General features: G+C 61.4%; 54 protein-coding genes and 2 tRNA genes (2 of these 56 only partly in view). 26 read left to right on the top strand and 30 right to left on the bottom strand.

Annotated elements, in window-relative coordinates; translation table 11 throughout:
* From PLD_RS22435 to dapA, 6 genes are all read right to left on the bottom strand, one after another.
* On the bottom strand, positions 1-1166 hold the 5' portion of the coding sequence (locus PLD_RS22435) for a nitrite reductase (RefSeq protein ID WP_159896627.1). It extends 118 nt beyond the left edge of the window; only the first 1166 of its 1284 coding nucleotides appear in the window; its start codon is at positions 1164-1166; its stop codon lies beyond the left edge, outside the window.
* 171 nt (positions 1167-1337) lie between these two features.
* Positions 1338-1427: transfer RNA gene (locus PLD_RS22430), tRNA-Ser, on the bottom strand.
* 83 nt (positions 1428-1510) lie between these two features.
* Positions 1511-2224: a phosphoribosylaminoimidazolesuccinocarboxamide synthase gene (gene purC, locus PLD_RS22425; RefSeq protein WP_011059799.1), complete on the bottom strand. Its 714-nt coding sequence runs from the start codon at positions 2222-2224 to the stop codon at positions 1511-1513.
* A gap of 28 nt (positions 2225-2252) precedes the next feature.
* Positions 2253-3011, bottom strand: coding sequence for an MBL fold metallo-hydrolase (locus PLD_RS22420; protein WP_159896625.1), 759 nt, complete (start codon positions 3009-3011; stop codon positions 2253-2255).
* A gap of 4 nt (positions 3012-3015) precedes the next feature.
* A complete protein-coding gene (gene bamC / locus PLD_RS22415; RefSeq protein ID WP_159896623.1) occupies positions 3016-4131 on the bottom strand; it encodes an outer membrane protein assembly factor BamC in 1116 nt (371 codons plus the stop codon).
* Between the two features lie 17 nt (positions 4132-4148).
* Entirely contained in the window at positions 4149-5027 is an 879-nt protein-coding gene (gene dapA / locus PLD_RS22410; protein ID WP_159896621.1) for a 4-hydroxy-tetrahydrodipicolinate synthase, read from the bottom strand.
* A 325-nt stretch (positions 5028-5352) separates the two neighbouring features.
* Between dapA and PLD_RS22405 the strand changes: the two genes are divergently transcribed.
* Both PLD_RS22405 and PLD_RS22400 read left to right on the top strand, forming a co-directional pair.
* The gene (locus PLD_RS22405) at positions 5353-5913 is read left to right on the top strand and encodes a glycine cleavage system protein R (protein ID WP_159896619.1); all 561 of its coding nucleotides are present in this window, start codon (positions 5353-5355) and stop codon (positions 5911-5913) included.
* Between the two features lie 10 nt (positions 5914-5923).
* On the top strand, positions 5924-6397 hold the full coding sequence (locus PLD_RS22400) for a peroxiredoxin (RefSeq protein WP_159896617.1): 474 nt from the start codon (positions 5924-5926) through the stop codon (positions 6395-6397).
* A gap of 36 nt (positions 6398-6433) precedes the next feature.
* On the opposite strand, the gene PLD_RS22395 is transcribed toward PLD_RS22400, so the two are convergent.
* Positions 6434-7504 (bottom strand): AI-2E family transporter, encoded by a 1071-nt coding sequence (locus PLD_RS22395; protein WP_159896615.1) that lies wholly within the window; start codon positions 7502-7504, stop codon positions 6434-6436.
* Positions 7505-7537: 33 nt separating this feature from the next.
* Positions 7538-7777 (bottom strand): sulfurtransferase TusA family protein, encoded by a 240-nt coding sequence (locus PLD_RS22390; RefSeq protein WP_159896613.1) that lies wholly within the window; start codon positions 7775-7777, stop codon positions 7538-7540.
* Between the two features lie 232 nt (positions 7778-8009).
* On the opposite strand from PLD_RS22390, the gene PLD_RS22385 reads away from it, so the two are divergent.
* Entirely contained in the window at positions 8010-9443 is a 1434-nt protein-coding gene (locus PLD_RS22385) for a M48 family metalloprotease (protein WP_159896611.1), read from the top strand.
* 73 nt (positions 9444-9516) lie between these two features.
* Here the strand turns inward: PLD_RS22385 and PLD_RS22380 are convergent, their stop codons facing one another.
* From PLD_RS22380 to rpoE, 4 genes are all read right to left on the bottom strand, one after another.
* Positions 9517-10947: a DegQ family serine endoprotease gene (locus PLD_RS22380; protein WP_159896609.1), complete on the bottom strand. Its 1431-nt coding sequence runs from the start codon at positions 10945-10947 to the stop codon at positions 9517-9519.
* Between the two features lie 224 nt (positions 10948-11171).
* Positions 11172-12128 (bottom strand): MucB/RseB C-terminal domain-containing protein, encoded by a 957-nt coding sequence (locus PLD_RS22375; RefSeq protein ID WP_159896607.1) that lies wholly within the window; start codon positions 12126-12128, stop codon positions 11172-11174.
* An 8-nt stretch (positions 12129-12136) separates the two neighbouring features.
* On the bottom strand, positions 12137-12724 hold the full coding sequence (locus PLD_RS22370) for a sigma-E factor negative regulatory protein (protein WP_159896605.1): 588 nt from the start codon (positions 12722-12724) through the stop codon (positions 12137-12139).
* A 31-nt stretch (positions 12725-12755) separates the two neighbouring features.
* Positions 12756-13337: an RNA polymerase sigma factor RpoE gene (rpoE, locus tag PLD_RS22365; RefSeq protein WP_007930230.1), complete on the bottom strand. Its 582-nt coding sequence runs from the start codon at positions 13335-13337 to the stop codon at positions 12756-12758.
* A gap of 558 nt (positions 13338-13895) precedes the next feature.
* On the opposite strand from rpoE, the gene nadB reads away from it, so the two are divergent.
* Positions 13896-15512, top strand: coding sequence for an L-aspartate oxidase (nadB, locus tag PLD_RS22360; protein WP_159896603.1), 1617 nt, complete (start codon positions 13896-13898; stop codon positions 15510-15512).
* Here the strand turns inward: nadB and PLD_RS22355 are convergent.
* Both PLD_RS22355 and PLD_RS22350 read right to left on the bottom strand, forming a co-directional pair.
* Positions 15481-15933, bottom strand: a complete 453-nt coding sequence (locus PLD_RS22355; RefSeq protein WP_159896601.1) for a protein YgfX — start codon at positions 15931-15933, stop codon at positions 15481-15483. The two genes, nadB and PLD_RS22355, sit on opposite strands and share 32 nt — an antisense overlap.
* Entirely contained in the window at positions 15917-16171 is a 255-nt protein-coding gene (locus PLD_RS22350; RefSeq protein ID WP_159896598.1) for a succinate dehydrogenase assembly factor 2, read from the bottom strand. The genes PLD_RS22355 and PLD_RS22350 overlap by 17 nt, the downstream gene beginning before the upstream one ends.
* 149 nt (positions 16172-16320) lie before the next feature.
* Between PLD_RS22350 and PLD_RS22345 the strand changes: the two genes are divergently transcribed.
* Both PLD_RS22345 and PLD_RS22340 read left to right on the top strand, forming a co-directional pair.
* A complete protein-coding gene (locus PLD_RS22345) occupies positions 16321-17262 on the top strand; it encodes a folate-binding protein YgfZ (protein WP_159896597.1) in 942 nt (313 codons plus the stop codon).
* Between the two features lie 38 nt (positions 17263-17300).
* Positions 17301-18122, top strand: a complete 822-nt coding sequence (locus tag PLD_RS22340; RefSeq protein ID WP_159896595.1) for an HDOD domain-containing protein — start codon at positions 17301-17303, stop codon at positions 18120-18122.
* 4 nt (positions 18123-18126) lie between these two features.
* Here PLD_RS22340 and PLD_RS22335 read toward each other — a convergent pair whose 3' ends face one another.
* Together PLD_RS22335 and PLD_RS22330 are read right to left on the bottom strand one after the other, a co-directional pair.
* Positions 18127-19512, bottom strand: a complete 1386-nt coding sequence (locus PLD_RS22335; protein WP_159896593.1) for a sensor histidine kinase — start codon at positions 19510-19512, stop codon at positions 18127-18129.
* Positions 19505-20176 carry a response regulator gene (locus PLD_RS22330; RefSeq protein ID WP_159896591.1) on the bottom strand — a complete coding sequence of 224 codons (672 nt, stop codon included), beginning with the start codon at positions 20174-20176 and terminating at the stop codon, positions 19505-19507. The genes PLD_RS22335 and PLD_RS22330 overlap by 8 nt, the downstream gene beginning before the upstream one ends.
* A 235-nt stretch (positions 20177-20411) precedes the next feature.
* Here PLD_RS22330 and PLD_RS22325 point away from each other — a divergent pair, with 235 nt between their 5' ends.
* Genes PLD_RS22325 through PLD_RS22305 form a run of 5 tightly spaced genes read left to right on the top strand, consistent with a single transcriptional unit; the run spans position 20412 to position 25807 of the window.
* Complete coding sequence (locus PLD_RS22325; RefSeq protein ID WP_159896589.1) at positions 20412-21704, top strand: OprD family porin; 1293 nt, start codon at positions 20412-20414, stop codon at positions 21702-21704.
* Positions 21705-21763: 59 nt separating this feature from the next.
* The gene (locus PLD_RS22320) at positions 21764-22750 is read left to right on the top strand and encodes a tripartite tricarboxylate transporter substrate binding protein (protein ID WP_159896587.1); all 987 of its coding nucleotides are present in this window, start codon (positions 21764-21766) and stop codon (positions 22748-22750) included.
* Positions 22751-22808: 58 nt separating this feature from the next.
* Complete coding sequence (locus PLD_RS22315; RefSeq protein ID WP_159896585.1) at positions 22809-23267, top strand: tripartite tricarboxylate transporter TctB family protein; 459 nt, start codon at positions 22809-22811, stop codon at positions 23265-23267.
* Between the two features lies 1 nt (position 23268).
* Positions 23269-24783 (top strand): tripartite tricarboxylate transporter permease, encoded by a 1515-nt coding sequence (locus tag PLD_RS22310; protein ID WP_159896583.1) that lies wholly within the window; start codon positions 23269-23271, stop codon positions 24781-24783.
* Entirely contained in the window at positions 24776-25807 is a 1032-nt protein-coding gene (locus PLD_RS22305) for an AbrB family transcriptional regulator (RefSeq protein ID WP_159898189.1), read from the top strand. The genes PLD_RS22310 and PLD_RS22305 overlap by 8 nt, the downstream gene beginning before the upstream one ends.
* Positions 25808-25999: 192 nt before the next feature.
* Here the strand turns inward: PLD_RS22305 and ung are convergent, their stop codons facing one another.
* Positions 26000-26692: a uracil-DNA glycosylase gene (gene ung, locus PLD_RS22300; RefSeq protein WP_159896581.1), complete on the bottom strand. Its 693-nt coding sequence runs from the start codon at positions 26690-26692 to the stop codon at positions 26000-26002.
* A 132-nt stretch (positions 26693-26824) separates the two neighbouring features.
* Here ung and PLD_RS22295 point away from each other — a divergent pair, with 132 nt between their 5' ends.
* Positions 26825-27937: an enoyl-CoA hydratase/isomerase family protein gene (locus PLD_RS22295; RefSeq protein ID WP_159896579.1), complete on the top strand. Its 1113-nt coding sequence runs from the start codon at positions 26825-26827 to the stop codon at positions 27935-27937.
* 75 nt (positions 27938-28012) lie between these two features.
* On the opposite strand, the gene PLD_RS22290 is transcribed toward PLD_RS22295, so the two are convergent.
* Positions 28013-28396, bottom strand: coding sequence for a hypothetical protein (locus PLD_RS22290; RefSeq protein ID WP_159896577.1), 384 nt, complete (start codon positions 28394-28396; stop codon positions 28013-28015).
* 313 nt (positions 28397-28709) lie between these two features.
* Between PLD_RS22290 and PLD_RS22285 the strand changes: the two genes are divergently transcribed.
* From PLD_RS22285 to PLD_RS22260, 6 genes are all read left to right on the top strand, one after another.
* A complete protein-coding gene (locus PLD_RS22285) occupies positions 28710-30197 on the top strand; it encodes a sensor domain-containing diguanylate cyclase (protein WP_159896575.1) in 1488 nt (495 codons plus the stop codon).
* Complete coding sequence (locus PLD_RS22280; RefSeq protein ID WP_159896573.1) at positions 30190-30408, top strand: cysteine-rich CWC family protein; 219 nt, start codon at positions 30190-30192, stop codon at positions 30406-30408. The genes PLD_RS22285 and PLD_RS22280 overlap by 8 nt, the downstream gene beginning before the upstream one ends.
* Positions 30409-30441: 33 nt before the next feature.
* Positions 30442-31134, top strand: coding sequence for a 16S rRNA pseudouridine(516) synthase (locus PLD_RS22275; protein WP_159896571.1), 693 nt, complete (start codon positions 30442-30444; stop codon positions 31132-31134).
* A 323-nt stretch (positions 31135-31457) separates the two neighbouring features.
* Positions 31458-32342 carry an alpha/beta fold hydrolase gene (locus tag PLD_RS22270; RefSeq protein ID WP_159896569.1) on the top strand — a complete coding sequence of 295 codons (885 nt, stop codon included), beginning with the start codon at positions 31458-31460 and terminating at the stop codon, positions 32340-32342.
* Positions 32343-32499: 157 nt separating this feature from the next.
* Positions 32500-32573: transfer RNA gene (locus PLD_RS22265), tRNA-Gly, on the top strand.
* 312 nt (positions 32574-32885) lie between these two features.
* Complete coding sequence (locus tag PLD_RS22260; protein WP_159896567.1) at positions 32886-33614, top strand: bifunctional 2-polyprenyl-6-hydroxyphenol methylase/3-demethylubiquinol 3-O-methyltransferase UbiG; 729 nt, start codon at positions 32886-32888, stop codon at positions 33612-33614.
* Between the two features lie 387 nt (positions 33615-34001).
* Here the strand turns inward: PLD_RS22260 and PLD_RS22255 are convergent, their stop codons facing one another.
* A complete protein-coding gene (locus PLD_RS22255) occupies positions 34002-35777 on the bottom strand; it encodes a sensor domain-containing phosphodiesterase (RefSeq protein ID WP_159896565.1) in 1776 nt (591 codons plus the stop codon).
* An 842-nt stretch (positions 35778-36619) separates the two neighbouring features.
* On the opposite strand from PLD_RS22255, the gene PLD_RS22250 reads away from it, so the two are divergent.
* Both PLD_RS22250 and PLD_RS22245 read left to right on the top strand, forming a co-directional pair.
* Entirely contained in the window at positions 36620-36907 is a 288-nt protein-coding gene (locus PLD_RS22250; RefSeq protein ID WP_159896563.1) for a hypothetical protein, read from the top strand.
* Positions 36908-37161: 254 nt separating this feature from the next.
* Complete coding sequence (locus PLD_RS22245; RefSeq protein WP_159896561.1) at positions 37162-37536, top strand: hypothetical protein; 375 nt, start codon at positions 37162-37164, stop codon at positions 37534-37536.
* Positions 37537-37593: 57 nt separating this feature from the next.
* On the opposite strand, the gene PLD_RS22240 is transcribed toward PLD_RS22245, so the two are convergent.
* Positions 37594-38130 (bottom strand): GNAT family N-acetyltransferase, encoded by a 537-nt coding sequence (locus tag PLD_RS22240; RefSeq protein ID WP_159896559.1) that lies wholly within the window; start codon positions 38128-38130, stop codon positions 37594-37596.
* Positions 38131-38358: 228 nt separating this feature from the next.
* On the opposite strand from PLD_RS22240, the gene PLD_RS22235 reads away from it, so the two are divergent.
* Positions 38359-40515: a TonB-dependent siderophore receptor gene (locus PLD_RS22235; RefSeq protein ID WP_159896557.1), complete on the top strand. Its 2157-nt coding sequence runs from the start codon at positions 38359-38361 to the stop codon at positions 40513-40515.
* A 50-nt stretch (positions 40516-40565) separates the two neighbouring features.
* On the opposite strand, the gene PLD_RS22230 is transcribed toward PLD_RS22235, so the two are convergent.
* The 4 genes from PLD_RS22230 to PLD_RS22215 form a co-directional block, all read right to left on the bottom strand.
* A complete protein-coding gene (locus tag PLD_RS22230; RefSeq protein WP_159896555.1) occupies positions 40566-41579 on the bottom strand; it encodes an Ldh family oxidoreductase in 1014 nt (337 codons plus the stop codon).
* A gap of 116 nt (positions 41580-41695) precedes the next feature.
* The gene (locus tag PLD_RS22225) at positions 41696-43270 is read right to left on the bottom strand and encodes an aldehyde dehydrogenase (NADP(+)) (protein ID WP_178116199.1); all 1575 of its coding nucleotides are present in this window, start codon (positions 43268-43270) and stop codon (positions 41696-41698) included.
* Between the two features lie 32 nt (positions 43271-43302).
* Complete coding sequence (locus tag PLD_RS22220; protein ID WP_159896553.1) at positions 43303-44874, bottom strand: APC family permease; 1572 nt, start codon at positions 44872-44874, stop codon at positions 43303-43305.
* 145 nt (positions 44875-45019) lie between these two features.
* Positions 45020-45940, bottom strand: a complete 921-nt coding sequence (locus tag PLD_RS22215; RefSeq protein WP_159896551.1) for a dihydrodipicolinate synthase family protein — start codon at positions 45938-45940, stop codon at positions 45020-45022.
* Positions 45941-46205: 265 nt separating this feature from the next.
* On the opposite strand from PLD_RS22215, the gene PLD_RS22210 reads away from it, so the two are divergent.
* The 5 genes from PLD_RS22210 (at position 46206) to PLD_RS22190 (ending at position 50636) form a co-directional block, all read left to right on the top strand.
* The gene (locus tag PLD_RS22210) at positions 46206-47138 is read left to right on the top strand and encodes a 4-hydroxyproline epimerase (protein WP_159896549.1); all 933 of its coding nucleotides are present in this window, start codon (positions 46206-46208) and stop codon (positions 47136-47138) included.
* Positions 47135-48256 carry an FAD-binding oxidoreductase gene (locus PLD_RS22205; protein WP_159896548.1) on the top strand — a complete coding sequence of 374 codons (1122 nt, stop codon included), beginning with the start codon at positions 47135-47137 and terminating at the stop codon, positions 48254-48256. The genes PLD_RS22210 and PLD_RS22205 overlap by 4 nt, the downstream gene beginning before the upstream one ends.
* Positions 48253-48486 carry a 2Fe-2S iron-sulfur cluster-binding protein gene (locus PLD_RS22200; protein ID WP_159896546.1) on the top strand — a complete coding sequence of 78 codons (234 nt, stop codon included), beginning with the start codon at positions 48253-48255 and terminating at the stop codon, positions 48484-48486. The genes PLD_RS22205 and PLD_RS22200 overlap by 4 nt, the downstream gene beginning before the upstream one ends.
* Positions 48483-49751, top strand: a complete 1269-nt coding sequence (locus PLD_RS22195; protein ID WP_159896544.1) for an FAD/NAD(P)-binding oxidoreductase — start codon at positions 48483-48485, stop codon at positions 49749-49751. Before PLD_RS22200 ends, PLD_RS22195 begins: the two co-directional genes overlap by 4 nt.
* 108 nt (positions 49752-49859) lie before the next feature.
* Complete coding sequence (locus tag PLD_RS22190; protein WP_159896542.1) at positions 49860-50636, top strand: AraC family transcriptional regulator; 777 nt, start codon at positions 49860-49862, stop codon at positions 50634-50636.
* Between the two features lie 7 nt (positions 50637-50643).
* Here the strand turns inward: PLD_RS22190 and PLD_RS22185 are convergent, their stop codons facing one another.
* From PLD_RS22185 to fos, 6 genes are all read right to left on the bottom strand, one after another.
* Positions 50644-51417, bottom strand: a complete 774-nt coding sequence (locus PLD_RS22185; RefSeq protein ID WP_159896539.1) for a GNAT family N-acetyltransferase — start codon at positions 51415-51417, stop codon at positions 50644-50646.
* 169 nt (positions 51418-51586) lie between these two features.
* On the bottom strand, positions 51587-52672 hold the full coding sequence (locus PLD_RS22180) for a type I restriction endonuclease (protein ID WP_159896537.1): 1086 nt from the start codon (positions 52670-52672) through the stop codon (positions 51587-51589).
* Between the two features lie 244 nt (positions 52673-52916).
* Positions 52917-53441 carry a DUF4142 domain-containing protein gene (locus tag PLD_RS22175; RefSeq protein ID WP_159896535.1) on the bottom strand — a complete coding sequence of 175 codons (525 nt, stop codon included), beginning with the start codon at positions 53439-53441 and terminating at the stop codon, positions 52917-52919.
* A gap of 167 nt (positions 53442-53608) precedes the next feature.
* Positions 53609-54958: a GGDEF domain-containing protein gene (locus PLD_RS22170; RefSeq protein WP_159896533.1), complete on the bottom strand. Its 1350-nt coding sequence runs from the start codon at positions 54956-54958 to the stop codon at positions 53609-53611.
* A 105-nt stretch (positions 54959-55063) separates the two neighbouring features.
* Positions 55064-55702 (bottom strand): LysE family translocator, encoded by a 639-nt coding sequence (locus PLD_RS22165; RefSeq protein WP_159896521.1) that lies wholly within the window; start codon positions 55700-55702, stop codon positions 55064-55066.
* A gap of 125 nt (positions 55703-55827) precedes the next feature.
* A protein-coding gene (gene fos, locus PLD_RS22160) for a fosfomycin resistance glutathione transferase (RefSeq protein WP_159896519.1) crosses the window boundary here: on the bottom strand, positions 55828-56119 show its 3' portion. Its footprint extends 125 nt past the window's final position; 292 of the gene's 417 nt are visible here — the last part of the coding sequence; its start codon lies beyond the right edge, outside the window; the stop codon is at positions 55828-55830.

Below are 56119 nucleotides of genomic sequence, written 5' to 3'. Positions count from 1 at the left end.
TTTCCTGCTGAGGTCTGCGTTGGTTTCCAGGCGATCTCTTCCGTTCGCAAGAGGGTCGGTCGCTGACCGAGCGGAGCGGGCTTCCAGATATCGATATACGCACGTTGCAAGAATGTGTCGTCATAGATGTCGCAGGTTTTCGGATCAATCTGACGCAGTTTCAACCGTCCATCGGCAGCTTGCTCGACCCGCGACTTGAACTCGATGAAGCCGTTGCCGTAACTGGGGGTGATGTAACAAAGACGCCGCGTGGTGCCCTCCAGCACTGGCAGCACGTAGCTGCTCCGGGACTCGACTTCTTCGACGTCGCCTTGCTTCCAACGATAAGTTGATACGCCGTGCTCACAGCAACTGGCTCGCCAGTAGGTGTAGACGATCCGGTGAACCGGGTCGAACTCGGCCGAGCTGATGTCCTGCAAGCCGGCGGGGGCATCGACGAAGCGGTTCGTGTTCGTGTCATACAGCCAGGTCTGGTAGGGAATGTTAGGGCCGGCGGGGAGAAACTGCGCGAGGCGCAGGTCCGGCCAGCCATCGAAGTTCGCATCGACCAAGACGGGCATGAATATGCTGCAGGTTCCCTGGGACTCCGTTTCCAGGGTCTGGAACAATTCGCCGTTTTTATACAGATGGATAGCCGACACCCGAGGCGGCGTAGGACAACCCTCACCATCGTCCTCAGGCAGTGCGTCCGCGACCAGGCGTATCTCATAGGGGAAACGCGCCTGCAGCTCGTCCTGGGGCGGGATCGGGCGCAGGGCCAGCGCGAGCTTGCGCTGACCGTTGGGCGAAATCCAAGTGCCGGTGATGCCATCCTTCAGCGATTCGATCTGCCAGGTGCCCGTCATGGCGGCTCCATGACCGCTGTCTCGCTCAATCAGCTCAGCCCCTTGGCCCCGCATCCGCCCGAGCAACCCAAGCTGGCTGCGCGTTCGGGCTCTGCAGGGCTGATAGCAATAGCTGCCCGATAGGCCCTGCGCGATTCGGTTCAGAGATATTTCCACCTGGTTGCTGCCCAAGCTCCCAACCCAGGTACGACTCCAAACGGGAAACTCCACGGAACTGGCAGGCGCTTGCGCAGCGCTGACCCGCGTCGCCGCCAGCACGACCAACGCCAAGATGAACGCTAAGCCGTGAAGAAAACCACGGGAGCCGCGGATTGCACGCATACAACCTCCTTGTTTCGTCGGCGAGTTGAACGGCTCTGCCCCTTTGGCATAAACCGGACAAGAGCGGAATGGAGACACCGCTGCTTGTCCTAAATACCCCGGATTCAACCCCGAAAACGAAAAAGCCCCCGCAAACATTGATGCTTGCGGGGGCTTAGTCTTGTTCAATAATGGCGGAGAGATAGGGATTCGAACCCTAGGTACCGGTGAAGGTACAACGGATTTCGAATCCGTCCCATTCGGCCACTCTGGCATCTCTCCAACGGCGCGCATCATAACAGCACCTTTGCCGGATGCGAAGCCCCCGAGCAAATTTTTTCCGTGCTATCAGATGCTTGCGTCGATTACAGCGGCACGCCGAGGCGCTGGGCGACTTCTTCGTAAGCTTCGATGACATCACCGAGGCCCTGGCGGAAGCGGTCCTTGTCCATCTTCTTCTTGGTGTCCTTATCCCACAGGCGGCAACCGTCTGGGCTGAACTCGTCACCCAGAACAATGGAGCCGTCGCTGAACACGCCGAATTCCAGCTTGAAGTCCACCAGCAGCAGGCCAGCGTCGTCGAACAGCTTGCTCAGGACTTCGTTGACCTTGAGCGACAGCTCTTTCATGCGCGCCAGTTGCTCGGCGGTACCCCAGCCGAACGCCACTACGTGGGATTCGTTGATGAACGGGTCGCCCTTGGCATCGTCCTTGAGGAACAGCTCGAAGGTGTAAGGGTTGAGCTTCATGCCCTCTTCCACACCCAGGCGCTTGACCAGGCTGCCGGCGGCGTAGTTACGCACCACACACTCCACCGGGATCATGTCGAGCTTCTTCACCAGGCACTCGTTGTCGCCCAGCAGCTTGTCGAACTGGGTCGGCACGCCGGCGGCTTCGAGTTTCTGCATGATGAAGGCGTTGAACTTGTTGTTCACCATACCCTTGCGGTCCAACTGCTCGATGCGCTTGCCGTCGAACGCCGAGGTGTCGTTGCGAAACAGCAGGATCAAGCGGTCAGCGTCGTCGGTCTTGTAAACCGATTTGGCTTTGCCGCGGTAGAGTTCTTCACGTTTTTCCATGATGGGCTCCGCTTGCTAAGTAGGTGGGCTAGGCGATGTGGCGCCAGTCGAGCCCTGAATCTTGATCGGCCAGTTGCAGCCAGTCCGGGTCGCACCCGAGGGTGTCGACAAAACATTGCCGGGCCAGCTGCGGCAGGTTGTTCTTGCTGCTCAGATGAGCAAGGACCAGGTGCTGCAGGTCCTGCCATCCCAATTCGGCCACCAGGCTTGCAGCCTGATGGTTGTTCAAATGCCCTTGGTCACCGCCGACCCGCTGCTTGAGAAAGTACGGGTAATAACCGCGCGCCAACAGGTCCCGGCAATGATTGGCCTCAATCATCAAGGCATCCAGGCTACGGTAGCCTTCCAGTACGCCGGCGCAGTACGAACCCAGGTCGGTCAGCAGACCGAAACGCCGCTGACCGTCGCTGAAAACAAACTGGGTAGGCTCCTGGGCGTCATGGGCGACGGCAATCACGTCAATGCGCAAGGCGCCGATCTGCAGTTGCTCGCCACCACGGACAAAACCCTCAGCCGCCACCGGCTTGCGCATCCCGCGCAGGGTTCCCTGACTGAGGTAGACCGGTAGATTGTAGCGCCGAGACAGCAAACCCACGCCATGCACGTGGTCGGCATGTTCGTGGGTCACCAGGATGGCGCTCAACTGCGCGGGATGAACTCCCAGGCGCAGCAGGCGCCGTTCGGTTTCCCGCAAGGAGAAACCACAATCCACCAGGATGTAAGTGTCAGCACTGGCGATCAGCGTGCCATTCCCTTGGCTACCACTGCCGAGAACGGCAAAACGCATCTGATCAGCCCAGGTTGTCCTGAATCGCGCCCAACACCTTGCGCGCCACATCGGCCGGCGCCACGGTATTGATGTTCTTCTCGACGGTGACCTGGACGTTGTCGCCGACCTTGCTCAGGCGAACCTGATAGCGCTCGGCGCGAGCTTCGATCTCTTCCTTGGCCGGCTTGCTGCCGAACAACTTGCCGAAAAAGCCCGGCTCGTCGTTTTTCTTCTCGGCTTTTTCCGCCAGGTTGATGTAGTACAGACCCAGGCTGCGGTTGATGTCCTCAACCCGCCACTCGCCCTGCTCCAGGGCACGGCCCACGCTAGACCAGGCACGATCGAGGTCGGCGCCCAGGTTCAGCACCGGGTTGCCGCTGCCGTCTTCGCTGAGGCTGACTCGGCTTGGGGTATCGAAATCACGTGCCGCGAGCAAGGAAACCGAACCGCCTTTCTCAGCGGTACGGCTCATGCTGGCCAGCATGTCATCCACCAGCGCAGCGTCCAGGCCGGTGTTGACCGAACGGTTGGTGAACGCCACGTCCGCAGTGCTGCCGGCAGGACGCTCGGCGCTGACCACATAGACTTCGCTGGTATTGCGCTGCACACCCGGCTCAATACGCACCCGGACGCGGGTCTCGCTGTCGGTGGCGACACCTGCACTGCTCAGGCGCTTGGCCACAGCCTCGGAAAGCTCATCGGAACGCTGCCAAGTGGTGGTGAACTCACCGGTCTGCGGACGCTGCTGATCCAGACGGAAACCGTTGTCCTGGAAGAACTGCACCGCCACCGGCCAGACTTCAGCTGGCGGACGCTGGGCCATGACCCAGCGGGAGTCGCCGCTTTTTTGCAGGGTGTAGTCGCTGGCATCGGCAATTGCCGACAGCGGTTGTGGACGAGGCACTTCGTACTCGCCCTTGACGTTGTCGTCGGCCACGTTGCGCGGAATCGGCAGCAAGGGATCCAGGCGCTTGGCAGTCCGAACATCCGGTGGCAATTGCATAGGTGCTGTTTGTTGCGCTTGCAGGTAATCGCTACCCCGGTCACGGAAGTAACCTTCAGGGCCCCAGATCCAACCGCAGCCACTGGTGCTGGAGATAATCAAGGCAAGTGCGGAAAGTCCGGCCATTCGCTTCATGCGTTGTACTTCCTCAATTAAACCAAGACGCCGGACTGGCGCATGGCCTGCCGCAGCGGTTCGTGACAGGCAGCACTGAGCCAGGTGAGCGGCAGACGGATACCGTCCGGCATCAAGCCCATTTCATGCAGGGCCCATTTCACGGGAATAGGGTTGGATTCGATGAACAAGGTCTTGTTCAGCGGCATCAGGGTGTCGTGAATCGCCCGGGCCTTTTCAGCATCGCCAGCCATGGCGGCAGCACACATCTCGCTCATGGCGCGCGGGGCGACGTTGGCAGTCACCGAGATATTGCCCTTGCCACCCAGCAGGATCAGTTCGACAGCCGTGGCGTCATCGCCAGAATACAGCAGAAAATCGTCAGGCACGCCGGCCAGGATGTCTTTGGCGCGTTGCAGGTCGCCAGTGGCTTCCTTGATGCCGATGATGTTTTTCACGCTGGACAGGCGGATTACAGTCTCGGCCTGCATGTCGCACGCGGTGCGGCCCGGTACGTTGTAGAGAATCTGCGGGATGTCCACCGCCTCGGCAACGGTGCGGAAATGCTGGTACAAGCCTTCCTGGGTCGGTTTGTTGTAATACGGGGTCACCAGCAGGCAGGCATCGGCGCCAGCGATCTTGGCGTTGGTGGTCAGTTCGATCGCTTCGCGCGTCGAGTTGGCGCCAGTACCGGCAATCACCGGGATACGCCCTGCAACCTGGGCCACCACCCGCCGAATCACTTCGATGTGTTCGTTGACATCCAGGGTCGCCGATTCACCTGTGGTGCCGACCGCAACGATGGCATTGGTGCCCTCTTGCAGGTGGAAGTCCACCAGTTTGCTCAGGCTGTCCCAGTCGAGATTTCCCTGTGCATCCATGGGTGTGACCAGTGCCACCATACTGCCCGCAATCATGCAACCGCTCCTGCCGGAAAAAGAGAGCGGTAATGGTACTGGCGCCAAGTTCCTTGCACAAGCGAAGTCCCGCGCCGTGAGCATTCCCCTGAGCGATGGTTTTCGCTACCCTTCAGGCTTTGATCGCTACTGATAAGCGTGTAAACCGGGTTGCCGCCTGCCTGCTGATTCTCCAAAGCCCCATTCCAGCGTTGCCAACCAGAGTTCCAGGCGTTTCGGGACCTGGCGCCGACTTGTGGTTCAAGGCCTTGAAGATCCGCTCGGAGCAACTGCCCGGTACTGACTTGTCAAATGTATCGACCGCTCATCGCTTTAGGAATGCTGCATGTCCACCCCCACAGTTCGCGAACAATTCCTTGTCATCAGTGCCCTCGGCGCCAACCCCATGGAGCTGACCAACGTCCTGTGCCGCGCCAGCCATGAAAACCGCTGCGCCGTGGTGACCTCCCGCCTGACCCGGCATGGCGAGTGCTGCGCGTTGGTTCTAGAGATTTCCGGCAACTGGGATGCTCTGGCGCGCCTGGAGAGCAGTCTGCCGTCAATGGCCAAGAAGCACGCCTTCACCGTCAACGTAGTGCGCAGCGCTGCCCTGGAAAGCCGTCCTCAGGCCCTGCCTTATGTCGCTTACGTCAGTGCGGCCTACCGCTCGGACATCGTCAATGAGCTGTGCCAGTTCTTCATTGACCATCATGTCGAGCTGGAAAGCCTCACCTGCGATACCTACCAGGCTCCGCAAACCGGCGGCACCATGCTCAACGCCACCTTTACCGTCACTCTGCCCGCCGGCACCCAGATCAGTTGGTTGCGCGACCAGTTCCTGGACTTTGCCGACGCCATGAACCTCGATGCGCTGATCGAACCCTGGCGCCCACAGAACCCCATGTAAGGAAACCACCATGGCCGTTGCTATCGACCAACCTGTCGCCGATTTCCAGGCCCCCGCCACCAGCGGACAGACCGTCAGCCTATCCAGCCTCAGGGGCAAGCAAGTGGTGATCTACTTCTACCCCAAGGACAGCACGCCTGGCTGCACCACCGAAGGCCAGGGTTTTCGCGATCAATACGCCGCGTTTCAGGCCGCCAACACTGAGATTTACGGTATATCCCGCGACGGCTTGAAGTCTCACGAAAACTTCAAGTGCAAGCAGGAGTTCCCCTTTGAGCTGATCAGCGACAAGGACGAAGCCGTCTGCCAACTGTTCGATGTGATCAAGTTGAAGAAGCTCTACGGCAAGGAATACCTGGGCGTTGACCGCAGTACCTTCCTGATCGACAAGAACGGGGTCCTGCGCCAGGAATGGCGCGGTGTGAAAGTTCCAGGCCACGTCGACGCCGTGCTGGCCGCGGCCCAGGCATTGAACAAAGGGTGAAACGAACGGGGCGGCTGAACAGCCGCCCGTCGTTATCTAGAGTAAAGGCGCCACCGCCGGGTCCTTCCTTGGCCAGGCATCCAGTACCGCCTTGAACAAGGTGGCCAGGGGAATCGCAAAGAAAATCCCCCAGAAGCCCCACAACCCGCCAAACAGCAGCACCGCACAGATGATCGCCACTGGATGCAGGTTCACCGCGCCGGAGAACAGCAGCGGCACCAGCACGTTGCCATCCAGGGTCTGGATGATCCCGTAGACCACCATCAGATAAATGAACTGATCACTCCAGCCCCATTGGAACAGCGCGATCAGCGCCACCGGCACCGTCACCACTACCGCGCCGACATAGGGCACCACCACCGAGATCCCCACCAGCAGCGCCAGCAGAGCTGCGTAGTTCAGACCCAGGGCGACAAAAGCGACGTAGGTCACCCCGCCACAAATGACAATTTCAATGACCTTGCCGCGAATGTAGTTGGCGATCTGCCGATTCATTTCATGGGCGACCCGGGTGATCAACGTCCGTTCCTGCGGCAGATACCCCATAACCCAGCGGCTGATCATCGCCCGGTCCTTGAGGAAGAAGAACACCAGAATCGGCACCAGCACCAGGTAGATCATGATGTTCACCAGCAACGGCAGGCTGGACAGGGAAAAGGTCAGCGCCCACTGCCCGAATTTACCAATCTCGCCCCGAGCCACTTCAATGGCCCGCAACACCTGCTCGTCGGACACCAGATGTGGATAGCGTTCGGGTAATAACAGCAACAGCGACTGCCACTTGGCGAGCATGCCCGGCAATTCGTTGAACAGGGTGACAAACTGATGCCAGAGCAGTGGCACGACCACCAGGATGAAGACCAGTAACACCCCCATGAACAAGGCGAACACCAGCCCCACCGCAGCCCCTCCGGGCAGCCGCAGACGCTCCAGACTCACCACCAGCCCCTGCATCAAATAAGCCAGGACCATGCCCGCAAGCACTGGCGCAAGCATCCCTCCCAGAGTCAGGACGGCGGTAAAGGCCAGAAACAGCAGGACAGCGAGCACCACCGCCTCTTCATCCGAGAAGTAACGTTGTATCCAGTCGCGTAGCACTTTGAACATCGGTGTTCCTTAGACGAAAGCCGTGAACGACCGTCAGGCCTTTCTCAACCAGTAACGATAAACCCCAGCTTCATCCTCTTCACGCAATAGAGCATGACCGGCCAGCCGGGCGAACGTACGAAAGTCACGCTGTGAACCCGCGTCAGTGGCAATCACCTTGAGCACCGCGCCACTGGCCAGGCGATTGAGTTCCATCTTGGCCTTGAGCAGCGGAAGCGGACAGTTCAGACCACTGGCGTCAAGCTCTGCGTCATGGGCAACAACATCGGTCATTGGGTTACTCCGATCGTATATTCAAGGCGCCTAGAATACCCCGCAAGGCAACGCTGGCGGCAATAAACAAGCCCGACTTAAGGGGCCCGCCGCTGCTTGGCAAGTGCTTAATGGAATAGACGCTGGAACTGACTGGAAAACACGTTTGATCCTCAGAGTTTTCAACGTCTTTTTCTGGTCCCCGGCCAGGTGTCCAGCTACAGTAGAGCCTTTGTCGCCTAAGGCTTTGTGCATGAATGTATTGCGCCCTACCCTGCTGACGCTCGCTTGCCTGCTCGCCTCCCCGGGCTTCGCCAACGACCTGCCGTCACTCGGTGATGCCAGTTCAGCCATTGTCTCCCCTCAACAGGAATACCAACTGGGCCGCGCCTGGCTGGCGCTGCTGCGCAGTCAGGTTTCACAACTCAACGACCCACAGCTAAAGGACTACGTCGAAACCAGCGTCTACAAGCTGGTGGAAACCAGCCAGGTCAATGACCGGCGCTTGGAGTTCATCCTGATCAACAGCCCGCAACTCAATGCCTTTGCCGCACCCGGCGGGATTATCGGGGTCAACGGCGGACTGTTCCTCAATGCCCAGACCGAAGGTGAATATGCCTCGGTATTGGCCCACGAATTGGCCCACCTTTCCCAGCGCCACTTCGCACGTGGAGTGGAAGCCCAGCAACGGATGCAGGTGCCAATGATGGCCGCACTGCTGGCCGGGATAGTGATCGCCGCGGCGGGAGCGGGCGATGCCGGAATCGCCACCATTGCCGGCACTCAGGCTGCGGCCATCCAGGAGCAACGGCGCTTCTCCCGGCAGAACGAGCAGGAAGCCGACCGTATCGGCATCCTCAATCTTGAGAAGGCTGGTTATGATCCGCGCTCAATGCCCACCATGTTTGAGCGCCTGATGCGCCAATACCGTTTCGATGCCAAGCCTCCGGAGTTCCTCCTGACTCACCCCGTCACCGAGTCGAGGATCGCTGACACGCGCAACCGCGCAGAACAAGCCAGTCCTGGCGGTACCGAAGACAGCCTGCGCTATCAACTGATCCGTGCACGGGTGCAACTGACTTATGAAGACTCGCCGGGCCTGGCCGCGAAGCGTTTTCGCGCACAACTGGATGAGAACCCGAAAAATGATGTCGCCCGCTACGGCTTGGCCATTGCCCAGATCAAAGGCAGCCAATGGAACCAAGCACGGGAGAACCTCAAGCTGCTACTCGCCAAATCGCCCAACGACATCACCTACAACCTGGCCCAGATCGAATTGGACATGGCCAACAGCCGTCTGCCGGATGCGCAAACCCGAGTCGAGCGCATGCTCAATCTGTACCCGCGCAACTATCCACTGAATCAGGCCCGGGTCGACCTGCTGCTCAAACAGAACCGTCCAGTCAATGCGGAAAAGGCCCTAGAAGGCCTGCTGAAAAGCCGTCCTGACGATCCGGATGTGTGGTACCTGGTAGCAGAAACCCGCGGCCTGTCAGGCAACATCATCGGCCTGCATCAGGCCCGAGCCGAGTACTTCGCTCTGGTGGGTGACTATAGTCAGGCTATCCAGCAACTGGACTTCGCCAAACGACGGGCCGGCAGCAACTTCCCGCTCTCCTCAAAAATTGACGCTCGCCAACGCGAGATGATGGATCAGGAGCAGATGGTCAAGGACATGATGCGTTGAAGCGTGCAGAGCCCAATAAAAACCCGCCTATGTGAGGCGGGTTTTTATTGGGGTGAGACTTACGCCTGGAGGATTACTCCGCTAACTTGAAGGTAATGAAGCTCGCTCGGCCTTGGCGCAGAACACGCATGGACACTGAACGATTCTTCGGCAACGCCTTGGCAATTTCGGTGAACTCTTTCGCCGTGGTGATCGCCTGGTTGTTCAAGTGGGTGATCACATCGCCCGGTTGCAGGCCAATCAGCGCCGCCGGGCCATTCTGAACCTCCTTGATGACTACGCCCCCCTTGAGGTCGAGGGCTTTCTTCTGTTCAGCATTAAGTTCAACCACCGCTACGCCGAGACGATTACTGCTGCGCTCGACGCCGGACTTCGGCAGCATGCTCAGATCCTTGTCTTCTTCGGGAATAGCACCTACGGTCAGCTCAATATTCTTGCGCTTACCGTCGCGAATGACTTCAAGGTTGGCCTTCGCCCCCGCTTTCAGCGCCCCCACCAGATGCGGCAGATCGGCAGACATGACAATCGGTTGCCCATTGAGGCCAAGGATCACGTCCCCCACTTGCAGGCCACCTTTGGCGGCAGGGCCGTCATCCTGAACCTGCGCAACCAGTGCCCCGGCCGGTTTTTCCAGACCGAAGGACTCAGCCAGATCCTTGTTGACCTCTTGAATGACCACGCCCAACCAGCCACGGCTGACTTTGCCACCCGACTTAAGCTGGTTAGAGACATCCATCGCCACATCGATAGGGATTGCAAAGGACACCCCCATGAAGCCGCCGGAGCGGGTGTATATTTGCGAGTTGATCCCGACCACCTCACCCGCCAGGTTGAATAACGGACCTCCGGAGTTACCCGGATTGATCGGCACGTCGGTCTGGATGAACGGCACGTAGTTTTCGTTTGGCAGGCTGCGACCAATGGCGCTGACAATGCCCTGCGTCACCGTGTGGTCGAAGCCAAACGGCGAACCGATGGCCACTACCCATTGGCCGGCCTTGAGATTCTGGGATTTGCCCAGCTTCAACACCGGCAGGTCTTTACCGTCGATCTTCAACAACGCCACATCGGAACGCGGATCGGTGCCGATCAGCTTGGCTTTCAATTCACTACGATCAGCCAGGCGTACGAGAATCTCGTCCGCATCGGCGATCACGTGGTTGTTGGTGAGAATGTAACCATCCGGAGAAATGATGAAGCCCGACCCCAGCGATTGCGCTTCACGCTGGCGCCCTCCCCGTGGCGACCGCTCCTGTGGCATGCCACGCTCGAAAAACTCGCGCAACATTGGCGGCAAGCCTTCCAGATCTGGCATCTGCGCCGAGTTGGAAACCCGCCGATCGGGCAGTTTCTGTGTGGTGCTGATGTTCACTACCGCAGGCGAGGCCTGCTCGACCAGTTGCGTGAAATCAGGCAACTCGGCAGCTTGAGCATGCACGGCCTGCCCAAGCACCAGCACGGTGGCAAGAATGGTGAAGTAAGACTTCAAACGTGGTATCGACATACGGCTCCCGTTACGACGAGCGTGGTTAAGCGATATGGAGCAAACAGTACCGAAAAAACAGGGGTGGTACTTTTACTCCAGGCACGACAAATGAGATCAGAACCAAGGGGTTCTGACCTATAAAAAAACTTTGGAAATTTTGCAAATGAAATTGCTGACCAAACATCTCATCTTCTCAATTGTGGAGCAGCCATCGCTGACCTCATGCACAACCAATGAAAGGTTCATTGCTTGGCGGTAGCATCGGAACGCATTGACAACGCAATACGCTCAGCCGTGCCAATAGGGATTTCCCCAACCACAGTGACCATCATCTCGCCGTCAGGTGTAGTGAGGCGCCGTGATACCGCAACAGTTGGCCCAAGCTGAGTCCGGGTGTCGGTAACCGTCGCGCCGTTGAGCGGTTCGAGGAATACCGAGAAACGCGCCAACCCGTCGTCATACAACAAACTGCTCACCCAGGTACCGGTCTGCGAATCTTTGCGAGCCGAGCTACTGGTCAACTCAAAGCCTGGAGGCAACCAGTCGGAATGCCAGGTGAGGGTGCTTTTGATCGCCGAAGCCTTATCGCTGTCCAGGAGCACCGGCTTGCAATCGACACTCGGGCGCAGATCGGCATCCCCTGGTATATCGGCAGTGTCCAGCCGAGTGTATTGGAAACGCTCAAGCAACTGCCCCTTGTCATTAAGCAACAACGACTTGAGTGGCAGACCCGTTTCACGATCCAGGTGCAGCTCAAAACCGTAACGATGCTGGTCCTTTGGCGTGACCGAAACAATCACCGCGGCACGCCCAGCAACACGCGACCTGCCGATTACGGCGAGGTCATACCAATTCTTGAGTTTCTGCGGATCCAGCACCCGCCCCGCCGATTCGGGAACATCACCCAGCCCCGCCAGCAATGTGCCGCTGGCACACTGGGTACGGCCATCGGCGCGCACCACCTCTTGAACGGATCCATCGAGCCGGATCAACCGCTCACGGACATGCCCGTCCTGAACCAGATGCCAGATGTTATGGGTAGAAAAACTACCGTTACGCTCGTAAACAAAAGTGCCCTGAAAGCTCTGTTGCTGTTCAGCTTGCCCAAGACGTCGCAACCAGTCCTGAGCTTCATCGGCGTGGGCTGGAACCACAAACCAGCCACTGAGCAGAAACGAGAGTAGAGGTATGGCGCGCATGATCCTCCTTAGCGATTTTCCAGGCTTGCCGCACGGGCATAAGGCAGAGCGATTTCAGTTCCTTTGAGGGCCGCCTGCTGTGCATGCTGACGCAGATAGCTTGGCAGACGCTGATCGTGCCAGCCTGGCTGACCTTGCAGTACGCCATTGACCATTGGACCTGTAGCTTCAGAGCTTTCATTGTAGCCGGCCAACACCGCTGGGCCCTGGGCTTGAGGAGTTGCCAAGGTTGGCTGCCCCGCTTGCTGGGCTAACTCGACACCTGCAATCTCGTCCTGGTTGTACAGACGCACACCCGCCAATACCGCCACAGTCACCGACGCGGCTACCGCCAGACGCCCCAGGCTACGCCAAGGCCCACGGGCCACTTTGGCCGGCACGGCTTCATCAGCCAAAGCTGCAGAAACGGCAGCAGCGATGTCCAGACGCGGAAGCAACAACTCCTTGTGCATGGCTGCCCGGGCGATTTGATAACGAGCCCAAGTCTCACGGGTTTCCACTTCGTCGACGGCATTCAATACCCGACGTAATTCCAGTTCGTCCGCTTCGTTATCCATCACCGCGGACAGCGATTCCTGCAGGGCTTCACGACTCATGGCGGTTCCTCTCTTGGCTGTCGCCGCTGTCTCAGGTTTCCTGCAACAACGGCTGCAGGGCTTTATCGATGGCCTCCCGAGCGCGGAAAATCCGGGAGCGCACGGTACCCACCGGACATTGCATAACACTGGCAATGTCCTCGTAACTCAGACCATCAAACTCACGTAAAGTTAATGCTGTACGCAAATCTTCCGGCAGTTGCTGAATGGTTCGATGGACAGTGCCTTCGATCTCATCCCGCAGCAATGCACGTTCTGGCGACTCGAGATCCTTGAGGCCATGATCGCCATCGTAGAACTCCGCATCTTCGGAACTTACATCACTATCTGGCGGCCGGCGGCCGCGTGAAACCAGATAGTTTTTCGCCGTATTGATGGCAATACGGTACAGCCACGTATAAAACGCGCTGTCACCACGAAAATTACCTAAGGCACGGTAAGCCTTGATAAAGGCTTCTTGTGCGACATCCTGGGCTTCATGGGTGTCGTGCACAAAACGCACGATCAACCCGAGAATTTTGTGCTGGTATTTCAGCACGAGCAGATCAAACGCCCGCTTGTCGCCACGCTGAACGCGCTCGACCAGCTGCTGATCCTCTTCCTGGGTTAGCATGAACACTCCTCGATAAGCTCGGAGGAGGCTTGCATATCTAATCGATCAGGCTTGCAAACATAGACTCGGGCTTTTCGCAAAAGTTCTCCCCCTCCAAGCAAGTTTCCTGCGGGCTCTGATCCGGCACGCACGAAAAACGCAGCGCGGGCAAGGCCGGCTGCGTGAATAATCCTGTCGTCGATTACTGTCACAAGGGACACATTGCAAACCTTGGATAGTACCGACGCTGTCCCTTCTTTCAGGCAACCTTCTATTGAGTTTGGGGGCTTGGCAAAAGTTCCCAATCTTTATAATTGCACCGAACGAAGATTGTGTAGCGATAAAGAGAAAAACTGTAAGACTTCCTCGATCAATCGTCCCAGAGCCTGAAATACGCCGAGTCCAAGGCTGATCGTGCACAGCGCGCTTGCTCAGGGAAGCTGAGCAGTGCCATGAAAGCGCGACTATTGTGCCGATCCCCCCCTCTATATACTAGTGCGCTGTGTGGCTGCCTTGACTCGCCGATTCAGGCGTCTCGCGCCAACCCCGTACTGGGTCGCTTTGAGCGGAATCATTCAAATGAGCCAACAGTTTCAACACGATGTATTAGTGATTGGCAGCGGCGCCGCCGGCTTGAGCCTGGCCCTGACCCTGCCCAACCACCTGCGTATCGCCGTCCTGAGCAAAGGCGACCTTGCCAATGGCTCAACCTACTGGGCCCAGGGCGGAGTGGCGGCGGTGCTGGACGATACCGACACCATTGAATCCCACGTCGATGACACCCTCAATGCCGGTGGCGGCCTGTGCCATGAGGATGCTGTGCGTTTCACCGTGGAGCACAGCCGTGAGGCGATCCAGTGGCTGATCGATCAAGGGGTGCCCTTTACCCGCGACGAAGACGCCAGCAGCGACGACAACAGCTTCGAATTCCACCTGACCCGCGAAGGCGGCCATAGTCACCGACGGATCATTCATGCCGCGGACGCCACTGGCGCAGCCATCTTCAAGACCTTGCTCACCCAAGCTCGAAAACACTCCAACATCGAACTTCTGGAGCAACGGGTCGCCGTCGATCTGATCACCGAAAAACGCCTGGGTCTGGACGGCGATCGCTGCCTGGGAGCCTACGTGCTCAATCGGGACACAGGTGAAGTCGATACCTTTGCCGCCCGCTTCGTGATTCTCGCTTCAGGCGGAGCGGCCAAGGTCTATCTCTACACCAGCAACCCCGACGGCGCTTGCGGCGATGGCATCGCCATGGCCTGGCGCTCGGGCTGCCGGGTGGCCAATCTGGAATTCAACCAGTTCCACCCCACCTGCCTGTATCACCCCCTGGCCAAGAGTTTTCTGATTACCGAGGCCCTGCGCGGCGAAGGGGCTCACCTGAAGCTGCCCAATGGCGAGCGCTTCATGCAGCGCTTCGATCCGAGGGCAGAACTGGCCCCGCGGGACATTGTCGCTCGGGCCATCGACCACGAAATGAAGCGGCTGGGCATCGACTGCGTTTATCTGGACATCAGCCACAAACCACAAGCCTTTATCAAAAGCCACTTCCCCACTGTGTATGAGCGCTGCCTGGAGTTCTCCATCGACATCACACAGCAGCCAATTCCAGTGGTGCCGGCGGCCCATTACACCTGTGGCGGAGTGATGGTCGACCAGCAAGGTCGCACCGATGTGCCCGGACTGTACGCCATTGGCGAAACCAGTTTCACTGGCCTGCACGGTGCCAATCGCATGGCCAGCAACTCACTGCTGGAATGCTTTGTCTACGCTCGCTCGGCAGCGGCCGACATCCTTCAGCAGTTGCCGCAGGTGTCGATCCCGGTCGCCCTGCCCTCCTGGGACGCCAGCCAAGTCACCGACTCCGATGAGGATGTGATCATTGCGCACAACTGGGACGAACTGCGGCGATTCATGTGGGACTACGTAGGTATTGTGCGCACCAACAAGCGCCTGCAACGGGCGCAACATCGGGTACGCCTGCTATTGGATGAGATCGACGAGTTCTACAGCAACTACCGAGTCAGCCGTGACCTGATCGAGTTGCGCAACCTGGCCCAGGTCGCCGAACTGATGATCCTCTCGGCCATGGAGCGCAAGGAAAGTCGCGGCCTGCACTACACCCTGGACTACCCACAAATGCTGCCTGAGGCACGGGACACTATTCTGCTGCCGCCCACCTACGCCGGCTGAACTTGAGCCTCACCCGCAGGCGCCGATGCTCATCGGCCGCCTGCGCATCGCGCGGCACGCAGATTGAACGAACCCGGCGCTCCCCCTTCAAACGAAAGCGCAGCACCACCAGCAATGGCACCGCCAGGCTATCGGGCTGCAATTGCACCGCCTGCCAACCCTGGGCAGCACTCCACAACTGCCAGCCTTGCGCCGAATGCCGCAAGCCGCTGAATGCGCGGGGATGGCTCAACAGAATCTGCCGGGGCAGTACCCAAACGCCGTGAGACAGGCACAGAAAAACCCCCAGCGCCTTGGCGAAAAATGGAATATCCAGAAGGGAAAAGGCGCCCAGAGCGAACGCCTGAGCCAGGAGGTAGGCCGCCAGCAGTTGCCGTGAGGCACGCCAGCGGCACTCGAACAGCTTACTTGGGTTGGACACGGTCCAGAATCATGCGGACCATGCGCTGCAGCTCAGGGTCCTCGGACTCGCTGCGCTCCATGAACCAGCCAAACATGTCCTGATCTTCACACTCCAGCAGCTTGCGATAGCATTCGCGATCAAGCTCATTGAGATGCGGGTACACCTCGCGGACGAACGGCACCAGCAACACATCCAGCTCAAGCATGCCGCGACGGCTGTGCCAGTAGAGGCGATTCAGTTCAACATCTTCAACCATGGAGCGCTCCTCAAATAGAGCGCAAGTATACAGCCCGAGGCACCGGAGGACAGTCGGCTTTGGTCGGTCACCGACTATCCTTTGTGAACTATCCATTTCAGGGGCGCCCCCTTATCATGTGCCCCAGACTTTTTACCCTGCGATGAACCATGGCTGACTCCGCTTTTTTCTGCCCCCTGTCCCACGAAGGCGTGCTCGCCGTCCGCGGCCCTGATGCCAGCAAATTCCTTCAGGGCCAGTTGACCTGCAACCTCAACTACCTCAGTGATGGCCAATCCAGCCTGGGCGCCCGCTGCACCCAGAAAGGCCGTATGCAATCGAGCTTCCGCATCCTGCTGCAGGGCGACGGCTGCCTGCTGGCGATGGCCAGCGAGCTGATCGAGCCGCAGTTGGCGGATCTGAAAAAATACGCGGTATTCTCCAAGGCCAAGCTCGCCGATGAGAGCGCCAGTTGGGCACGTTTCGGCCTCACCGGCGGACAAGCCCTGCTCAGCAGCCTGGGCCTTGAACTGCCCGATGAAGAGGGTGCGGTGGTCCGTACCGACGAGTTGATTGCCGTGCGAGTGTCAAACGGCCGAGCCGAACTTTGGGCTTCCCAGCCACGCGCCGATCATCTGCGCCAGCAATTGGCCGCAGAGTTACCTCAAGGCGACCTGAACCAATGGTTGCTGGGCCAGATCCGCGCCGGCCTTGGCCAAGTCATGCCGCAGACCCGTGAACTGTTCATCCCGCAAATGCTCAATCTGCAGGCCGTGGGCGGCGTCAGTTTCAAGAAAGGCTGCTACACCGGCCAGGAAATCGTTGCGCGCATGCAGTACCTAGGCAAGCTCAAGCGGCGCCTGTATCACCTCGCCTTGCCCAGCGGCGAACTCCCCGTACCCGGCACCCCCTTGTTCTCCCCAACCCACCACAGCGCCGTCGGCGAAGTGGTTCTGGCTGCCCAGGCGCCAGATCAAGTGGAACTGCTGGCCGTATTGCAAGCCGAGGCCGTAGAAGACGGCCATCTGCACCTGGGAACACTCGAAGGGCCGGGCCTGCAACTGCTGGACCTGCCGTACGAACTGGATCGCGACCGCGAAATCCAACGCTGATCACCCGCGCCCTTTTGCCCCCACCCTAGAGAATTGAAATGACTGAGCTGGCGGAAAAGGTCCAACAGGATTTGGTAGAGGCCATCGACAACGATGATCTGGTTCTGCCAACCCTACCGGAGGTGGCCATGCAGATTCGCCAGGCCGCCGAAGACCCGGAAATCAGCGTCAGCAGCCTAAGCAAAGTCATTGGCCGCGATACTGCGTTGTCGGCGCGGCTGATCAAGGTGGTCAACAGCCCATTGCTGCGAGCGGCCCAGGAAGTCACCGACTTGCACACCGCCATCACTCGCCTGGGGGTCAATTACAGCAGCAACCTGGCCATCGGCCTGGTGATGGAGCAGATCTTCAATGCCCGCTCTGAAGTGGTCGCGCAGAAAATGCACGACGTCTGGCGCCGCAGCCTAGAAGTGGCCGGGGTCAGCTATGCCCTGTGCCGCAACCACACCCAGCTCAAACCCGACCAGGCAGCGCTGGGCGGCTTGGTGCACCAGATCGGCGTACTGCCGATTCTCACCTACGCCGAAGATCACTACGAACTGCTGTCCGATCCGGTCAGCCTGAATCACGTGATTGAAAGCATTCACCCACTGCTGGGAAACAAACTGCTGCGGGTCTGGGAATTCCCCGAACAGTTGGTGGAAATTCCCATGCACTACCTGGAACTCAGCCGCCAGTCTGCCAAGATCGACTACGTCGATCTGGTCCAGGTAGCGATGCTGTATTGCCACAAAGACACCGATCACCCGCTGGCACGCGTCGACATCCTCAACGTGCCAGCCTTCAAGAAGCTGGGAGTCGATCCAGACAACAAAACCCTCCACGACGATCTGCAAGAATCACGTTCAATGCTCTACTGAACCCTCAGTCTGCGATGAAGCTCACCCGCACCTTCAACCCCGTGGGCTCGCCGTCGTGCAGACTGATTTGGGCCAGATGGGCGCGACAGATTTCACCCACGATCGCCAGCCCCAAGCCTGAACCGGCAACCTGCTGATTGCGCCGGTAGAAGCGTTCAAAGACCCGGCCACGATCCTCCAGGGGAATACCCGGCCCGTCATCCTCCACCTCCAGCACCCCCGGCGCGGACACCCGCAGCACCACATTGCCGCCCGACGGGGTATGGGCCAGGGCGTTGTCCACCAAGTTGCTCAGCAGCTCATTGAGCAAGGTCGGCTCGCCTTTGAGCCACACCGGCTCGTCGGCCTCCAGGGCCAGCGCCACGCCTCGGGCGTGGGCCAAAGGCGCCATGGCCATCCCGAGTTCACGGGCCAGTTGGCTAAGGTCGAGTAGCTGCGCGCCCCCCTCGGAGATGGCCCAGGCACCATTTTCCACCCGAGCCAGGGACAGCAGCTGATTGGCCAAATGGGTCAAGCGATCGGTGCCCTGAGCCGCGCATTCCAGGGTCGAGCGCCAGGTGTCCGGCTCGTTCGAACGCAGGCCCAACTCAAGACGGGCCTTAAGTGCCGCCAGCGGTGTACGCAACTCGTGTGCGGCGTCGGCAATGAACTGCGACTGACGCTCAAACTGTCCGCGCAAGCGCTCGGTGAAATGGTTCAAGGCGCTGACCAGTGGCCACAACTCGCGCTGCACCGACACCAGGGGCAAGGGCCGCAGGTCATCCGGCTGGCGCTCCTCCACGGCACTGCGCAAGCGTTCCAATGGCCGCAAGGCCGCACTCACCGCAAACCACACCAGCAGCAAGGCGCCGATTGCCAACATCCCCAAGCGCAACAGGGTATCGGCCATCAGGCTTCGGGCCATGGCGACCCGCGCCTCTTCGGTTTCGGCCACGCGGATCTCCGCCATGCCATTCATGTTCGGCTCACTGACCGCCTTGAGCAGACTGACCACCCGCACATTCTGGCCCTGATAAATGGCGTCATAGAAACGCGCCAAGGCCGGATAATCATCAGTACGCGGGGTGCCCGGTGGCGGCCCGGGCAGGTTTTCATAACCGGAGATCAGTTGCTGGTGAATGTCGTTGACCTGGTAGTAAATACGCCCGGCACTGTCGTAGGCAAAGGTATCCAGGGCCACGTAGGGCACATTGGCGCTGAGGCTGCCGTCACGCTGAGACAGGCCGGCCGCGATGGTCCGCGCCGAGGCCAGCAGGGTTCGGTCATAAGCGGTGTCGGCAGCCTCGCGACCGTTCCAATAGGCACTCAGACCGCTGGCCAACATCAACACCACCAACAACAGCGCCAGGTTCCACAATAATCGCCACCGCAGGCTGCTGGGCTTATGCATCGCGGCTTTCCAGCAAGTAACCCAGACCACGGAAGGTGACGATGGCGACCGCATGCCCATCAAGCTTCTTGCGCAGACGATGGATGTAGATTTCGATGGCGTCCGGGCTGGCCTCCTCGTCCAGGCCAAAGACCTGGGACGCCAACTGCTCCTTGCTCATCACCCGACCGGGACGGGCGATCAGTGCCTCAAGCACCGCTTGCTCGCGGGAAGTCAGGTTCAGCAATTCTTCGCCCAGGGCAAAACGCCGGGTATCCAAGTCATAGATCAGCCCCCCGCAACGCTGCTGGCGTTCACCGCCCAGCACGCTCCGGCGCAACAGCGCCTTGACCCGGGCTTCCAACTCAGTGAGTTCGAAAGGTTTGGCCAAGTAGTCGTCGGCCCCCAGATTCAAGCCATGAACCCGATCCTTGACGTCGCTGCGAGCGGTGAGCATCAGCACCGGCAGGTTCTTGCCCCGGGCCCGCAGGCGCGCCAGCACCTCGAAACCGTCCATGCGCGGTAGGCCGACATCGAGGATCGCCATGGCGTATTCCTCACTGCCCAGGGCCAGATCGGCGGCCACCCCATCGTGCAGCACATCCACGGTCAAACCCGTGGTCTTGAGCGCCTGGGCGACACTTTCGGCCAGTTGCAGATGGTCTTCAACGAGCAGGACTCGCATGGAAACTTACCTCGTTTCTGGGGGATCGACGCCACTCTTTGGCGCGGAGTGTACCGCTGCAACCGTCGCTGTGAAGCCCGAAAACCGTGAAAACGCAATGAAAGGTTAGCGAAAGGTTAGCCCTTTAGAGTCCGCCCAAGGGCAGCCCCGACTGCCCTGGCCGTGATGGTCGCTGACACGCAAAACGCCTTGAAGCGTTTTCGTCAAAATAAGAACAATAACGGAGTACTCCAGAATGCCATCCATCCACCCTCAAGCTGCGCTGCCTGCTCGTTTTCCCCGTCTGAGTCCGACGGCTCTGGCCGGTGCTGCCGCCCTTGCCGGTTTCGCCCCGCTCTGCCAGGCCGCCTTCTTCGAAGACAGCAGCGCCACTTTCGAAACCCGCAACATGTACTTCAACCGCGACTTTCGCGACGGCACCAGCGCCCAGCAATCCAAACGCGATGAGTGGGCCCAGGGCTTCATGCTCAATCTGCAATCGGGCTACACCGAGGGCACCGTGGGTTTCGGCCTGGACGCCTTGGGCATGCTCGGGGTCAAGCTCGACTCCAGCCCCGACCGCGCCGGCACCGGCCTGCTGCCCACTCACGATGACGGACGCGCGGCCAACGAGTACTCCAAGCTCGGCCTGACCGGCAAAGTGAAAATCTCCGCCACCGAACTGAAATTCGGCAGCCTGATCCCCGAGTTACCGATCCTCAAGTCCAACGACGGGCGCATCCTGCCGCAGACCTTCGAAGGCGGTTTGCTGACCTCCAAGGAGATCAAGAACCTGACCTTCACCGGTGGCCGCCTGAACAAGGTCAAGGATCGCGATGACAGCAACTACGAGGACATTCGCCTCAACAACAAGAACAGCCGTTTCGCCGGCAGCGCAATCGGCAAACATTTCAATTTTGGCGGCCTGGACTACAAGTTCAGCGACAAAATCACCGGCCGCTACCACTTCGCCCAACTGGACGATGTCTACCAGCAGCACTTCCTTGGCCTGGTGACTTCGCAGTCCATGGGCCCGGGCACCTTCTCCAGCGACCTGCGCCTGGCCATCAGCGACGACCAGGGCCAGGCCCGCGGCGGCAAGATCGACAACACCGCCCTCAACGGTTTGCTGAGCTACGCCCTCAATGGCCATAAACTCAGCGCGGGCTACCAGCACCTGTCCGGTGACAGCGCCTTCCCCTACGTGGATGGCAGCGACCCGTACCTGGTGAACTTCGTGCAGATCAATGACTTCGCCGGCGCCGATGAGCGCTCCTGGCAAGCCCGCTACGACTACGACTTCGCCAAGCTGGGGATTCCTGGCCTGAGCTTCATGACCCGTTACATCAGTGGCGACAACATCGCCCTGAAAAACGGTGACACCGGCAAAGAGTGGGAACGCGATACCGAGATCAAGTACGTCGTGCAAAGCGGCACCCTCAAGGATGTCGCCGTGCGCCTGCGCAATGCCACCTACCGTTCCAATTACTCGGCTCGCGATGCCGATGAAGTGCGCCTGCTGGTGAGCTACAGCCTGGCCCTGTGGTAACCCCACACGCCTGGCCCTCTGAAACAGACAGACCTACAACAACTCCTGTGGAGACCCTCATGAACCTTTCATTGCGTACCCTCGCCCTCGCCACCGGTTGCATGCTGTTCGCCGGCCAGTTAATGGCCGCATCCGCCGAGCCCAAGCGCCCGGAATGCATCGCCCCGGCCTCCCCTGGCGGCGGCTTCGACTTGACCTGCAAGCTGGCGCAAAGCGCCCTGGTCAACGAAAAGATCCTCAGCAAACCCATGCGAGTGACCTACATGCCCGGTGGCGTCGGTGCCGTGGCCTACAACGCCGTGGTGGCCCAACGTCCCGCCGACGCCGGAACGCTGGTGGCCTGGTCCAGCGGCTCGCTGCTGAATCTGGCCCAGGGCAAGTTCGGTCGTTTCGACGAAAGCGCGGTGCGCTGGCTGGCGGCAGTGGGCACCAGCTACGGCGCCATCGCGGTGAAAAACGATTCGCCCTACAAGACCCTCGACGATCTGGTCCAGGCCCTGAAGAAAGACCCGAGCAAGGTCGTCATCGGCTCGGGCGGCACCGTGGGCAGCCAAGACTGGATGCAGACCGCGCTGATCGCCAAGGCCGCCGGGATCAACCCACGGGACCTGCGTTACGTTGCCCTGGAAGGTGGTGGTGAAATTGCCACGGCGTTACTGGGCGGCCACATCCAGGTCGGCAGCACCGACATCTCCGACTCCATGCCACACATCGAGGCGGGCAACATGCGCCTGCTGGCGGTGTTCTCCGAACAGCGCCTGGATGACCCGGAAATGAAAGACATTCCTACCGCCAAGGAACAGGGCTACGACATCGTCTGGCCGGTGGTGCGCGGTTTCTACCTCGGGCCGAAAGTCACCGACGAAGAATACGTCTGGTGGAAAAACGCATTCGACAAGCTGCTGGCTTCCGAAGACTTCGCCAAACTGCGCGACCAGCGCGAGCTGTTCCCCTTCGCCATGACCGGCCCTGAGCTGGACACCTACGTAAAAAAACAAGTGGCCGACTACAAGATCCTGGCCAAAGAGTTCGGCCTGATTCAGTGACCGCCCCTTGCTGACGGCCCGGCCCTCGCGCGTCGAGGGCCGCGCCCAGGAGTTAGCCATGCTCGTTCAACGTATTTTCGCTGCGGTGCTGCTGCTGGCCTGTGCCGGACTGGCACTGATGGCCTGGCCGTACCAAGCGGCCTTTTCCTACGAACCTGTGGGCCCAAGGGCCTTTCCTTTGCTGATGCTCGGGCTGATGGCCATCGCCCTGCTGTACCTGCTCTTTCGGCCCACTCCAATTCAGCACAGCGAGGACGAACCACCACTGGATCGCGCCACCCTGACCAAGATCGGGGTTTGCGTGGCCTTGCTTTTGCTGTTTGCCGGCACCTTCGAACCCCTCGGGTTCATCGTTGCCAGCATTCTCGCCGGGGTTCCCATGGCCCGGCTTTACGGCGGCCGCTGGCTGCTCAGCCTGCTGATCATCAGCCTGCTCAGCATTGGCCTCTATTGGTTGTTCGACCGGGTCATGGACGTGCCACTGCCCCTCGGCCTGCTCGACGTTCTGGAGAATTGATATGGATACCCTCAGTTATCTGGGCCACGGATTCGGCGTCGCGCTGACCCCGTACAACCTGGTCACCGCCCTGTCCGGCACCCTGATCGGCACCGTAGTCGGCCTGTTGCCGGGCCTGGGCCCGATCAACGGCGTCGCGCTACTGATCCCCATTGCTTTCGCCCTCGGCCTGCCGCCGGAATCGGCGCTGATTCTGCTGGCAGCGGTGTACCTGGGTTGCGAATACGGCGGACGTATCAGTTCGATCCTGCTCAATATTCCCGGCGAAGCCTCCACCGTGATGACCACCCTCGACGGCTACCCCATGGCCCGTAAAGGCCTGGCCGGCGTGGCCCTGTCGCTGTCGGCGTGGAGCTCGTTCATTGGCGCCTTCATCGCCACCTGCGGCATGGTGCTGTTCGCCCCGTTGCTGGCGAAATGGGCGATCGCCTTCGGCCCGGCGGAGTACTTCGTGCTCATGGTGTTCGCCATTGTCTGCCTCGGCGGCATGGCCGGCGACCGACCGCTGAAGACCTTCATCGCCGCGCTGATCGGCCTGTTCCTGTCAACGGTGGGCATCGACGCCAATAGTGGCGTGTACCGCTTCACCGGAGACAACATCCACCTCACCGACGGCATCCAGTTCGTGGTTCTGGTTCTGGGCCTGTTCTCCATCAGCGAGATTTTGTTGCTGCTGGAGAAAACCCATCGTGGCCAGGAAGCGGTAAAGGCCACCGGACGCATGATGTTCAACGTCAAGGAAGCCGCGTCGGTATTTGCGGTAAACGTGCGCTGTGGCGTGCTGGGCTTCATCATGGGCGTGCTGCCCGGTGCCGGGGCGACCCTGGCCAGCGCCGTGGCCTACATGACCGAAAAACGCATCGCCGGCGCCAGCGGCACCTTCGGCCAGGGCGACAAGCGCGGGCTGGCCGCGCCGGAAACTGCCATCGGTGGTGCCGCTTGCGGCGCCCTGGTGCCCATGCTGACGCTGGGGGTTCCAGGCTCTGGCACCACCGCAGTGATGATCGGCGCCCTGTCGCTGTACAACATCACCCCCGGTCCGCTGTTGTTCCAGCAGCAGCCGGATATCGTCTGGGGGCTGATCGCCTCGCTGTTCATCGCCAACGTCATGCTGGTGATCCTCAACATCCCAATGATCCGCGTCTTTACCCGTATCCTCGCCGTGCCGAACTGGGCGCTGGTGCCGGTAATCGCCATCATCACCGGGATCGGCGTCTATGCGGTGCACGCCACCACCTTCGACCTGTTCCTGATGATCGCCATCGGGATCTTCGGCTACATCCTGCGCAAGCTCGACTTCCCACTGTCGCCCGTGCTGCTGGGCTTCATCCTCGGCGGTTTGATGGAGCAGAACCTGCGCCGTGCGCTGTCGATTTCCAACGGCGCGCTGGAGATCCTCTGGTCGAGCCCGATCACCCTTGGGGTCTGGGTACTGACGGGGATCATGCTGCTGGTGCCGATACTGCGGATCTGGCGCAAGCGTGCTGCCCAGCAACGTGCCGTTGCCGATGCCTGAGGTCCGCCTCAAACACTGGTGGGGTACGCCCCTGGTCGGTCTGGCTGGCGGTTACCTCGCCAGCCAGATCGGTTGGCCACTGCCCTGGATGGTCGGCTCGCTACTGGCAATCATCCTGGTGCGCTGCCTGACCCCCTGGCAGTTGGCGGAAATCCCCGGCGGACGCAAATGCGGTCAGTGGGTGGTGGGAATCGGCATCGGCCTGCACTTCACGCCCTTGGTGATGGCGCAGGTCATGAGTCATTTCGGCCTGATCTTCTTCGGCGCCCTGGTCACCAGCCTGTCCAGCGTGATCGGGGTCTGGTGGCTGCGGCGCACGGGAGAAGACCGGGCGACGGCGTTCTTCTCCAGCATGCCTGGCGGGTCCGGGGAGATGGTCAATCTCGGCGCCCGCAATGGTGCGCAGCTCAGCCGCGTAGCTGCCGGACAGAGTCTGCGGGTACTGACCGTGGTGCTGTGTGTGCCGGCGGCCTTCAAGTATCTGCTGGGGGAAGGCACCCCGGCGCTGCATGCAAGCACCGTGGACTGGACGTGGCTGGCCCTGCTGTTCCCGGCGGGTGCGCTGCTGGCCTGGCTCTGGCAGCGTCTGCGCCAGCCCAATCCCTGGTTGTTCGGGCCCTTGCTGATCAGCGCCACCTTGAGCATTGCTTACGACCTGCACATCGGCCTGCCTGATGGCGCCAGCCAATTGGGCCAGTGGCTGATCGGCAGTGGCTTGGGCTGTCACTTCAATCGGCAGTTCTTTCGCCAGGCGCCGTCGTTCATGGGCCGGACCCTGATTGGCAGCACCTTGAGCATGCTGATCGCCAGCCTCGCGGCCCTGGCCCTGAGCGTGCTGACCCACCTGGACTTGCGCTCGTTGACCCTGGGCATGATGCCCGGCGGCATCGCGGAAATGAGCCTGACCGCCGAGACCCTGCAACTGTCGGTGCCTCTGGTGACCGCGATGCAGGTGATGAGGTTATTGTTCGTGCTGTTTCTCGCTGAACCGTTATTCCGTCATTGGAACAAGGGGCCCTTGTAGCCGCTACGCATGGCCTTCACCCGGCCCCCTTCGGGCCATACGCAACCTGCGGCAGCGGCTACACCCGACTCAGCACCCGCTGCTGACTCCGGGCACGCGGCGAAAAGCTCCGCAGGACCTTGCCTGACGCTCGCCCAGCGAACCTTTAGCGCCTTCAAAGGCCCTGCCTCTCCTCCCAAGCCCTGTTTTTTTTCACAACGGTGGCAAGCGCCACTCAATCGGCGTCTCGCCGTTCTGCTCAAGAAACTTGTTGGTGCGGCTGAAATGCCCGCAACCGAGAAAGCCACGGTACGCCGACAAAGGCGAGGGATGTACCGAGGTCAGCACCAGGTGTTTGGTGGCATCGATCAGTTTCTGCTTGCTCTGGGCATGGGCGCCCCATAGCAGGAACACCAGGTGCGGCTGGTGTTCGCTGACCACTTCGATGATCCGGTCGGTGAAGAACTGCCAGCCCTTACCGGCATGGGACGCAGCATTGGCCCGCTCCACGGTCATGGTGGTGTTAAGCATCAACACGCCCTGGTCGGCCCAACTTTGCAGGTAGCCGTGGTTGGGAATATCGATATTCAAGTCGCGCTTGAGCTCTTTGTAGATGTTCACCAGCGACGGCGGTGCTGGCACCCCGGGCTGCACCGAGAAGCACAGGCCATGGGCCTGACCCGGCCCGTGATAAGGATCCTGACCGAGGATCACCACCTTCACCTGATCCAGCGGCGTTGAATTCAAGGCATTGAAGATCATCGGACCCGGCGGATAGATTTCCTTGCCAGCTGCATGTTCCTGGCGCAGAAAAGCCCGCAGCTCGGTCATGTAGGGCTGCTCGAATTCAGCACGCAGCGCCGCCTTCCAGCTCGGTTCGAGTTTGATACGATCGTCAGCAGTCATGGCCATGCCCGTGAAAAAACAGTGGCCGCACCCTAGAAAAGCCGACTTCGCTTGTCAATTGATCTGACACAGAACCGGCACTTTCCCTACCAGCGATCATACTAATCGCTCATATTCTCCATCGAGGTCACGATGAACCTGCACGTCGAAGAACTCACCGGCACCGATGGCGCACGCATCGCCATTGCCACCCTGGATGCGGAAAAATCCCTCAACGCCCTGTCTCTGTCCATGATCCAGCGGCTTAGCGAACACCTCGACGCCTGGGCCAAAGATCCGCAAGTGGTCTGCGTACTGCTGCGAGGCAACGGTGCCAAGGCCTTCTGCGCCGGTGGCGAGGTGCGCAGCCTGGCTCAGGCCTGCCTGGATCACCCGGGCGAGGTGCCCGCCTTGGCCGGGCATTTTTTCGCCGCTGAATATCGTCTCGACTATCGCTTGCACACCTACCCCAAGCCGCTGATCTGCTGGGGCCACGGCTATGTGCTCGGCGGCGGTATGGGGCTGCTGCAAGGCGCGAACATTCGCATCGTCACCCCCAGCAGTCGTCTGGCGATGCCAGAAATCAGCATCGGCCTGTACCCCGATGTGGGCGCCAGTTGGTTCCTTTCACGAATGCCCGGCAAGCTCGGGCTGTTTCTCGGTCTCACCGGCGCCCATATGAACGGTCGCGACGCCCTGGATCTGAACCTTGCCGACCGCTTCTTGCTGGATGAACAGCAAGAAGCGTTGATCGAGGGCCTGCTGCAATTGAACTGGCAGGAACAAACCCCGAGGCAACTCAACAGCCTGCTCAAGGCCCTGCAACAGGAAGCACTGGAGCAGATGCCCGAAGCCCAGTGGCTGCCGCGCCGGCAGCAGATCGATCAATGGTTGGATGTCAGTGATGTGAGCAGTGCCTGGCGTGCCATCAGCCCATTACGCAGTCACGCCGACCCGCTTTATAGCCGTGCGGCCAAAACCCTCAGCGAAGGTTGCCCGCTGACTGCGCACCTGCTGTGGGAACAGATCCGCCGCGCCCGCTATCTGTCCCTTGCCGAAGTGTTCCAGATGGAATACACCCTGAGCCTGAACTGCTGCCGGCACCCGGAATTTGCCGAAGGTGTGCGCGCCCGCCTGATCGACAAGGATCAGCAACCGCACTGGCATTGGGCTGATATCAACAGCGTGCCGGAAGCGGTGGTGGAGGCGCACTTTCACAAGGCCTGGGAAGGTCGCCATCCCCTGGCAGACCTGACGGACTACTGATCAGCCGCGGTCGCCAGCAAGGTCAAGGTCGGCGGAACATGCGCCCGCTGCCGGCAAAAGCGGCTGCGGGGTTCGCTACCAGTGACCGCGATCCCCCCGGCCACGGTCACCGTGGCCATGAGAATCACGCCCGCCGTGTCCGCCCCAATCTCGACTGCCGGCGTTACTGTGCCGGTCATGCCCGGCGCGCCCGGGGCTCGGATAAGGCCGATACCTCGCGCGCGGCGACGGATAATAGCCCGTGGCGGGCGGGTAATAACGTGGCGCAACCTGGTAGTAACGGTGGGTGTAGTCACCACGACCCGTGGAGTAATAGGACGATCCGCCACCGTATTCATAGACGGGCGCGGGGGAGCTGTAGATGTCTGAGCGGTAATAGCGGGTATCTGCGCCGTAGTACGGAGCACACGCAGAAAGGCTCAAACCCAGTAACGCAATCAGTAGAATTCGACGATGCATAGCGGCCTCCTGGACCGCGAAGAAGCCACGCCAGCGACGCTGGCAGGCGGCAATCAGCAACAGGCTGACTGACGCAATGTAAGACCACAAAAAGCCCTTGCAGTGCAATTTTTGCAATACCTTGATACAACTCTCGAACGCACCCCGCGCGCCTGTTTTCCAGCGCCAAAAAAATATACCGAACGACCGCCAAGCCACAGCCTTCAAGGCCCGCGTCGATTGTCCAAGCACCACAATTTCGTCGCGTGATGAGCGAGTTATTTCCGGGCGCTGCCACTAGAATGCGTCATCAGGCCATTAACACGGAATCACCATGCCGCTTCGTTCTCCCTTGTATTCTCAACGTTCGCTGGTGCTGGTGCTTATCGGTCTACTGGGCAGCGGCTTCCTTGCCACCTCGCTGCTCAGCTACTACGCCTCACGGAACTCGATCCGCGACAGCATCATCAATACCGAACTACCGCTGACCTCCGACACCGTGTACTCGGAAATCCAGAAAGACCTGGTTCGACCGATCCTCATCTCCTCGATGATGGCCCGCGACACGTTCATGCGTGACTGGGTGGTGGCTGGCGAGCGCGATCCCAGCCAGATGATTCGCTACCTCAACGAAGTCATGACCCACTACGACGCCTACACCGCGTTCTTTGTCTCCAACACCAGCCTCACCTACTACCAGGCCAAGGGCGTGTTAAAGAAGATCAACATCAATGAGCCCCGAGACATTTGGTACTTTCGCGTGCGCGACATGGCCGCGCCCTACGAAATTAACGTCGATCCGGACCTGGCCAATCAGGACAAGCTGACCTTCTTCATCAATTACAAGGTCTACGACTACCAGGACCGTTTCATCGGCGCAGCCGGAGTCGGTCTGACGGTGGACGCGGTGGTCAAGCTGATCGACAAGTATCAGCAGCGCTATCAGCGCAGTGTGTATTTCGTCGACACCTTCGGCCGCATTGTCCTCACCGGCGCCGACGGCGGGCCCCAAGGCGCGCGCAGTGGCCAGTCGCTGCACAAGCTGGAAAGCCTAAAGGAACTGATGCAGCAACTGCCCAAGCCCCACAGCGGCAGCTTCGAATATTCCAGCCAGGGTCAGAGTCACTTCCTCAATGTGCGCTTTATTCCCGAGCTGAACTGGTACCTGTTCGTGGATAAACGCGAGGACGGCGCCCTCAACGGCATTCGCCACTCTCTGTACCTGAACCTGCTGATCTGCCTGGTGATTACCGCCATCGTGCTGATTCTGCTGAGCACCGTGGTGCGCCGCTACCAACGCCGGATCGAGACCCAGGCCACCCTCGACAGCCTCACCCGTCTGCCGAATCGACGCGGTTTTGACCTGCTGGCGGCCCAAGCCCTGCAAGAAGCGCGGCGCGACCTGACGCCCCTCAGCGCGCTACTGCTGGATCTGGATCACTTCAAGCGCCTCAATGACACCTACGGCCACCTGGCGGGCGATCAAGTGCTCAGCGGCTTCGCCCGAGACCTGCAAGGCTGCCTGCGCCAGTCCGACATTGTCTGTCGCTGGGGCGGCGAGGAGTTCATCGTCCTACTCAAGGACACCGACAGCACCATGGCCCTGGGCATTGCCGAGAAGATCCGCCTGCTGATCGAGCAACAGCACTACCACTATGAAGGCCAGCAGTTGCAAGTGACCGTCAGCATCGGCTTGACCATCCTGCAATCGGCAGACACCCTCCACAGCCTGCTGTCCCGTGCCGACCACGCGATGTACCGCGCCAAGCAGACCGGACGCAATCGAACCTGCGTGGAAATACCCCACTCCAGCCATGAATAGACCTGACCTTTGCCCCGCCTGTGGGGCCCGCAATGACTGTGTGCTGGCCGACCCGCGCAGCGCCAGCCAAGCCTGCTGGTGCTACAGCGTGAGCATCGATCCGGCGGTCATCAAGGCCTTGGCGCCGGAGCTGCGCAATCAGTCTTGCCTGTGCCCGCGCTGCGCCGGGGTCGAAGCCCAACTGCGCGCCGACAGCGTGGACCGCCCATGAGAGCACTCACGGTGCCAACGACTGCCGAACACCATGCGCATTGACCGTTTCCTCAGCAACCTGCCGCGCTTCAACCGCCAACAGGTGCGCCTGTTACTGGTGCAACGGCGCCTCCGTATCGACGGCCAGTGGATCAGCGATCCCAAGGCCGAGGTTCGTGCGTTCAGCCGAGTGGAGTTGGATGACGAAGTGCTGCAAGCCGGCAAACCGGCGCGCTACTTCATGCTGCATAAACCCATGGGCTGCGTCAGTGCCACCCGTGACCCCGAGCACAAGACCGTGCTTGAGCTGATCCACGAGCCGGACCCGCAAGAGCTGCACATTGCCGGACGCCTGGATTACAACACCACCGGACTGATGCTGATCACCAACGACGGCAGTTGGTCGCGACGCTTGACCCAACCGCAGACCAAACTGCCCAAGCTCTACTATGTAGAAACCGAACAAGAGATCGGCCCCGAGTATGTCGAGACCTTCGCCCAGGGCCTGTACTTTGCCTTCGAGAACCTCACCACCCTGCCCGCCCACCTGCAGATTCTCGGCCCCCGCAGCGCCAGGCTGAGCATCGTCGAAGGCCGCTATCACCAGGTCAAACGCATGTTCGGCCACTTCAACAACAAGGTCGTGCGCCTGCACCGTGAACGCATGGGGCCGCTGGTGCTGGATGAACACCTCGCTCCCGGGGCATACCGCGCCCTCAGCGCAGACGAAATCCGCTTGATCTGACGCCTTCCTCCCCATGCACGACCGCTGGGCAGAGACTGTCGAACAATTTATCCAGAGCACTTGCGGGTTCGCGGTTGCCCTGCTTGAATCAGTCCGTCGGCCGAATTGTGACCGATGAGTCACCCAAAACATCTAAGAAACCTTTTGCCGGCCTGAGCCCTGCCTGCTCTGCATTTCCCCGGTAAAGCGCCCACCTATAACAACACCCGTCGACCTGCCTTACCGGATCGACATGGGCCCCCATTCCAGGCGTATGCCTACCTGTCACATTGCCCGTGCACACTCAAGTTGCGCGCATACCCGCTTGCCAGGAGTCTTATGACATGAGGCCAGAAATCGCTGTGCTGGATATACAAGGTCAGTATCGGGTTTACACGGAGTTTTATCGCGCAGATGCCGCAGACAAGACCATCATTCTGGTCAACGGCTCGATGGCCACCACTGCGTCGTTTGCCCAAACCGTGAAAAACCTGCACCCGCAATTCAACGTAGTGCTCTATGACCAGCCCTATGCGGGCCGATCCAAGACCCACAACAAGCACGAACGGATGCTCACCAAGGAAGTGGAGGGACAGATCCTCCTGGAGTTGATCGAACACTTCGGTGCCGAGCACGTGCTGTCGTTTTCCTGGGGCGGCGCCGCTGCCTTGCAGGCCCTGGCCCAGCGTCCACGGCGTATCGAGAAAGCGGTGATCAGCTCATTTTCGCCGGTGATCAACGAACCGATGCGCGACTACCTGGAGCGCGGTGTCGACTACCTTGGCAACCTCGACCGCCACCGCGTCGGCCACCTGGTCAACGACACCATCGGCAAACACCTGCCCTCGCTGTTCAAGCGTTACAACTATCGCCACGTCAGCAGCCTGGCGGAGCACGAGTACGGACAGATGCACTTCCACATCAGCCATGTGCTCAACGGCGACCGGCAGTGCTACTTGCGGGCGGCGAAGAACATCCAGGTGCCGGTGCTGTTCCTCAACGGTGAGTGGGACGAGTACACCTCGGCCAACGATGCCAAGCTGTTCGCCGACCATGTGCAACAAGCCAGCTTCAACACCATTCAGGCCACCGGGCACTTCCTCGATATGGAACACAAGGCGGCCTGCCGCGACAGTCGCCAAGCGCTGCTGAGCTTCCTTAAACCGAGTCAGTACGACAGCCGTCCGCGTTACCACTACGTACAGGATCAGCATGCACTGGCTATCTGAAAGCGCGTCATCGCAGACCGTGAGTCGGCCGTGAAAACCCCATGTTTTCACGACCGACTCACGGAACTGTCACAACCTTGAAAAACCTGCAAACACAGGTCAGCTAAAGAAAAACTTCAAATCCGCAGCCACATCTGGTACAAAGTCAGCCGTTCGAGCGGGTGTCGTATAATGGCATTACTCCAGCTTCCCAAGCTGATAACGAGGGTTCGATTCCCTTCACCCGCTCCAAGTATTAGAAGCCCCCGCGTCAGCCAGCATGACGAAGGATGCGAAAACAGAAAACCGGTCCGATGGCCGGTTTTTTTGTGCCTGCAATTTACTGCGCAAGCCCGCCGCCTGCCTGTCATGCGTTACACATTCATAACGCTGGCGTGCCCCCAGACGCTAAAAAAATCGCTAGCCTTTCCCGGTTTCAGTCACCGAGCCTGGCCATCGACGAGCATCCGTCGTGCCCTCCGAGGGAGAAGCCCCTCAGCCGTTTCAACTGCACAACTGCCCTCTGCCACAGGGCTGCATATGAACCTGAAAGAGCCTCTACCCATGACTCAGAACATTTACGATGATCCGACCTTTTTCCAGGGCTACAGCCAGCTGGGACGCTCCGTCGGCGGCCTCGACGCCGCACCGGAATGGCCGGCCCTGCAAGCCCTGCTGCCACCGATGCATGACCTGCGGGTGCTGGACCTGGGCTGCGGCTATGGCTGGTTCAGCCGCTGGGCCAGCGAGCACGGCGCCCGCCAGGTGCTGGGCCTGGACGTCTCGGAAAAGATGCTGGCCACCGCCCGCGCCAGCACCTCGGCACCCAACATCGATTATCAGCGGGCCGACCTGGAACACCTGAGCCTGCCCAGCCTCAGCTTCGACCTGGCCTACAGCTCCCTGGCCCTGCACTACATCAAGGACCTGTCCGGCCTGTTCGCCCAGGTCTATGGTGCGCTGGTGCCGGGGGCACGCCTGGTGTTCTCCATCGAACACCCGATCTTCATGGCGCCGCGCAACCCGGGTTGGCAGGTGGACGCTCAAGGCCACAAGTCCTGGCCGCTGGACAGCTACCAACGGGAAGGTGAACGGGTCACTCATTGGCTGGCCGAAGGGGTGATCAAACAGCACCGCACCCTCGGCACCCTGCTCAACACCCTGATCGACACAGGTTTCAACCTTCGCCATGTGCAGGAGTGGGGCCCCACGGCGCAGCAGGTGGAGGACCTGCCGGCGCTGGCGGAGGAGCAGGAGCGACCGATGCTGTTGCTGGTGGCGGCGCAGCGTTAGAGGTGGCGCGGTAGCCGCAGGGACTGCGCCGCCATAAAACCGCCATGAGCTTGCAGCTCGTTCGCAGCCTGCGGCAGCGGCTACAAAACCTGTAGCCGCTGCTGAGCTTGCGAAGCTGCGCAAAGGCCCCCAGGGCCTTGCTTGGCGATCAACCCTGAAACCCTCAGGATTTTTACGTCCCTTCTGCCTGATCGCACCCTCCGGCAGCGGCCACAAAGCCTGTAGCCGCTGCTGAGCTTGCGAAGCTGCGCAAAGGCCCCCAGGGCCTTGCTTGGCGATCAACCATCAAACCCTGAAACCCTGAAACCCTGAAACCCTGAAACCCTCAGGATTTTTGCGCCCCTTCGGGCCGATCGCACCCTCCGGCAGCGGCTATAGGGGCCGCAATTAATAGCCTTGCTGTAACGGAAAACACTGAGCCCTGCTGTGGGCAAGGAACTTTTCCTGGGGCAACGGTCGAGCCAGGAAATAGCCCTGGGCTTCGTCGCAGCCAAAGCCCCGCAAGATCCGCAGGCACTGGAAGCTTTCAATGCCCTCGGCCACGGTGCGATAGCCCAGCTCACGGGCCAGGGCAATCACCGAGCGGGTGATCTTCTGGTGCTGAGCGCTGCTCTCAAGATCAGTGATCATCGATTTGTCGAGCTTCACCACATTCGCCGGAATCTGGTGCAGGTAGGCGAAGTTGCTGTAACCGCTGCCAAAATCATCGATCGCCACATCCATGCCCAAGGCGCGAATCTTGCTCAACTGCTCCAGCACCCGGGGATTCGAGCGCAGCCAGGCGCCTTCGGTGATTTCCACCTCCAGACGGCTGGGGTCGATGCCATGCCGCTGACACGCGGTCTTGAGCACGTCGGCAATGTCCTGGTCTTCAAAATCCTGGGGCGACAGGTTGATCGACAGTCGTCGCACATCACAAGGGTTCCAACTGCCCAGCTTATGCAGCACCGCGTTGATCACCCAATGCGTCACCTGGTGAATCAAGGCATTGCGCTCCATGACCGGTATGAACTCAGCAGGGGAAATCGGCCCCAGCCACGGATGATCCCAACGGATCAGCGCCTCGGCACTGACCTGAGCGCCATCGGGCAGGGCGAAGCGCGGTTGGAACATCAAGTAGATCTGCCCGCTGCTCAAGGCTTCGCCGATGTCCGAGGCCAGGTTGAAAGCACGTCGATAGGCTTGGTCACGCACCACATCGTAGGGCGCCCAGGTGCTGCGGTTCAGGGTCGCCAGTTCCAGGGCGAACATGGCCTTGCGCAGCACATCCGGCACCGCATCGCGATCTGTGGAAAACGCCACGACCCCGGCACATACCCCAGGCACCATCGGCAATTCCAACCCCGGCGGCTGGCGGCGTAAACGTCGCACCAAGCCCTCCAGAAAACGTTCGACTCCGGGGGCCACCGGCAACAGAAAGCCGAAGCGCTTGACCGAGACGTGGTACACCCGCACATGCCGCCCCAAGTAGGTGAGCAGTTGCTGGGCGAGAAAACGCACAATGGTATCGAAGGGCGCCATGCCCATGGCCAGGGTCAACTCGTGAGCCAGGGTCTTATCAACCGCATCCAGCAACACCAGCACCCGCTGTTCGCCAGGATGCTGGTCCGCCAAGTCGTATAGATCATTCTGAAACTGCTCACGGTTGGGCAATCGACTGACCGGGTCGCGACGGGTCAACCGCTGGCGCTGCTCTATGTGCTCCATGACCAGCGACGCCAAGTCGCGCAGTTGCTGACGCTCCATGGCATTCAAACAATGGGGCTGTTTATCGATGACGCACAGGCTGCCGATGGCGTGGCCGGTGGAGGTGATCAACGGCGCACCGGCGTAAAAGCCGATGTTCGGATCGTCAGTAACCAACGGGTTAGCGTGAAATCGCACATCCTGACGGGCGTTTTCTACTTCAAACACATCATCGGATTTGATCGTGTAGGCGCAGAACGATTGCTCGATGGGGGTCTGTTGAAGATCGAAGCCTATCCGCGATTTGAACCACTGCCGATCACGGTCCACCAGGGTAATCAGGGCTGTGGGCACCTTGAAATACTCGGCAGCCAAGCGACAGATACGGTCAAAGCATTCACTGCGGGCCGTATCCAGCAGTTCCAGGGCATACAAGGCGGCCAGACGCTGCTCTTCGGCCAACGCCTTATCGGGCATACGCCGTCTCGGGCAGGATCAACACACTCATCAGAAACCTATCTCACCCACGTGGGGATATAACGACGCCCGGAAACCGGGCCGAACCTTGAAGCAATGGCATTACGACATCCGTCGACAGCATGACGCAGTGACTGGTGCTTGCCAATTCCATCCGTCGGACGAACGGTCGCCGGCCAGCGCCCGAACGCTTCGCTGAAACACCCGATCTAGAGCGACCGGCCCTGGAAGGTCGCGCTCAGCCGGGGCGCACTGCGACGCTAAACCGCTGCCCTCTCCATCCGGAAAACCGACCATGCAGGCCCATACGTTGCATCGTTGTCTGTACCTGTGGAGCGCGCTGGCCGTGTTCCTGCCGATCCTTGCCCAGGCCGCCAAGCCCCAGCCCCAAGCGCCGCCCATTACCTGGCTCAGGCGCGACGGCCACAACCGGAGGGCTGACGGGCGCCCAGGTGCAGGAAGTGCTCCCCAACTCGCGGCCCAATGCCCTGGGGCTGGTCTGAAGCCTCGGCCAGGCAGCCGGATGAACAGAAAAAAGAGCGATCCGAAGATCGCCCTTGAGGCTTGCCAGCCGATGCCTCGGGCCACTGGCCACGACAGACTCTTGGCGATCTGCCGTGCATCCGCAGCAAGCCATTTGCCCCCTGTTAGCGCCTCGCTCCTGCTTGGCGTGCCGATCTTTTTAACAGCTGGCAACTGTCTGCTTGCTGAACCCGGATGCAACCCGGGCCAGGATGCCTGCGCCCACCCAGCGACCCGAGACGCTTGCCAAACGGCGCAAAACAGCCAAGCATGCGCCGCCCGCGCCCTGGGCGCCCCTCGCTCACGGAAGGAGCCGAACCTTGAAAAAACTGCTGCTCCTGCTCGCCCTCATCCTGTTGCTGCTGCTCAATGTCGGTTACTACACCGAGCTGGAAGAGGCTGAAACCCACACCCGCTGGTTTCTCAAGCAAGCCCCGACCCTGCGCCTGGAGTTTTTCAACATCCACGCCAATGACGGCGATTACCGGCGCGTGGAAAAACTCAGCGACGAACAACGGCAGATGATCATCGATTACTGCAAATACCGTCTGGGCATCGACACCCAGGTCGCCACCCAGGCCGATATCGAGCGTTGCGCCAAGCTCTAGGACAACCTGCTGCGGACACTCCAGAGCCCTCGCCCGCACCTTTGGTACTCGTCTCATGTTGCCCGGACAAACCCGCGCCTATGGTCGCAACGGCCCGGCTGCGCAACGCCCGCTACTAGCCAGCGCGCCGCTGCCCCGGCCCGCCGCGCGTCCCGGGGTGGTATGGTGGCCGGCTGCCCTGCGTGCCGGGGCTCACAGGAGGAGCAATACGCTGAACGCCTGGTCGTGAAGCTTGAGGAGGTCACTGAAGAGATATGTGTAACGCCAAAGACATCTACACAGCGGGTTGGGTCCTGGTGGTCATGTCCGGGCTGGTGTCCCTGACGATCCAGGTGTACCTGGGCTATTTCAGACTCGATGACATGGTCAGGCACCTGGCGCGCTGCCGGGTCATCGCCATCCGCCTACCACTCCTGGGCAAGGATCCCCTGAGCCGCTTCTTCATGCTGCTGTGCATCGGCGCCATGTTCGCCATGCCCCACTTGTTCCTGCGCAGCGGCGGCATGAACGCCAAGGACTACCGGAAATTCCCCCTGGGCCTGAAGTGCCTGATCAATCTGTTCCAGCTCGCGGCCCTGGCCGCCGCAATCGCCTTCCTGGTGCTGTGGTGGGTCAGCCGTCACCTCTGACGGCCATCATCGAGCCTGCGGGGCACCAGCTAGCGGTGCCCCGCACTTGAACGCGCCTCAGCCAGCGACCGCTTGTTGCTGGAAGCCCTCGCGAGTCATTGCAAAGAAGCGGCAAGGCAAGCCCTCGAAATCGGCCTCGTGGGTGAAGCGAAAACCGATCTTGCGCGCCACCGCCAACGACGCCGCGTTATCGACATGGGCATCGACGACGATCCGCTCCACGGCCGGATCGGCAAACGCATGCTCGACAATCCGCCGCGCGGCCTCGCTGGCAACGCCTCGCCCCCAGGCCCGCCGCACCAGGCGCCAGCCCATTTCCAGCTCCGGCCCGACGGCGTCAAAGGGAATGAACGACACCCAGCCCAGCAATTCCTCCGGGGCCTTCTTGGCGAAGATCGCCCAATAACCGCAGCGCGGGCCAAAGTCCTGAGTCATGCGCGACTGCAGGAAATCCCGATGCCATTGCCCACCGTCCCAGGTCCCCGGGATGAAGCGCGTGACTTCAGGGTCCAGGTCCATGCGCAAGCAGTCGTCGAAGTGTTCAAGCGTGCGTGGGCGCAAGATCAGGTTGGGGGTTTCGAAGTGTGGCTTCATCCTTGAACTCCTGGGGCGATGGTCGACCATAAAACAACGGCGGGTGGAAAAACAGAACAGCCCGCAGCAGAAAAACACACCGCCCCCGCACAGCAGACCCAGCCAGCAATGCCCAGTTGCGCTGTGCCCCCCCTTATACTTTTCGCAACCATTGTTCAGAACCATCTGATTGAATGACATGAGTTCTCGAATGAGAATCGCTTCCAAATAAAAGGAGGCTCTATCTCAATGTCCAATCCCGTCCGCCCACACCCCTGGAAGTTGTGGTCCACCTCTTTGGGTCTGATGGCCCTCAGCGAGGCCAGCCTGGGAGCTACCCCTGAAGACAGTAAGCCTTACAGCGAGGCGACTCCTGTCACCCTGGCCCCGACCCATGTGCAAGGGGAGCATTCACCTGGCTACAAACGCGAGACCTCAGGCTCAGTGAAGTTCACCGCGCCGCTGCGGGAAACCCCGAAGTCGGTGACCATCATCACCGACACCCTGATGCAGGAACGCGCCGTGTCCAGCCTGACCGACGCCCTGCGCAACACACCGGGCATCACCTTCGGTGCAGGTGAAGGCGGCACGCCGCTGGGCGACCGTCCGTTCATCCGCGGCTTCGAAGCCAGCACCGACATCATGATCGACGGCATTCGCGACGTCGGGCGCATGAACCATGAAGTGTTCAACTACGAGCAAATCGAAATCGTCAAAGGCCCAGGCTCGGCCTACTCGGGGCGGGGCTCCACCGGCGGCACCCTGAACCTGATCAGCAAGGTGCCCCAGGCGCAAACCTTCACCACCGGCAGCCTGACCCTGGGCACCGATCAGCTGCGGCGCACCACCGTCGACCTCAACCAGTACCAGCCCGAACAGAACATGGCGCTGCGCCTGAACGCCATGAAGCACGAAGCCGACACCCCCGGCCGCGATCATGTGCAAGTGTCGCGCTGGGGCGTAGCACCGAGCGTGACCTTCGGCCTGAACACCGACACCCGCGCCACGTTGAGCTATTACCACCTGCAAACCGACGACCTGCCCGACCAGGGTCACCCGGTGTCGGAAATCACCGGCAAGCCGATCAAGGTCGACCGCGACAATTTCTATGGCTTCACCCAGCGCGACTTCCGCAATACCTCGGCGGACCTGGCCACCCTGCAACTGGAACATGACATCAATGATCACCTGACCCTGCGCAACACCACCCGCCAAGGCCGCAGCATGCAGGACTACGTCATGAGCCGGCCGATCTCCCTGGCGCCGCAGGAGCAGGCCAACCAGGTGCAACGCTCGGCGCGCGGGCGCAACGTGGTCAACACCTCGCTGATCAACCAGACCGACCTCTACGGCTCGTTCGACACCGGTTCCATCGGCCACCGCTACAGCGTCGGCCTGGAGTTCTCCCGCGAACGCATCGATGTCAAGAATCGCTACGCCAGCTCCAAGAGCCTCAACCTCGGCGACCTGCATCATCCCAACCCCAAGGACCCATTCGCCCCGGTGCTACGAGACGACGGCCAGCACACCACCACCCGACACAACAACCGCGCGTTCTATGTGATGGACACCCTCGCCCTGCACGAGCAATGGGACCTGAACCTGGGCCTGCGCTACGACGCCTATCACGTCCGTGACCCGGGCCAAAGCAACCGCAGCAACCTGTGGACCTACCAGAGCGGTGTCGTCTTCAAGCCCGTGCCCTACGGCAGCGTCTACCTGGCCTACGGCACATCCTTCAACCCCTCGGGCGAAACCGCCGGGCAATCAGGCAGGGCCGATGGCCCGGCGGGCGGCCGGTTGAGTAACCTGGCCCCGGAGAAAAGCCGCAGCCTCGAACTGGGCACCAAGTGGGACCTGCTCAACGAACGCCTGGCGCTGACCGCCGCCCTGTTCAAGACCGAGAAAGACAACGCCCGCACCTACGATCCGCTCACCGGCATCGCGACCCTGGACGGCAATGTCGAAGTCAAAGGCTTTGAAGTGGAAACCACCGGTCACCTGACCGACCGCTGGGAAGTGGTGGCCGGCTACACCCACCTGGATGCCAAGGCGCTGAAATACGCCGCCGACGCAGAGTCCGTCTATAACGGCAATCAGCTAAAATTCATCGCCGCCAACAGTGGCTCGGTCTGGAGCACCTATAGGCTCACCGACCGCTGGAAGGTCGGCGCCGGAGCCAACTACGTGGGCAAACGCTACACCAACGATGAAAACACCCGCAGCCTCGACGCCTACTGGCGCTACGACGCCATGACGGCTTACCGCGTGAACAAGAACCTGGACCTGCAGTTCAACGTGCTCAACCTCGCCAACAAGACCTACTACGACGCGTCCCACGTTGGCCTGTTCGCCACCGTCGCACCTGGACGTTCCGCCGAGCTGGCGGCCAACCTGCGCTTCTGACATGACCCGCAGCCCCTGGGGGCGATGGACACTCCATCGCCCCCAGGGCGTCATGCCAGCAAGGCCTGGATATCGTTCCACAGCGCCCGGGGAACCTGCACCCCCTGCTCCAGGCTACGGGCCCGGGCCTCAAAACGCCGCTGCGACGGCAACCGCGCGCCCTGCTGGGCAATGGCCGCGAACAACCCTTCCGCCCGCTCCAGCCCCTGTTGATAACCCTCGCCCAAAAACACCTTGGGATCAAAAGCCAGCACCAGTTCGCCATGACAAGGCGTGGCCCCGACGCCCTGATCGAAGGCCATGGACTCGACGCTGGTCAGGTCGCCAATCAAGGCCCCGGCCAACAATTCGATCATCGCCGCCAGGGCCGAGCCCTTGTGCCCGCCAAAGGTCTGCATGGCCCCCTGCAACGCCGCCCTGGCATCGGTGGTCGGTTGGCCTTGGGCATCGATGGCCCAATGGCTGGGAATCGGCTTGCCCTGGCGCGCATGCAGTTCAATGTCGCCCCGGGCAATGGCGCTGGTGGCGAAGTCGAAGACAAAGGGATTGCCCCCTGGTCGCGGCCAGGCAAAGGCCAGGGGGTTGGTGCCGAACACCGGATGGCGCCCGCCCGCCGGGGCCACCCAGCTGTGGCTGGGGTTCATCGCCATACCCACCAGACCGGTGGCGGCAATCGCCTCGACCTCCGGCCACAGCGCGGAAAAGTGGAAGCAGCGCTTGATCACCATGGCGGCGATCCCCTGGCTACGGGCCTTTTGCGCCAGGATCGGCAGGCCAGTGTGAAAGCCCAGTAGGGAATAACCGTAATGCGCATCCACTTCCAGCACCCCGGGCGAGACATGTCGCACGCTGGGCTCGGCCTTGGGATCGATCTTGCCCTCGCGCACCGAGCGCACGCAGCCCAGCAGGCGGTACACGCCGTGGGAATGGCACTCGTCACGCTGGCCTTGGGTGATGACCTCGGCGATCGCCCGTGCATGGGCCTCGGACAGGCCGTGATGGGTAAGGACCCGATACGACAGGGCGCGAACTTCATCCAGTGACAGGGTGATGTATTCAGACATGCAAGAACCTCTATGGCAGGTGGGGAACGCTCCTGTGGGAGAGTCAGGGTGGATGGAAGGGACTACAGGGGCGGGCGCGGCGGCACGCCCCAGAAGGAGCGCCGCCGCGCCCGGGATCACTCTGGAAACTGACCGTCGATCAGTTGCGGCACCTGCAGCGGGTTGCCCTCGCGCAGCTCGGCGGGCAACAGCGCCTGCGGCAGATCCTGGTAGCACACGGGGCGCAGGAAACGCTGGATCGCCAGGCTGCCCACCGAGGTACCGCGACTGTCGGACGTGGCCGGGAACGGACCGCCATGCACCATGGCATGGGCGACTTCGACCCCGGTGCCAAAGCCATTGACCAGCACCCGTCCAGCCTTGCGCTCCAGCAACGGCAGCAGGGTGCGGGCCTGGGGCTGATCGCCTTCGCTCAGATGCAGGGCAATGGTCAACTGCCCTTCCAGGCGGTGCAGCACCTGCTGCAAGGTGGCGAAGTCCGGGCAACGGACGATCAGCGAAGCCGGGCCGAAGACTTCCTCGCGCAACGCGGGGAGCTGCATAAAGGCCTCTGCCGAAGTGGCGAACAGTGCGCCTTGGGCCTGATGGCCCTGCCCCGCCAGCCCGCGCCCCAGGGTCTGCACCGGGGCCTGGGCCGCCAGCATCGCAACGCCCTGGCCATAGCTGCGCTGAATGCCCGGCGTGAGCATGGTCTGCGCCGCCACGTGGCCGAGGGCCTCGGCGGCGGCCCGCTCAAAACGCTGCAACGCCGGCCCATCGATGCCCAGGATCAGCCCCGGGTTGGTGCAGAACTGCCCGGCGCCCAGGGTCAGCGAGGCAACGAATGCCGAGGCAATCGGTTCCGCACGCTCCTCCAGGGCATGGGGCAACAGCAGCACCGGGTTGATCGAGCTCATCTCTGCATAGACCGGAATCGGTTCGGCGCGCGCCGCGGCGATCTGCATCAGCGCCATTCCGCCGCTGCGCGAGCCGGTGAAGCCCACGGCCTTGATCCGCGTATCCGCCACCAGCCCCTGGCCGATGCTCCGGCCGCTGTCGAACAGCAGTGAAAACACGCCCTCGGGCATGTCCTGCTGCCGGGCCGCCCGAGCGATGGCCCGGGCCACCAGTTCCGAAGTGCCAGGGTGGGCCGAGTGCGCCTTGACGATCACCGGGCACCCCGCCGCCAGGGCCGAGGCGGTGTCGCCGCCGGCCACGGAAAACGCCAAGGGAAAGTTCGACGCGCCGAACACCGCCACCGGTCCCAGACCGATCTGCCGCAGGCGCAAATCAACCCTGGGCAACGGCGTACGCGAAGGTTGCGCCGGATCGACCCGTGCCCCGAGAAAACCGCCGTCGCGGACCACGCTGGCAAACAGGCGCAATTGAGCGAGCGTGCGCCCACGCTCGCCTTCCAGGCGTGCCCGGGGCAAACCGGTTTCCAGTTGGCAGCGTTCGAGCAATTCATCGCCCAACTCGAAAATCTGGCTGGCAATGCTTTCCAGAAACGCCGCTCGCCGCTCAAGCGGTGCTTGCCGGTAAGGATCGAACGCCGCCTCCGCCAGGGCGCAAGCGCGTTCAAGGTCCGCCGCGCCGGCACCGCCGAACGCAGGTTGCAGCACCTCGCCGCTGGCGGCGGCCAGCCCATGAATAGCCCCATGGCTACCCAGTACGGCAGTCTGGCCAATCAGCATGTGTCCAGTAACAGTCATGGATGACCTCGTCTGTTTGAAGGTGGGCGCGGTCATTGCGCTTCGTCGCCGTCCAGCACCAGCTTGGCGCCGGGCACCCCGGTGTTGGCGCCCCAGGTGTAAATGCACAGGGCCATCAGGGTGACGGTGAGGGTGTCGTAGGGGTGAGCCAGGGCGCCGATACCGCCGAAGCTGCCCAGGTAGGAGATCAGGATGGTCAGGGCATAAAAAGCGATCAGCCACAGTGACGAACGCAGCTGTTCCCGCAGACTCAGGTGGTCGGTAGGCACCAGCCGCCGACACAGCAGGTAGATCACGAACATCACAATCTGCAGGCCCAACAGCCAGGACACCGTGCCCCAACCGGACCAGTAGACAATCAACGCGGCGATCACGAAGGACACGGGGCCAAGCACGACAAAGGCACTGACCCGAAACGGCCGCGCCAGCTCCGGTGCGCTCTTGCGCAGCGCCGCGACGCTGATGGGCGCCACCGCGTAACTGAGTACCAGGGCTGCCGAGACCACGTTAATCAGCGCCTCCCAGGACGGGAACGGCAAGGTCCAGAACACCGACAAACCGAAGGTTAGCCACAAGGCTGGACGCGGAATACCGGACGGTTCATCGATGTGGGTAAAGACCTTGAAGAAGGTCCCGGTGCGGGCCCAGCCATAGACCACCCGCGGCGTGGCGTTCATGTAGATGTTGCCGCAGCCGCTGGGAGAGATCACCGCGTCGGCCACCACCAGGTAGGCCAGCCAGCCGACCCCAAGGGTCAGGGCAATGTCGCGGTATGGCAGGGAAAATTCCTTGCTGATGCCGCTCCAGCCGTTGGCCAGCATCTCCGTGGGAATGCTGCCCAGGAAGGCCAGTTGCAGCAGGCCGTAGATCAGGGTCGAGAGCAGCACCGAGAGAATCAGCGCGATGGGAATGGTGCGCTGCGGATTGCGCACTTCACTGGCCACGGAAATGATCGGCGTCAGCCCCAGGTAGGCAAAGATGATGCCCCCGGCCGACACCGCCATCTCGATCCCCGACAGACCGAAGGGCGCGAAGCCCTGGATGTGGAAATTGTCGGGCTTGAAGAAGGTGAACAACACCACGATCACCAGCAGCGGCACGATGAACTTGAACAGGCTGATGAAGTTGTTGGACTTGGCGAAGGTCTTGACGCTGTAGTAGTTGAGCCAGAAAAACAGGCAAAGCAGCGCGAACTGTAGCAGCCAACCGATCAGCGTCGGGTTGCTGCTGCCTTCATGGGTCAATGCCGGAAACCAGGCTGCGGCGTATTGCCGGGCGGCCACCACTTCGATCGCCACCAGGCTGGAAAAGGCGATCAGGGTGATGAACCCCATCAAGTAGCCCAACAGCGGTCCGTGGGAAAACACCGGGTAGCGCACCACGCCGCCGGCACGGGGCAACGCCGCGCCGAGCTCGCAATAGACGATGCCCAGCAGCAGCACCGCGAACCCGCCCAGCAGCCAGGAAAAGATCCCCGCCGGTCCGGCAATTGCCGAAACATGGCTGGCGGCGAACAGCCAGCCGGAGCCGAAAATCGCACCCAGACCGATAAAGGTCAGGTCCACCAGAGAAAGTTGCTTCTTGAATTTTCCTTTGCCTGACATGGGGCTGCGCCTTTTTTTGAGGTTATTGGAATAGGCAGATCAACTGTCACGTCGGCGGGCCTGCCGACGCTGGCAGCAAGCCCCCCGTGTGTTGCGCGTGGTGTCTCCCGCAGGGGCGCCCCCACCCAGGGCGCCCGACAGGCCCTTACAGCACAACGTCCGGCAGGCGTGGGCGAGTGGCCAGGGCCTTGGCGACAATGGCCTTGACCTCGGCCAGGGTTGCGCCTTGCAACGCCAGGCGCGGTGGCCGGGTAAGCGCCGAACCACGGCCTACCAGTTCTTCGCAGAGCTTGATGCATTGCACCAGGTCCGGGCGGGCATCCAGGTGCAGCAGCGGCATGAACCAGTGGTACAGAGCCAGGGCTTCCTCGAAGCGTTTTTCCTTGGCCAGGCGGAACAGGGTTGCGCCCTCTTTGGGAAAGGCCACGGACATGCCCGAAACCCAGCCTTCGGCGCCCACGGCAACGCTTTCCAGCACCACGTCATCAAGGCCGGCGAACAGCACGAAGCGATCACCCACGGCGTTGCGCAGGTCGATAAAGCGCCGGGTATCGCCGGACGAATCCTTGAAGCAGACGATGTTTTCGCAGTCCTGCAGGGCGATCAGCACCTCGGGGGTGACATCGTTCTTGTAGATCGGCGGGTTGTTGTAAACCATCACCGGCAGGTCGGTGCCGCTGGCCACGGCGCGAAAATGCGCGGCGGTTTCATGGGGCTTGGCCGAGTACACCAGGGCGGGCATCACCATCACCCCGTCGACCCCGACCTTGGCCGCCTCACGCACGGTGTTGCGGGCAAACTCAGTGGTGAATTCGGCAATCCCGGCAATCACCGGCACCCGGCCGCCAGCGGCGTCCTTGGCCACTTCGATCACCGAGAGTTTTTCCGCAGTGCTCAACGAGGTGTTTTCGCCCACGGTGCCACACACCACCAGGCCCGACACCCCATCGTCCACCAGGTTGCGCATGACGTTGTGGGTGGCCTGTAGATCCACCGAGAAATCGGCTTTGAATTGGGTGGTCACGGCGGGGAACACACCGCTCCATTGAATGGCTTTACGGCTCATGGTCTGGTCCTTGCTTGAGGTCGGCCGGGCCGACAAATGTTGGAAGCGCAAACCAGATTCGCCTTTTATCCCCCTTGCAGCTTGAAGCTTTTCCCCCCTGCAAGAGACGAAATCGGCACATTCGCCAATCGCCTGCGCGTTCAGTCCCAGGCCCCAGGGTCACCGGCACGACTGTGCCGATTTCGTCATCTGCGGCAGCGAAAACCCACAAGCGACGGGCGCGCCGCCAAGGCCACTCTGTAGCTCCCTTGGCTGAGGTGCCAACATGAAAAAAATAACCGTGATCGACTCCCACACCGGGGGGGAACCCACCCGCCTGGTCATCGACGGTTTTCCCGATCTGGGCCCTGGATCCATGGCCGACCGCCTGCACACTCTGCGCAGCCAGCACGATCAGTGGCGCCGCGCTTGCGTGCTCGAACCCCGGGGCAGCGAGGTAGTGGTGGGCGCACTGCTGTGCCAGCCGCAAGCCAGCGATGCCTGTGCCGGCGTGATCTTCTTCAACAACAGCGGCTACCTGGGCATGTGCGGCCACGGCACCATCGGCCTGGTGCGTTCGCTGTATCACCTGGGGCGCATCGGTTGTGGCGTGCACCGCATCGAAACCCCCGTGGGCACGGTGCAAGCCACCCTGCACGACGACCTGTCGGTGAGCGTGCGCAATGTCGCAGCCTATCGCTACCGCAGCCAGATCAGCGTGCAACTGGCGGACCGCAGCACGGTGAAGGGGGACATTGCCTGGGGCGGCAACTGGTTCTTCCTGATCAGCGATCATGGCCAGCGCCTTGCCCTGGACAACGTCGAAGCCCTGACCCACTACACCTTGAGCGTGCGCCAAGCCCTCGAACACGCCGGCATCACCGGTGCCGGCGGCGAGCTCATTGACCACATCGAACTGTTCGCCAGCGACCACCAGGCCGACAGCCGCAACTTCGTGCTCTGCCCCGGCAAAGCCTACGACCGCTCGCCTTGCGGCACCGGCACCAGCGCCAAGCTGGCGTGTCTGGCGGCCGACGGCAAACTCGCCCCGGGACAGACCTGGCGCCAGGCCAGTGTCATCGGCAGTCAGTTCAGCGCGCACTACGAGCGCCTCGGCGAACAGATCATCCCCACCCTTCGCGGCAGCGCCCACATCAGCGCCGAAGCCACCCTGCTGCTGGACGACAGCGATCCGTTCGCCTGGGGCATCGGCTCGTGAAGGGGCAGCCCGAGGTCGACGTGATCGTGGTCGGCGCCGGCATCATCGGCGCGGCCTGCGCTCACGCGCTGGCCGGCCGCGGCTTGCGGGTGCAAGTGCTCGACGATGCCCGTGGCGGCGCCACCGGGGCCGGTATGGGGCATCTGGTGGCAATGGACGACAACCCCGCGGAGTTGGCCCTGAGTCACTACTCCATCGGCCTCTGGCGGCAGATTCGCGAGCAACTGCCACCTGCTTGCGCCTACCGCAACTGCGGCACCTTGTGGCTGGCTGCCGACGGCGCGGAAATGGACCTGGCGCGGGTCAAGCAACAGACCCTGGCCGAGCACGGCGTCGCCGGCCAACTGCTCGATGGCCAGCAACTGGCGGCCCTGGAACCAATGCTGCGCCAGGGCCTGGGCGGCGCCTTGAAGGTCCCCGGTGACGGCATTCTCTACGCCCCGGCCACGGCTCACTGGCTGCTCAGCGACAACCCGCTGATCAGCCGCCAAGCGGCAACGGTGCAGGGCGTTGCCGGCGATCAAGTAGCACTCGACGACGGCCAGGTGCTGCATGCCCCCAGGGTGTTGCTGGCCAATGGACTAGGAGCCCAGGCGCTGGTGCCAGCCCTGCCCCTGCGGCCGAAAAAAGGCCACCTGCTGATCACCGATCGCTACCCGCAACCGCTCAGCCATCAACTGGTGGAACTGGGTTACGCCGCCAGCGCCCATGCCAGCGACGGCACCTCGGTGGCGTTCAATGTCCAGCCGCGCCCCACCGGCCAGTTGCTGATTGGCTCGTCCCGGCAGTTCGACACCCTCGACCCCGAAGTCGACCCGACCGTGCTGGCGCCGATGCTGCGCCGCGCGGTGGCGTACCTGCCTCCGTTGGCGCAGCTCAACGGCATCCGTGCCTGGACCGGCTTTCGCGCCGCCACCCCCGACGGCCTGCCGATCCTCGGCCAGCACCCGCAACAGCCAGGCCTGTGGCTGGCGGTCGGCCATGAAGGCCTGGGCGTGACCACCGCCCCCGGCAGCGCGCGATTGCTGGTGGACCTGATCTTGGGCGAACGCCCGGCGATCGACCCGCGCCCCTATCTGCCTGAACGCTTCACCGACCTGAGAGGAGACACCCGATGATCATCTACCTGGATCAAGAGGCCCTGGATGTCGCCAGCGGCCTGAGTGTCGCCGCCGCCGTGGCCGCCAGCGGCGACCCGCGGACCCGCACCTCGTGCAGCGGACAGCCTCGCACGCCCTTGTGCGGCATGGGCATCTGCCAGGAATGCCGCATGACCATCGACGGGCAGCGCCAACTGGCCTGCCAGACCCTGTGCCGGGACGGCATGCGGGTGGAGCGCAGCCAATGAAGGTCCAGCGCCTGCACTGCCAGATCGTGATTGTTGGCAGCGGGCCAGCGGGGCTCGCCGCCGCTCAGGCCGCCAGCCAGCACTGCGAGTCAATCCTGGTGATCGATGACAACCCGCGCCCCGGCGGCCAGATCTGGCGCCACGGGCCGCAGCATCCCCCGACCAAGACGGCGGCCGAACGCTTCAACGTCCTGCGGCATCCGGCGGTGCGCTACCTCAGCGCCACCCGCATCGTCTCGGCCCAGGGACCTCACCGCCTGTTGCTCGAAGACGCCCGGCACGCCTGGCAGGTGGACTTTGCCCAGTTGATTCTGTGCTGCGGCGCCCAAGAGCTGCTGCTGCCCTTTCCGGGGTGGACCCTGCCCGGCGTCACGGGTGCCGGCGGTCTGCAAGCGCTGCTGAAAAACGGCCTGCAGGTGGCCGGCAAATCCTTGGTGATCGCCGGCAGCGGACCGTTACTGCTGGCCAGCGCCGCCAGCGCACGTCAGGCCGGTGCCCGCGTGGTCCGCGTCGCGGAACAAGCGACGGCGACCTCACTGCTGGGGTTTGCCAGCCAACTGTGGCGTTGGCCGCACAAGCTGGCCCAGGCCTTGCGCCTAGTCACTGCCGCCTACCGCTGCAATGCCCATGTAGAGCAAGCCTTGGGGGAGCAACGCCTGGAAGCGGTACGGGTCCGCCAGGGACGGCGCAGCGAAGAGATCCCCTGCGATTACCTGGCCTGTGGTTTCGGCCTGGTGCCCAACATCCGCTTGGCCAGCCACCTGGGTTGCCGCCTGGAACACGGCGCCGTCGCCGTCGATCAACAGCAGCGCAGCAGCCTGCCCCAGGTCTTCGCTGCCGGTGAATGCACCGGCATCGGCGGCAGTGAACTGGCGTTGATCGAAGGCCAGATCGCCGGCTGTGTGGCCACCGGCCAGGAGGATCGCGCCGCTGCGTTGATCCAGCAGCGCCGCCACTGGCAACACTTTGCCGAGCAACTGCACAAACACTTCGAACTGCGGCCAGAGATTCTCAAACTGGCCCAAGCGGATACTCTGCTGTGTCGTTGCGAAGACGTACCCTACGCGGCGGTCGCCGCAGCCGCCGACTGGTCCACGGCCAAGTTGCACAGCCGTTGCGGCATGGGCGCCTGCCAGGGACGAATCTGCGCCAACGCCGCGCAACGCCTGTTCCATTGGCCGCCGGCCCCGCCGCGCACACCGCTGGTGCCTGCCCGCGTTGCCACCTTGATGCTCGACACTCCAGCGCACGACACGGCAGACTAAACCCCCGCGCCGGACCAGGCCGGTAATCGCCAAACGCTTGCCCCCCTTCACTGCCCAGGCTTTATCGACACAGATCCATCCCCCAAGCCCCCCAGAGAGAGGCCGACGATGATCGATAGCGCACAGCTCCCTCACTTGCCTCGGGCCATCGCCGCCCATTCCCCCCACGACATCAACAGCCTGCTGGCCAACATGGCACCGATCACACCGCTGCTGGACTGCATCCCCAGCGCGGTGTTCTTCATCAAAGACCTGCAGGCACGCTACCTGATCGCCAACCTGACCCTGGCCCAGCGCTGTGGCTTCAAGAACATTCGTCCACTGTTGGGCAAGACCTCGGCCGAGGTCTTTCCGGCACTGCTCGGCCCGGTCTATACCGAGCAGGACCAGCGCGTGCTGCATCAGGGCATCACCCTCAAAGGGCAATTGGAGTTGCACCTGTACGGCAGCCGTGAACCCGGTTGGTGCCTGACCCACAAACTGCCGTTGCATGGGCACGACGGCGAAATCATCGGCATGGCCGGCATCTCCCTGGACCTGCAAGCGGCCCGGGACACCCACCCGGCCTATGAACGCCTGGCGGCGGTGGATCGGTATATCCGCGAGCACTACAGCGAAGCCATTCGCCTGGAAGACCTGACCCGCATCGCCAACCTGTCCATCGCTCAGTTGGAACGCTACTGCAAACGCATCTTCCACCTGACACCCCGGCAGATGATTCACAAGGCCCGCCTGGAACACGCTTCGCGCCTGCTGCTGACCGAAGAACCCATCACCGACGTGGCCCTGCAATGCGGCTACACCGACCACAGCGCCTTCAGTCGCCAGTTCAAGGCCCTGACCGGACTCAGCCCGCGCCAGTTCCGCCAGAACGCCTTGCGTTAACCGGCCTTCACGGTTGGCAGAACGTACGGTAGTCGAACAAACGCTGGAAACCGGCCTTGTGATAGATCGACAGGCCGTCGAAGGACGCTTCAAGCACACAAGTTTGCGCGCCCTGGGCCTGGGCGATGCTCAGCACGGAGTGGATCAGCGCCGTGGCGTAACCACGGCCCTGCCAGGCCTGCACGGTGCCGATGTCATCCAGCCGTACCACCCCTGGCCCCCGCGACAGGGTCAATGCACTCACCGGCTGCTGATCGACATACAAGGTGAAATGCCGCAACGCCCGCCCGGCCTGCAACGCCGCCCGATGCCGCCCCAGGTATTGGGCGATCCTGCTGCCTTGCGACGCGAAGGCACTGCCCACCGGCTGCGCCCAATCCTCCAGACAGTGATCGGTGCAACGAATATCCACCCGCGCAAGCGGCGTCTGCCGGGGCACATAAGTCGCCAGATCGAGCTGCATGCAGGTGGTCTTGTCCGACGGCAGCAAGTGCTGCTGTTGCAACAGTTCACTGACCTGCGACACCTGCGCATCCGGCACCACCACACAAAACGGCACGCCGTGGCGCCGGATAAAGGCCAGGCCTTCGGCCAACCGCTCAGCGCTGTCGACACCGCAGTTGTTCATCATCAACAGGTTCAGGCTACTGGCCTCGACCCCTGTGCAGTAGGCGCTCAGCTCGGGACCGAAACATCGATAGAACTGGGAAATGGAGACGAAGAAGTCTTCCTCCGCCTGGTGATACAGATCAATGACCGAAGCCCTGGCTGAACCTGTCATGCACGACCTCCGTAAGCCTCCCGACGCCTGCGCCCTGTCGCGCTGACCCGCTTCCACAGCACTCGCAAGCCTGGGGCTGCCCCCCCCCCCCCTCTTGCCAGCACGGCATGAACGCGACGGGGCAGCGGTCATCGGTTCCACGGCCAGGGCGTTTTGTCGAGCACGTCGCCTATTCGTAATAACCCACAGTTTTCTTCAGGTGCTCTGAATATTCGTAGATTTCATCAATGGAATTGATCGGGTGACGAGTCTCGACTTTGTCCTGGTCAAAAATACCGATGTATTTCTGAGCTCGATTGAAATGCAAACGGCAAATGGGCTTGCGATTGTTATCGTCGAGCAATATGCCGAAATAGCTCTGCGTATCTCGTTGAACAATACGCTTGGCATCGACCACCGAGCGCACCAAAGCACGCACGATGTGATACCCCTCAAGCTCTTCCAACGTCGTAAAGATTTTCTCATCCGGGCGGTTTTCATCATTAGTCGCCGCCGCTTCGTTGATAGAGGCCGATGGTTGAGGAACCACCATCTGGTTAGCGCCGCTCATTGCCGACTTGAGGCGTTCATTGATCTGTTCGTTGAGAAACTGCCCAAGGGCTTTGCGGGTCAGCTCAAAAAATTGCTCACGCACTTTTTGCGTGATCACGCCCTCGTAAACCCGTGATGCGAAAACTTTCACGAAGTCGTCATCAGGCTTGTTGACCTGGACAGCCATGACCTTCTTGATCTGACTGACGTACTTCAGCTCACCAGCCGCGCTGAGAATCGAGTCGACGTCGAATGCCGACTTGGTCAGCTTGATCAGTTCGGGAACCGAGTACTCGTCAATGTCCAGAAGATCCAGCTCGAGGAAGGGTTTTTCATCCATCTTGTTCGGTGCATCCAGATCAGTGAAAAACTTGTAGACCTGGCCATTGGTAAGAATGGAAATACGTGCGCTAGTGACATGGAAGTAACGAAACAACTGCGAGGCATGATTGATATGCAACGGCTCACCGATTTTCTTGCACTCGATGAGTATCTGTACTTCGCCTTCTTTCATAATCGCGTAATCAATCTTTTCGCCTTTCTTGGTTCCCACATCGCAGACGAATTCGGGAGTCACCTCCATGGGATCGAATACGTCATATCCCAGAACCGTACTGATAAAAGGCATGACTAAAGCGTTCTTCGTGGCCTCTTCGGTTTGAATAGCGGCCCCCTGCAAACGCACCTTGGCAGCGAGACTGGTTAGTTTCTCAATAAATTCCATGGACGACCTCTTACTGATTCCAATCCGTGTATTAGCGTGATGGCACTTTGAACGCCATTGATACTAGTCACAAACCGTCACAAAGAAAGGTCATGCCAACCACAACATGTCGGACTCCGCCCGCCCAACAAAACGTGGGCATACGGATCCGACACGCCGCTGAAAAATACACCCAAGGTGCAAGAGTGAAGAGGCCCATCTCTGGCAATAAGCGTGCGGGCCCAAAAACCGCAAAGATTGCCGGCTAGCCGTCCTGGCGCTCGATTGAACGACCGGCGCGCAGGGCCTTGGCTATTTTCAGGTGATTTTCGAGCTTGGGCAGGGTTTCCTCGGCAAAGGCCTTGAGCTGCGGCAGGTCGCTGTTATTCGCCTGTTGCTGGATCTGCTGGATTGCCTCTTCGGTGGCCTTGACCTGGTTTGCGGCATAGGCGCGGTCGAAATCTTCGTCCGCGGGCACGGGCGGTATCAGGCGCTTGGCCTGTTCCATCACCTGCTCCCGAGGCGCTACCGGCAAGTCCAGTTGCCTGGCGATCTTAGCCAGGTGCTGGTTGGCCGTGGTGCGGTCGTTGATCACTTGGATCGTGTACTGCTTGACCGCTTTGGACGAGGTTTTCTGATGGGCAAGGCGACTGGCCTCGATATCGGCCATCCCTTTGGCCGAAGCATCATCGATAAAGGCCGCAGGCGACTGGGCCAGGGCGCTGGTGGTGCAAAGCCCCAGCAGCAGCGCCAAACCGGCGCCGCGCATGACAGTGGCCATGGAATGCATAGTGTGGCTCTCCTGTTGCAAACGAATCTGGCAGGAGCTCCCGCCCCTGCCTGCATAGGGAAAAGCCAGCGCCGCAAAGGTTTAGAAAAAACTGCCCGGCACGACGAACGGCGAATGCAGAACAACCGCCGCTGGCGCGTCGCGACGGCTGCAAAACCGCGATCGGCCTAGGCGTTGGAACGCATCTTCTGCGCCCGTTTGACCGCGTACATGGCTTCATCGGCGTACTTGAATAACTGCTTTTCTTCCAGGCCATGGTCGGGGTAAAGGCCAATGCCGATGCTTGGCAAGATGTTCAATGAATGACCGTCCAGATGCAGTGGCTCGGCCAGCGCCTGACGAATTTTCTCCGACACCCCTTGAGCATCCTCACTGTGTTGAACGCTTTCCAGAAGGATCACAAACTCATCACCGCCCATGCGCGCCACGGTGTCGGCTTCGCGCACACAGCCCTTGAGACGGTTGGCCACCGCTTGCAACAACAGATCGCCCACCGCATGCCCGCAGACGTCGTTGACCTCCTTGAACCGGTCCAGATCGATATACAACAAGGCCAACCGTCCCGAGTCGCGCCGGGCACGGGCCAGGGCCAAGCGGAGGCGGTCGCGCAGCAGTTCGCGGTTGGGCAGATGGGTCAATTGATCGTATTCGGCCATGTAGTGCAGGCGGGCGTGCAACTGCTTACGCTCGATGGCGGCGGCCAGTTGCGCACTGACGTATTGCAGCAGTTCCAGTTCCTGCAGGCCGTAGCCTTGCGCGCCCGGCGCGCTCTTGACCATCAACACGCCAATGGTGCCCTTGTGCGAGTTGAGCGGTACGCCCAGCCAGCAACGGGGGCCCTGAATGGCCGCGAATTCACCCCAGGTGGCTTGCATCAGCGGGCACTCCGGCGTCAACAGCACAGGCTGGCCGCTGCTCAGCACCTGCGTGCAGAAGCGCCCGATCAAGGTCCCGGGTTGTTCCGGGCAGCCCTCGCAGTCATCGACGTGGTAAGGAAAACTCAAGCGCTCGCGGCGCTCGTCGCACAGCGCCAGGGAGCAATTCAATGCCGGCAGCCACTCGCCGATGATCCGGTGCACATGCTTGAACAGCACCAACAAATCTTCCGTGGCATGGGCCGCTTCGGAGATGGCGTAGAGCGCGGCCTGCTTGGATTCCGCCTGTTTGCGCTCGGTGATGTCCCGGGCCACGGCGATGCGTAACTGGTCCACTTCCGACCAACGCGCCGACCAAAGGATATGCGCCACCCGTCCGTCCTTGCGCAGGTAGCGGTTCTCAAAATTCGGCCTGGGCACACCGCCCATGATTTCCCGGGCGGCCTGCAAGGTGCGCTCACGATCGTCCGGGTGCACCAACTCGATCATCCGCCGACCGATCAACTCGTCAGCGGTGAAACCGAAGATCCGCTCACAGGCGGCGCTGACAAAGACAAAACGCCCCTCTGCATCCACTGCGCACACGGCATCCAGAAGTAGATCGATAAAACTGGCCAAAGGCGCAGAGTTCTTGGTTGCCATCAGAGAAAGCCACTACCCATGAAAAAAGCACTGAGTATCCATCCCTTGAGTCCGGTCAGCCAGCACTGAGCGCCGACTACGCACCGTCGCAACCCGCGAGCGGCGTTATGCCTTGTTGCCGATCAAGCCCGGCACGGCGTGCAGCAGGGCGTTGATCGCAAACCCGATGAACATCACCCCACACACTCGGCTGATCGCCCGTTCGTGACGTTGATAACCACTGCGCACCTGACGTGCGCCGACGATGCCGATGAGAATAGCGTATGCCGCCAGCCCCCCGAGGAAGCTCAGGGCGATCAGACCCGGAAGCATCGACCAATTGAGCGACTCGGCACGACTGGACAGCAGCGCGGTGAAGGTCGCGACCGCCACTGGATAGGCTTTGGGATTGGTCAGACCGAAGAAGATGCCGTGCCACAGCGGGTTGCGCGCCGGCCCCCTGGGCGCGTCATCGCGGGCGCCACGACGGCCGATCGCGCGCATTCCCAGCCACAACAGGTACAGGCCGCTGAGCACGCCAAGGATGTTGAACGCCTGGCTACCGATTTCCCGGGCCCCGACAATCGCCACCAACGCCGTACTGCACCAGAGCACATCCCCCAGCATATGCCCGCAGAGAAAACTGGCGCCGGCCTGCCGGCCTCGGGAGGCACCGATACCGAACACCGCCAAGACCCCGGGTCCGGGGGTGATGGCATAAATGAAACCCGAGGCGATAACGGCCAGCAGCAGCGATGAGGTCATCGGCAAGACTCCAGAACGGATGCACCTCACGGGAATGCCAGGCACAGCGCGAATCTGCCGGATTCTGCACGATCAAGGCACCTTGCCACCAGCGGCTTTCGTCAGCTGCTCCCGGTAGCGGCGCCTCAGTCGGCGGGGTAAAAGCGCATTCCTGCGTAAGGATGTTGGCGACAGGCCCGTAATCGCGAGGCCAAGTCACCGACATGAGCCTCCAGTCGATGCCCATCGGGATCGAGAAAGTAAAACGACGCGCCCTCGCTGCGGTTGTCGCGCCACTCCGGCACTTGCGCCTCACGCAGGCGCTGGACCAGCACTGCAAAATCTGCAGCGCCGACACCCAAGGCGTAATGGGTGTAATCGGCAACGGCTGGTGCCTGCCGTTGCGGGTCCAGGGAAAGGCACAGCCACAGCCCCGGC

This window comes from Pseudomonas sp. LD120, assembly GCF_009861525.1.
In the GTDB taxonomy this organism is placed as follows: domain Bacteria; phylum Pseudomonadota; class Gammaproteobacteria; order Pseudomonadales; family Pseudomonadaceae; genus Aquipseudomonas.
The sequence above is the reverse complement of the archived record's forward strand: the minus strand, read 5'-3'. Positions and strand labels throughout refer to the sequence as shown.

What these genes read in the sequence shown, in the direction of transcription:
- PLD_RS22255 (WP_159896565.1), bottom strand. Translation starts at nt 35,777, where the DNA reads ATGCCCGATAAGGCGTTGGCCGAAGAGCAGCGTCTGGCCGCCTTGTAT.
- PLD_RS22225 (WP_178116199.1), bottom strand. Translation starts at nt 43,270, where the DNA reads ATGACTGTTACTGGACACATGCTGATTGGCCAGACTGCCGTACTGGGT.
- nadB (WP_159896603.1), top strand. Translation starts at nt 13,896, where the DNA reads ATGAGCCAACAGTTTCAACACGATGTATTAGTGATTGGCAGCGGCGCC.
- PLD_RS22370 (WP_159896605.1), bottom strand. Translation starts at nt 12,724, where the DNA reads ATGAGTCGTGAAGCCCTGCAGGAATCGCTGTCCGCGGTGATGGATAAC.
- ung (WP_159896581.1), bottom strand. Translation starts at nt 26,692, where the DNA reads ATGACTGCTGACGATCGTATCAAACTCGAACCGAGCTGGAAGGCGGCG.
- PLD_RS22315 (WP_159896585.1), top strand. Translation starts at nt 22,809, where the DNA reads ATGCTCGTTCAACGTATTTTCGCTGCGGTGCTGCTGCTGGCCTGTGCC.
- PLD_RS22170 (WP_159896533.1), bottom strand. Translation starts at nt 54,958, where the DNA reads ATGGCAACCAAGAACTCTGCGCCTTTGGCCAGTTTTATCGATCTACTT.
- PLD_RS22165 (WP_159896521.1), bottom strand. Translation starts at nt 55,702, where the DNA reads ATGACCTCATCGCTGCTGCTGGCCGTTATCGCCTCGGGTTTCATTTAT.
- PLD_RS22385 (WP_159896611.1), top strand. Translation starts at nt 8,010, where the DNA reads ATGAATGTATTGCGCCCTACCCTGCTGACGCTCGCTTGCCTGCTCGCC.
- PLD_RS22375 (WP_159896607.1), bottom strand. Translation starts at nt 12,128, where the DNA reads ATGCGCGCCATACCTCTACTCTCGTTTCTGCTCAGTGGCTGGTTTGTG.
- PLD_RS22390 (WP_159896613.1), bottom strand. Translation starts at nt 7,777, where the DNA reads ATGACCGATGTTGTTGCCCATGACGCAGAGCTTGACGCCAGTGGTCTG.
- PLD_RS22280 (WP_159896573.1), top strand. Translation starts at nt 30,190, where the DNA reads ATGAATAGACCTGACCTTTGCCCCGCCTGTGGGGCCCGCAATGACTGT.
- PLD_RS22220 (WP_159896553.1), bottom strand. Translation starts at nt 44,874, where the DNA reads ATGTCAGGCAAAGGAAAATTCAAGAAGCAACTTTCTCTGGTGGACCTG.
- PLD_RS22320 (WP_159896587.1), top strand. Translation starts at nt 21,764, where the DNA reads ATGAACCTTTCATTGCGTACCCTCGCCCTCGCCACCGGTTGCATGCTG.
- PLD_RS22215 (WP_159896551.1), bottom strand. Translation starts at nt 45,940, where the DNA reads ATGAGCCGTAAAGCCATTCAATGGAGCGGTGTGTTCCCCGCCGTGACC.
- PLD_RS22210 (WP_159896549.1), top strand. Translation starts at nt 46,206, where the DNA reads ATGAAAAAAATAACCGTGATCGACTCCCACACCGGGGGGGAACCCACC.
- PLD_RS22240 (WP_159896559.1), bottom strand. Translation starts at nt 38,130, where the DNA reads ATGAAGCCACACTTCGAAACCCCCAACCTGATCTTGCGCCCACGCACG.
- PLD_RS22345 (WP_159896597.1), top strand. Translation starts at nt 16,321, where the DNA reads ATGGCTGACTCCGCTTTTTTCTGCCCCCTGTCCCACGAAGGCGTGCTC.
- PLD_RS22340 (WP_159896595.1), top strand. Translation starts at nt 17,301, where the DNA reads ATGACTGAGCTGGCGGAAAAGGTCCAACAGGATTTGGTAGAGGCCATC.
- PLD_RS22290 (WP_159896577.1), bottom strand. Translation starts at nt 28,396, where the DNA reads ATGCATCGTCGAATTCTACTGATTGCGTTACTGGGTTTGAGCCTTTCT.
- dapA (WP_159896621.1), bottom strand. Translation starts at nt 5,027, where the DNA reads ATGATTGCGGGCAGTATGGTGGCACTGGTCACACCCATGGATGCACAG.
- PLD_RS22285 (WP_159896575.1), top strand. Translation starts at nt 28,710, where the DNA reads ATGCCGCTTCGTTCTCCCTTGTATTCTCAACGTTCGCTGGTGCTGGTG.
- PLD_RS22270 (WP_159896569.1), top strand. Translation starts at nt 31,458, where the DNA reads ATGAGGCCAGAAATCGCTGTGCTGGATATACAAGGTCAGTATCGGGTT.
- PLD_RS22310 (WP_159896583.1), top strand. Translation starts at nt 23,269, where the DNA reads ATGGATACCCTCAGTTATCTGGGCCACGGATTCGGCGTCGCGCTGACC.
- PLD_RS22275 (WP_159896571.1), top strand. Translation starts at nt 30,442, where the DNA reads ATGCGCATTGACCGTTTCCTCAGCAACCTGCCGCGCTTCAACCGCCAA.
- PLD_RS22260 (WP_159896567.1), top strand. Translation starts at nt 32,886, where the DNA reads ATGACTCAGAACATTTACGATGATCCGACCTTTTTCCAGGGCTACAGC.
- PLD_RS22305 (WP_159898189.1), top strand. Translation starts at nt 24,776, where the DNA reads ATGCCTGAGGTCCGCCTCAAACACTGGTGGGGTACGCCCCTGGTCGGT.
- bamC (WP_159896623.1), bottom strand. Translation starts at nt 4,131, where the DNA reads ATGAAGCGAATGGCCGGACTTTCCGCACTTGCCTTGATTATCTCCAGC.
- PLD_RS22395 (WP_159896615.1), bottom strand. Translation starts at nt 7,504, where the DNA reads ATGTTCAAAGTGCTACGCGACTGGATACAACGTTACTTCTCGGATGAA.
- rpoE (WP_007930230.1), bottom strand. Translation starts at nt 13,337, where the DNA reads ATGCTAACCCAGGAAGAGGATCAGCAGCTGGTCGAGCGCGTTCAGCGT.
- purC (WP_011059799.1), bottom strand. Translation starts at nt 2,224, where the DNA reads ATGGAAAAACGTGAAGAACTCTACCGCGGCAAAGCCAAATCGGTTTAC.
- PLD_RS22380 (WP_159896609.1), bottom strand. Translation starts at nt 10,947, where the DNA reads ATGTCGATACCACGTTTGAAGTCTTACTTCACCATTCTTGCCACCGTG.
- PLD_RS22335 (WP_159896593.1), bottom strand. Translation starts at nt 19,512, where the DNA reads ATGCATAAGCCCAGCAGCCTGCGGTGGCGATTATTGTGGAACCTGGCG.
- PLD_RS22175 (WP_159896535.1), bottom strand. Translation starts at nt 53,441, where the DNA reads ATGCATTCCATGGCCACTGTCATGCGCGGCGCCGGTTTGGCGCTGCTG.
- PLD_RS22405 (WP_159896619.1), top strand. Translation starts at nt 5,353, where the DNA reads ATGTCCACCCCCACAGTTCGCGAACAATTCCTTGTCATCAGTGCCCTC.
- PLD_RS22190 (WP_159896542.1), top strand. Translation starts at nt 49,860, where the DNA reads ATGATCGATAGCGCACAGCTCCCTCACTTGCCTCGGGCCATCGCCGCC.
- PLD_RS22325 (WP_159896589.1), top strand. Translation starts at nt 20,412, where the DNA reads ATGCCATCCATCCACCCTCAAGCTGCGCTGCCTGCTCGTTTTCCCCGT.
- PLD_RS22195 (WP_159896544.1), top strand. Translation starts at nt 48,483, where the DNA reads ATGAAGGTCCAGCGCCTGCACTGCCAGATCGTGATTGTTGGCAGCGGG.
- PLD_RS22235 (WP_159896557.1), top strand. Translation starts at nt 38,359, where the DNA reads ATGTCCAATCCCGTCCGCCCACACCCCTGGAAGTTGTGGTCCACCTCT.
- PLD_RS22400 (WP_159896617.1), top strand. Translation starts at nt 5,924, where the DNA reads ATGGCCGTTGCTATCGACCAACCTGTCGCCGATTTCCAGGCCCCCGCC.
- PLD_RS22245 (WP_159896561.1), top strand. Translation starts at nt 37,162, where the DNA reads ATGTGTAACGCCAAAGACATCTACACAGCGGGTTGGGTCCTGGTGGTC.
- PLD_RS22230 (WP_159896555.1), bottom strand. Translation starts at nt 41,579, where the DNA reads ATGTCTGAATACATCACCCTGTCACTGGATGAAGTTCGCGCCCTGTCG.
- PLD_RS22330 (WP_159896591.1), bottom strand. Translation starts at nt 20,176, where the DNA reads ATGCGAGTCCTGCTCGTTGAAGACCATCTGCAACTGGCCGAAAGTGTC.
- PLD_RS22350 (WP_159896598.1), bottom strand. Translation starts at nt 16,171, where the DNA reads ATGGTTGAAGATGTTGAACTGAATCGCCTCTACTGGCACAGCCGTCGC.
- PLD_RS22180 (WP_159896537.1), bottom strand. Translation starts at nt 52,672, where the DNA reads ATGGAATTTATTGAGAAACTAACCAGTCTCGCTGCCAAGGTGCGTTTG.
- PLD_RS22295 (WP_159896579.1), top strand. Translation starts at nt 26,825, where the DNA reads ATGAACCTGCACGTCGAAGAACTCACCGGCACCGATGGCGCACGCATC.
- PLD_RS22200 (WP_159896546.1), top strand. Translation starts at nt 48,253, where the DNA reads ATGATCATCTACCTGGATCAAGAGGCCCTGGATGTCGCCAGCGGCCTG.
- PLD_RS22420 (WP_159896625.1), bottom strand. Translation starts at nt 3,011, where the DNA reads ATGCGTTTTGCCGTTCTCGGCAGTGGTAGCCAAGGGAATGGCACGCTG.
- PLD_RS22185 (WP_159896539.1), bottom strand. Translation starts at nt 51,417, where the DNA reads ATGACAGGTTCAGCCAGGGCTTCGGTCATTGATCTGTATCACCAGGCG.